This is a genomic window from Pseudomonas sp. GW821-FHT11G12 (assembly GCF_058808055.1).
The window spans coordinates 338553-396223 of the sequence record NZ_JBXARH010000001.1 but is presented as its reverse complement, the minus strand read 5'-3'; the positions used below and the strand labels follow the sequence as shown (position 1 = coordinate 396223).

The 57671-nt window shown below is 60.5% G+C and carries 48 protein-coding genes (1 of these 48 only partly in view); 25 read left to right on the top strand and 23 right to left on the bottom strand.

Annotation, left to right across the window (positions count from 1 at the left end; all coding sequences use genetic code 11):
- The first annotated feature begins 46 nt into the window (after positions 1-46).
- The 13 genes from AC1RR7_RS01720 to nuoN all read left to right on the top strand — a co-directional run bounded on the left by AC1RR7_RS01720 (position 47) and on the right by nuoN (position 14982).
- Positions 47-460, top strand: a complete 414-nt coding sequence (locus AC1RR7_RS01720) for an NADH-quinone oxidoreductase subunit A (protein ID WP_003223812.1) — start codon at positions 47-49, stop codon at positions 458-460.
- 10 nt (positions 461-470) lie between these two features.
- Positions 471-1145 carry a NuoB/complex I 20 kDa subunit family protein gene (locus tag AC1RR7_RS01715; RefSeq protein ID WP_003223809.1) on the top strand — a complete coding sequence of 225 codons (675 nt, stop codon included), beginning with the start codon at positions 471-473 and terminating at the stop codon, positions 1143-1145.
- Positions 1146-1215: 70 nt separating this feature from the next.
- Positions 1216-3000, top strand: coding sequence for an NADH-quinone oxidoreductase subunit C/D (gene nuoC / locus AC1RR7_RS01710; protein ID WP_096822261.1), 1785 nt, complete (start codon positions 1216-1218; stop codon positions 2998-3000).
- Between the two features lie 2 nt (positions 3001-3002).
- The gene (nuoE, locus tag AC1RR7_RS01705) at positions 3003-3500 is read left to right on the top strand and encodes an NADH-quinone oxidoreductase subunit NuoE (protein WP_003223804.1); all 498 of its coding nucleotides are present in this window, start codon (positions 3003-3005) and stop codon (positions 3498-3500) included.
- Positions 3497-4852, top strand: a complete 1356-nt coding sequence (gene nuoF / locus AC1RR7_RS01700; protein WP_064380702.1) for an NADH-quinone oxidoreductase subunit NuoF — start codon at positions 3497-3499, stop codon at positions 4850-4852. The genes nuoE and nuoF overlap by 4 nt, the downstream gene beginning before the upstream one ends.
- A gap of 136 nt (positions 4853-4988) precedes the next feature.
- A complete protein-coding gene (nuoG, locus tag AC1RR7_RS01695; protein WP_493155858.1) occupies positions 4989-7703 on the top strand; it encodes an NADH-quinone oxidoreductase subunit NuoG in 2715 nt (904 codons plus the stop codon).
- Positions 7700-8707 carry an NADH-quinone oxidoreductase subunit NuoH gene (nuoH, locus tag AC1RR7_RS01690; RefSeq protein ID WP_007951460.1) on the top strand — a complete coding sequence of 336 codons (1008 nt, stop codon included), beginning with the start codon at positions 7700-7702 and terminating at the stop codon, positions 8705-8707. The genes nuoG and nuoH overlap by 4 nt, the downstream gene beginning before the upstream one ends.
- 11 nt (positions 8708-8718) lie before the next feature.
- Positions 8719-9267: an NADH-quinone oxidoreductase subunit NuoI gene (nuoI, locus tag AC1RR7_RS01685; RefSeq protein ID WP_085712394.1), complete on the top strand. Its 549-nt coding sequence runs from the start codon at positions 8719-8721 to the stop codon at positions 9265-9267.
- Between the two features lie 9 nt (positions 9268-9276).
- The gene (nuoJ, locus tag AC1RR7_RS01680; protein WP_096822263.1) at positions 9277-9777 is read left to right on the top strand and encodes an NADH-quinone oxidoreductase subunit J; all 501 of its coding nucleotides are present in this window, start codon (positions 9277-9279) and stop codon (positions 9775-9777) included.
- Between the two features lie 3 nt (positions 9778-9780).
- Positions 9781-10089, top strand: a complete 309-nt coding sequence (gene nuoK / locus AC1RR7_RS01675; protein ID WP_003180046.1) for an NADH-quinone oxidoreductase subunit NuoK — start codon at positions 9781-9783, stop codon at positions 10087-10089.
- Positions 10086-11939, top strand: coding sequence for an NADH-quinone oxidoreductase subunit L (gene nuoL / locus AC1RR7_RS01670; protein WP_102622477.1), 1854 nt, complete (start codon positions 10086-10088; stop codon positions 11937-11939). Before nuoK ends, nuoL begins: the two co-directional genes overlap by 4 nt.
- A gap of 39 nt (positions 11940-11978) precedes the next feature.
- Complete coding sequence (nuoM, locus tag AC1RR7_RS01665) at positions 11979-13511, top strand: NADH-quinone oxidoreductase subunit M (RefSeq protein WP_096822265.1); 1533 nt, start codon at positions 11979-11981, stop codon at positions 13509-13511.
- A 7-nt stretch (positions 13512-13518) separates the two neighbouring features.
- Positions 13519-14982, top strand: a complete 1464-nt coding sequence (gene nuoN, locus AC1RR7_RS01660; protein ID WP_102622478.1) for an NADH-quinone oxidoreductase subunit NuoN — start codon at positions 13519-13521, stop codon at positions 14980-14982.
- 66 nt (positions 14983-15048) lie between these two features.
- On the opposite strand, the gene AC1RR7_RS01655 is transcribed toward nuoN, so the two are convergent.
- Positions 15049-15513, bottom strand: coding sequence for a GNAT family N-acetyltransferase (locus tag AC1RR7_RS01655; protein WP_493155855.1), 465 nt, complete (start codon positions 15511-15513; stop codon positions 15049-15051).
- A 369-nt stretch (positions 15514-15882) separates the two neighbouring features.
- Here AC1RR7_RS01655 and AC1RR7_RS01650 point away from each other — a divergent pair, with 369 nt between their 5' ends.
- From AC1RR7_RS01650 to AC1RR7_RS01640, 3 genes are all read left to right on the top strand, one after another.
- A complete protein-coding gene (locus AC1RR7_RS01650) occupies positions 15883-16227 on the top strand; it encodes a toxin (RefSeq protein WP_096822369.1) in 345 nt (114 codons plus the stop codon).
- Positions 16224-16538 carry a helix-turn-helix domain-containing protein gene (locus AC1RR7_RS01645; RefSeq protein ID WP_007951468.1) on the top strand — a complete coding sequence of 105 codons (315 nt, stop codon included), beginning with the start codon at positions 16224-16226 and terminating at the stop codon, positions 16536-16538. The genes AC1RR7_RS01650 and AC1RR7_RS01645 overlap by 4 nt, the downstream gene beginning before the upstream one ends.
- A gap of 159 nt (positions 16539-16697) precedes the next feature.
- Positions 16698-18023: an OprD family porin gene (locus AC1RR7_RS01640; protein ID WP_493072097.1), complete on the top strand. Its 1326-nt coding sequence runs from the start codon at positions 16698-16700 to the stop codon at positions 18021-18023.
- A 151-nt stretch (positions 18024-18174) separates the two neighbouring features.
- Here AC1RR7_RS01640 and AC1RR7_RS01635 read toward each other — a convergent pair whose 3' ends face one another.
- From AC1RR7_RS01635 to AC1RR7_RS01615, 5 genes are all read right to left on the bottom strand, one after another.
- On the bottom strand, positions 18175-18507 hold the full coding sequence (locus tag AC1RR7_RS01635; protein ID WP_192560980.1) for a DUF2790 domain-containing protein: 333 nt from the start codon (positions 18505-18507) through the stop codon (positions 18175-18177).
- Between the two features lie 79 nt (positions 18508-18586).
- Positions 18587-18787, bottom strand: a complete 201-nt coding sequence (locus tag AC1RR7_RS01630; RefSeq protein WP_096822271.1) for a co-regulatory protein PtrA N-terminal domain-containing protein — start codon at positions 18785-18787, stop codon at positions 18587-18589.
- A 133-nt stretch (positions 18788-18920) separates the two neighbouring features.
- Positions 18921-22073, bottom strand: a complete 3153-nt coding sequence (locus AC1RR7_RS01625) for an efflux RND transporter permease subunit (protein ID WP_493155853.1) — start codon at positions 22071-22073, stop codon at positions 18921-18923.
- Positions 22074-22088: 15 nt separating this feature from the next.
- Positions 22089-23282 carry an efflux RND transporter periplasmic adaptor subunit gene (locus AC1RR7_RS01620; RefSeq protein ID WP_493155851.1) on the bottom strand — a complete coding sequence of 398 codons (1194 nt, stop codon included), beginning with the start codon at positions 23280-23282 and terminating at the stop codon, positions 22089-22091.
- 49 nt (positions 23283-23331) lie between these two features.
- Entirely contained in the window at positions 23332-24579 is a 1248-nt protein-coding gene (locus AC1RR7_RS01615) for a TolC family protein (RefSeq protein ID WP_493155850.1), read from the bottom strand.
- Positions 24580-24988: 409 nt separating this feature from the next.
- Between AC1RR7_RS01615 and AC1RR7_RS01610 the strand changes: the two genes are divergently transcribed.
- The 3 genes from AC1RR7_RS01610 to AC1RR7_RS01600 all read left to right on the top strand — a co-directional run bounded on the left by AC1RR7_RS01610 (position 24989) and on the right by AC1RR7_RS01600 (position 28401).
- Positions 24989-25663 (top strand): heavy metal response regulator transcription factor, encoded by a 675-nt coding sequence (locus tag AC1RR7_RS01610; protein WP_096822275.1) that lies wholly within the window; start codon positions 24989-24991, stop codon positions 25661-25663.
- A complete protein-coding gene (locus AC1RR7_RS01605; protein WP_493155848.1) occupies positions 25660-27066 on the top strand; it encodes a heavy metal sensor histidine kinase in 1407 nt (468 codons plus the stop codon). Before AC1RR7_RS01610 ends, AC1RR7_RS01605 begins: the two co-directional genes overlap by 4 nt.
- Positions 27067-27522: 456 nt before the next feature.
- Positions 27523-28401 (top strand): alpha/beta fold hydrolase, encoded by an 879-nt coding sequence (locus AC1RR7_RS01600; protein ID WP_493155846.1) that lies wholly within the window; start codon positions 27523-27525, stop codon positions 28399-28401.
- A gap of 43 nt (positions 28402-28444) precedes the next feature.
- Here the strand turns inward: AC1RR7_RS01600 and AC1RR7_RS01595 are convergent, their stop codons facing one another.
- Genes AC1RR7_RS01595 through AC1RR7_RS01570 form a run of 6 tightly spaced genes read right to left on the bottom strand, consistent with a single transcriptional unit; the run spans position 28445 to position 34394 of the window.
- Positions 28445-30187, bottom strand: a complete 1743-nt coding sequence (locus AC1RR7_RS01595; protein WP_192558413.1) for an ABC transporter substrate-binding protein — start codon at positions 30185-30187, stop codon at positions 28445-28447.
- A gap of 47 nt (positions 30188-30234) precedes the next feature.
- The gene (locus tag AC1RR7_RS01590) at positions 30235-30507 is read right to left on the bottom strand and encodes a DUF2160 domain-containing protein (RefSeq protein WP_039767461.1); all 273 of its coding nucleotides are present in this window, start codon (positions 30505-30507) and stop codon (positions 30235-30237) included.
- Positions 30508-30517: 10 nt separating this feature from the next.
- The gene (locus AC1RR7_RS01585) at positions 30518-31318 is read right to left on the bottom strand and encodes a carbohydrate ABC transporter permease (RefSeq protein ID WP_085732164.1); all 801 of its coding nucleotides are present in this window, start codon (positions 31316-31318) and stop codon (positions 30518-30520) included.
- Between the two features lie 9 nt (positions 31319-31327).
- Positions 31328-32194: a carbohydrate ABC transporter permease gene (locus AC1RR7_RS01580; RefSeq protein WP_493155844.1), complete on the bottom strand. Its 867-nt coding sequence runs from the start codon at positions 32192-32194 to the stop codon at positions 31328-31330.
- Positions 32191-33300 carry an ABC transporter ATP-binding protein gene (locus AC1RR7_RS01575; protein WP_102622487.1) on the bottom strand — a complete coding sequence of 370 codons (1110 nt, stop codon included), beginning with the start codon at positions 33298-33300 and terminating at the stop codon, positions 32191-32193. The genes AC1RR7_RS01580 and AC1RR7_RS01575 overlap by 4 nt, the downstream gene beginning before the upstream one ends.
- A complete protein-coding gene (locus AC1RR7_RS01570; protein ID WP_007951489.1) occupies positions 33300-34394 on the bottom strand; it encodes an ABC transporter ATP-binding protein in 1095 nt (364 codons plus the stop codon). The genes AC1RR7_RS01575 and AC1RR7_RS01570 overlap by 1 nt, the downstream gene beginning before the upstream one ends.
- A 249-nt stretch (positions 34395-34643) precedes the next feature.
- On the opposite strand from AC1RR7_RS01570, the gene AC1RR7_RS01565 reads away from it, so the two are divergent.
- Both AC1RR7_RS01565 and AC1RR7_RS01560 read left to right on the top strand, forming a co-directional pair.
- Positions 34644-36491 (top strand): sigma-54-dependent Fis family transcriptional regulator, encoded by a 1848-nt coding sequence (locus tag AC1RR7_RS01565; protein WP_192558415.1) that lies wholly within the window; start codon positions 34644-34646, stop codon positions 36489-36491.
- Positions 36492-36735: 244 nt separating this feature from the next.
- Positions 36736-37608: an undecaprenyl-diphosphate phosphatase gene (locus AC1RR7_RS01560; RefSeq protein WP_102622489.1), complete on the top strand. Its 873-nt coding sequence runs from the start codon at positions 36736-36738 to the stop codon at positions 37606-37608.
- A gap of 66 nt (positions 37609-37674) precedes the next feature.
- On the opposite strand, the gene AC1RR7_RS01555 is transcribed toward AC1RR7_RS01560, so the two are convergent.
- The 3 genes from AC1RR7_RS01555 to AC1RR7_RS01545 all read right to left on the bottom strand — a co-directional run bounded on the left by AC1RR7_RS01555 (position 37675) and on the right by AC1RR7_RS01545 (position 42299).
- Positions 37675-38883 carry an MFS transporter gene (locus tag AC1RR7_RS01555; protein ID WP_493155842.1) on the bottom strand — a complete coding sequence of 403 codons (1209 nt, stop codon included), beginning with the start codon at positions 38881-38883 and terminating at the stop codon, positions 37675-37677.
- A 312-nt stretch (positions 38884-39195) separates the two neighbouring features.
- The gene (cysS, locus tag AC1RR7_RS01550; RefSeq protein ID WP_096822283.1) at positions 39196-40578 is read right to left on the bottom strand and encodes a cysteine--tRNA ligase; all 1383 of its coding nucleotides are present in this window, start codon (positions 40576-40578) and stop codon (positions 39196-39198) included.
- A gap of 20 nt (positions 40579-40598) precedes the next feature.
- On the bottom strand, positions 40599-42299 hold the full coding sequence (locus AC1RR7_RS01545) for a glutamine--tRNA ligase/YqeY domain fusion protein (protein WP_096822284.1): 1701 nt from the start codon (positions 42297-42299) through the stop codon (positions 40599-40601).
- A 252-nt stretch (positions 42300-42551) separates the two neighbouring features.
- Here AC1RR7_RS01545 and AC1RR7_RS01540 point away from each other — a divergent pair, with 252 nt between their 5' ends.
- Entirely contained in the window at positions 42552-43058 is a 507-nt protein-coding gene (locus tag AC1RR7_RS01540; protein WP_096822285.1) for a peptidylprolyl isomerase, read from the top strand.
- Positions 43055-43810, top strand: a complete 756-nt coding sequence (gene lpxH, locus AC1RR7_RS01535) for a UDP-2,3-diacylglucosamine diphosphatase (protein WP_493065143.1) — start codon at positions 43055-43057, stop codon at positions 43808-43810. The genes AC1RR7_RS01540 and lpxH overlap by 4 nt, the downstream gene beginning before the upstream one ends.
- Before the next feature lie 120 nt (positions 43811-43930).
- On the opposite strand, the gene AC1RR7_RS01530 is transcribed toward lpxH, so the two are convergent.
- The 8 genes from AC1RR7_RS01530 to AC1RR7_RS01495 all read right to left on the bottom strand — a co-directional run bounded on the left by AC1RR7_RS01530 (position 43931) and on the right by AC1RR7_RS01495 (position 56413).
- A complete protein-coding gene (locus AC1RR7_RS01530; protein ID WP_096822287.1) occupies positions 43931-45460 on the bottom strand; it encodes a DHA2 family efflux MFS transporter permease subunit in 1530 nt (509 codons plus the stop codon).
- 81 nt (positions 45461-45541) lie between these two features.
- Positions 45542-46744: an HlyD family secretion protein gene (locus tag AC1RR7_RS01525; protein ID WP_493155840.1), complete on the bottom strand. Its 1203-nt coding sequence runs from the start codon at positions 46742-46744 to the stop codon at positions 45542-45544.
- Positions 46745-46759: 15 nt separating this feature from the next.
- Positions 46760-48229: an efflux transporter outer membrane subunit gene (locus tag AC1RR7_RS01520; RefSeq protein WP_493155838.1), complete on the bottom strand. Its 1470-nt coding sequence runs from the start codon at positions 48227-48229 to the stop codon at positions 46760-46762.
- Positions 48219-48701 carry a MarR family winged helix-turn-helix transcriptional regulator gene (locus AC1RR7_RS01515; RefSeq protein WP_192558419.1) on the bottom strand — a complete coding sequence of 161 codons (483 nt, stop codon included), beginning with the start codon at positions 48699-48701 and terminating at the stop codon, positions 48219-48221. Before AC1RR7_RS01515 ends, AC1RR7_RS01520 begins: the two co-directional genes overlap by 11 nt.
- Positions 48702-48856: 155 nt before the next feature.
- Entirely contained in the window at positions 48857-50179 is a 1323-nt protein-coding gene (locus AC1RR7_RS01510) for a hypothetical protein (protein ID WP_493155836.1), read from the bottom strand.
- A gap of 118 nt (positions 50180-50297) precedes the next feature.
- Entirely contained in the window at positions 50298-53972 is a 3675-nt protein-coding gene (locus AC1RR7_RS01505; RefSeq protein WP_493155834.1) for a translocation/assembly module TamB domain-containing protein, read from the bottom strand.
- Complete coding sequence (locus AC1RR7_RS01500; protein ID WP_096822293.1) at positions 53969-55696, bottom strand: autotransporter assembly complex protein TamA; 1728 nt, start codon at positions 55694-55696, stop codon at positions 53969-53971. The genes AC1RR7_RS01505 and AC1RR7_RS01500 overlap by 4 nt, the downstream gene beginning before the upstream one ends.
- A gap of 66 nt (positions 55697-55762) precedes the next feature.
- Positions 55763-56413 (bottom strand): GNAT family N-acetyltransferase, encoded by a 651-nt coding sequence (locus AC1RR7_RS01495; protein WP_085732178.1) that lies wholly within the window; start codon positions 56411-56413, stop codon positions 55763-55765.
- A 174-nt stretch (positions 56414-56587) separates the two neighbouring features.
- On the opposite strand from AC1RR7_RS01495, the gene xthA reads away from it, so the two are divergent.
- On the top strand, positions 56588-57400 hold the full coding sequence (gene xthA / locus AC1RR7_RS01490) for an exodeoxyribonuclease III (protein ID WP_192558422.1): 813 nt from the start codon (positions 56588-56590) through the stop codon (positions 57398-57400).
- 115 nt (positions 57401-57515) lie between these two features.
- A protein-coding gene (locus tag AC1RR7_RS01485) for a substrate-binding domain-containing protein (protein ID WP_273538139.1) crosses the window boundary here: on the top strand, positions 57516-57671 show its 5' portion. The gene runs 1179 nt beyond the window's last position; the window shows 156 of its 1335 coding nt (coding positions 1-156); it begins with the start codon at positions 57516-57518; its stop codon lies off the right edge, out of view.

The window sequence follows — 57671 nt, the reverse complement described above, 5'->3', positions numbered from 1 at the left end:
CTTTATCAAGCTCAGAGACCTTTGCTCTCTGTTAAGGATTACCAGCATGCCCGAAGCGACAGGACTCATGGCCCACAACTGGGGCTTTGCCATTTTCCTTCTGGGTGTAGTCGGCCTGTGTGCCTTCATGCTCGGTGTCTCCAGCCTCCTCGGGTCAAAAGCCTGGGGCCGCAGCAAAAACGAACCGTTCGAGTCCGGCATGCTACCTACCGGTGGCGCCCGCTTGCGGCTCTCAGCCAAATTCTATCTGGTCGCGATGCTGTTCGTGATCTTCGATATCGAAGCCCTCTTTCTCTTTGCATGGTCTGTGTCCGTCCGCGAAAGCGGCTGGACCGGATTCGTCGAAGCTCTCGTTTTCATAGCAATTCTGTTGGCAGGTCTTGTCTACCTGTTCCGAGTGGGCGCCCTTGACTGGGCTCCGGAAGCTCGTCGCAAGCGGCAGGCGAAGCTGAAACAATGAGGCTTTGGCAATGCAATACAATCTCACCAGAATCGACCCCGATGCTCCTAACGAGCAGTATCCGATTGGCGAACGGGAAACCGTTTCCGATCCGTTAGAAGATCAAGTCCACAAAAACATTTTCATGGGCAAGCTGGAAGACGTGCTGAGTGGCGCGGTCAACTGGGGACGTAAGAACTCCCTGTGGCCGTACAACTTCGGTCTTTCGTGCTGCTACGTGGAAATGACCACGGCCTTCACGGCGCCCCACGACATCGCGCGCTTCGGCGCCGAAGTAATCCGGGCATCACCGCGCCAGGCCGACTTCATGGTTATCGCCGGTACGTGCTTCATCAAGATGGCGCCGATCATTCAGCGTCTGTACGAGCAGATGCTCGAGCCCAAATGGGTGATCTCGATGGGTTCGTGCGCCAACTCCGGTGGCATGTACGACATCTACTCCGTGGTTCAAGGGGTGGACAAGTTCCTGCCCGTTGACGTCTACGTACCTGGCTGCCCGCCCCGTCCGGAAGCATTTCTGCAAGGCTTGATGCTGTTGCAGGAATCCATTGGACAGGAGCGTCGCCCACTTTCCTGGGTCGTTGGCGATCAAGGCGTTTATCGCGCCGACATGCCTTCGCAGAAGGAACAGCGCCGCGAACAGCGAATCGCAGTCACCAACCTGCGCAGCCCTGACGAAGTCTGATCCAGATCTGTTTCAAAGAAACGAGAAGCTGGCTTCATTCTTTACGTTGACCGAAAGCGAAAAAATAACCATGACTACAGGCAGTGCTCTGTACATCCCGCCTTATAAGGCAGACGACCAGGATGTGGTCGTCGAACTGAACAATCGTTTTGGCCCCGAGGCGTTCACCGCCCAGCCGACCCGCACCGGCATGCCGGTGCTGTGGGTGGCGCGTGCCAAGCTCGTCGAAGTCCTGACCTTCCTGCGCAACCTGCCCAAGCCGTACGTCATGCTCTATGACCTGCACGGCGTGGACGAGCGTCTGCGCACCAAGCGTCAAGGCCTGCCGAGCGACGCTGAGTTCACCGTGTTCTATCACCTCATGTCGCTGGAACGTAATAGTGACGTGATGATCAAGGTCGCCTTGTCCGAGAGCGACCTCAGCTTGCCGACCGTCACCAGCATCTGGCCGAACGCCAACTGGTACGAGCGTGAAGTCTGGGACATGTTCGGTATCGACTTCAAAGGTCACCCTCACCTGTCGCGCATCATGATGCCGCCGACCTGGGAAGGTCACCCGCTGCGCAAGGACTTCCCGGCGCGCGCCACCGAATTCGATCCGTACAGCCTGAACCTGGCCAAGCAACAGCTTGAGGAAGAAGCCGCGCGTTTCCGTCCTGAAGACTGGGGCATGAAGCGTTCCGGCCCGAACGAGGACTACATGTTCCTCAACCTGGGTCCGAACCACCCTTCGGCTCACGGTGCGTTCCGCATCATCCTGCAACTGGACGGCGAAGAGATCGTCGACTGCGTTCCGGACATCGGTTACCACCACCGTGGCGCCGAGAAGATGGCCGAGCGTCAGTCCTGGCACAGCTTCATTCCGTACACCGATCGTATCGACTACCTCGGCGGCGTGATGAACAACCTGCCGTACGTGCTCTCGGTCGAGAAGCTGGCCGGCATTAAGGTGCCCGAGAAGGTCGACGTCATCCGCATCATGATGGCCGAGTTCTTCCGGATCACCAGCCACCTGCTGTTCCTGGGTACCTACATCCAGGACGTCGGCGCCATGACCCCGGTGTTCTTCACCTTCACCGACCGTCAGAAGGCGTACACGGTGATCGAAGCCATCACCGGTTTCCGTCTGCACCCGGCCTGGTACCGCATCGGCGGCGTTGCCCACGACCTGCCGCGCGGCTGGGAAAAACTGGTGAAAGACTTCGTTGAATGGCTGCCAAAGCGCCTCGACGAATACACCAAGGCCGCCCTGCAGAACAGCATCCTCAAGGGTCGTACCATCGGCGTTGCCCAGTACAACACCAAAGAGGCCCTGGAATGGGGCGTCACCGGTGCCGGCCTGCGTTCCACCGGTTGCGACTTCGACCTGCGTAAGGCGCGCCCGTACTCCGGCTACGAGAACTTCGAGTTCGAAGTGCCGCTGGCCGCCAACGGCGATGCCTACGACCGCTGCATGGTTCGCGTCGAAGAGATGCGCCAGAGCGTCAAGATCATCGACCAGTGCCTGCGCAACATGCCGGAAGGCCCGTACAAGGCGGATCACCCGCTGACCACGCCGCCGCCGAAAGAGCGCACGCTGCAACACATCGAAACCTTGATCACGCACTTCCTGCAGGTTTCGTGGGGCCCGGTCATGCCGGCCAACGAATCCTTCCAGATGATCGAAGCGACCAAGGGCATCAACAGTTATTACCTGACGAGCGACGGCGGCACCATGAGCTACCGTACCCGGATCCGCACTCCAAGCTTCCCGCATCTGCAACAGATCCCTTCGGTGATCAAAGGCAGCATGGTCGCGGACATGATTGCGTACCTGGGTAGTATCGATTTCGTTATGGCCGACGTGGACCGCTAAGCATGAACAGCACGCTTATCCAGACAGACCGTTTCACCTTGAGTGAAACCGAGCGCTCGGCCATCGAGCACGAGCTGCATCACTACGAAGACCCGCGCGCGGCGTCGATCGAAGCCCTGAAGATCGTTCAGAAAGAACGCGGCTGGGTGCCGGACGGCGCTCTGTACGCCATCGGCGAGATCCTCGGCATCCCGGCCAGCGACGTTGAAGGCGTGGCCACGTTCTACAGCCAGATCTTCCGTCAGCCGGTCGGCCGTCACATCATTCGCGTCTGCGACAGCATGGTCTGCTACATCGGTGGCCACGAGTCGGTTGTCAGCGAAATCCAGAACAACCTGGGTATCGGCCTGGGCCAGACCACCGCCGACGGTCGCTTCACCCTGCTGCCGGTCTGCTGCCTCGGCAACTGCGACAAGGCACCGGCGCTGATGATCGATGACGACACCTTTGGCGATGTCCAGCCTGCCGGCGTCGCCAAACTGCTCGAGGGCTACGTATGACCCTGACCTCTTTCGGTCCTGCCAACCGCATCCAGCGTTCGGCCGAGACTCACCCGCTGACCTGGCGCCTGCGTGACGACGGCGAAGCCGTGTGGCTCGACGAGTACCAGGCCAAGAACGGTTACGCCGCAGCGCGCAAAGCCTTTGCCGACATGGATCAGGACGCCATCGTCCAGACCGTGAAAGACGCCGGCCTCAAGGGTCGCGGCGGTGCAGGCTTCCCCACTGGCGTGAAGTGGGGCCTGATGCCAAAGGACGAATCCATCAACATCCGCTACCTGCTGTGCAACGCGGATGAAATGGAGCCGAACACCTGGAAAGACCGCATGCTGATGGAGCAACTGCCCCATCTGCTGATCGAAGGCATGCTGATCAGTGCTCGCGCGCTGAAAACCTACCGTGGCTACATCTTCCTGCGTGGCGAGTACACCACCGCCGCCAAGCACCTGAACCGTGCCGTGGAAGAAGCCAAGGCCGCGGGCCTGCTGGGCAAGAACATCCTGGGCAGCGGCTTCGATTTCGAGCTGTTCGTCCACACCGGCGCCGGGCGTTACATCTGCGGTGAAGAAACCGCACTGATCAACTCCCTCGAAGGCCGCCGCGCCAACCCGCGCTCCAAGCCGCCCTTCCCTGCCGCCGTTGGCGTGTGGGGCAAGCCGACCTGCGTGAACAACGTTGAAACCCTGTGCAACGTGCCGGCGATCATTGCCGACGGCGTGGACTGGTACAAATCGTTGGCCCGCGACGGCAGCGAAGACATGGGCACCAAGCTCATGGGCTTCTCCGGCAAGGTCAAGAACCCTGGCCTGTGGGAACTGCCATTCGGCGTGACCGGTCGCGAGCTGTTCGAAGACTACGCCGGCGGCATGCGCGACGGTTACAAGCTCAAGGCCTGGCAGCCAGGCGGCGCCGGTACCGGTTTCCTGTTGCCGGAACACCTCGACGCACAAATGTACGCCGGCGGCATCGCCAAGGTGGGCACCCGTATGGGTACCGGCCTGGCCATGGCGGTGGACGACAGCGTCAACATGGTGTCCCTGCTGCGCAACATGGAGCAGTTCTTCGCTCGCGAATCCTGTGGTTTCTGCACCCCTTGCCGTGATGGCCTGCCATGGAGCGTCAAGCTGCTGATGGCCATCGAACAAGGCCGCGGCCAGCCAGGCGACATCGAGACCCTGCTGGGTCTGGTCAACTTCCTCGGCCCGGGCAAGACCTTCTGTGCTCACGCACCGGGTGCCGTGGAACCGTTGGGCAGTGCCATCAAATACTTCCGTCCAGAGTTCGAAGCCGGTATCGCGCCCGCAAGCGCCGCCGTCCCGCCTCTGGCAAAGCCGATCGTAGTCGGCGCGTAAACGCTTAAAAAGGCGAAGGGTCCGTGCCCTTCGCCTTTCGTCCGATGACGCCTTTCGGGGCTGACTGGATTCGGACGGATAACAAGATTCCATTAGCCACGCCCGCTGACACCGGGCCAACGAAGACCTTTGAACCATGGCCACTATCCACGTAGACGGCAAAGCGCTCGAAGTCGACGGGGCAGACAACCTGTTACAGGCATGTCTGTCGCTGGGCCTCGACATCCCTTATTTCTGCTGGCACCCCGCGCTTGGTAGCGTCGGGGCCTGCCGCCAGTGCGCGGTCAAGCAGTACACCGACGAGAACGACACCCGTGGTCGCATCGTCATGTCCTGCATGACGCCTGCCACCGACAACACCTGGATCTCCATCGACGATGAAGAATCCAAGGCGTTCCGCGCCAGTGTTGTTGAATGGCTGATGACCAACCACCCGCACGACTGCCCTGTGTGCGAGGAAGGCGGTCACTGCCACCTGCAAGACATGACCGTGATGACCGGCCACAACGAGCGCCGTTATCGCTTCACCAAACGCACCCACCAGAACCAGCAACTGGGCCCGTTCATTTCCCACGAAATGAACCGCTGCATCGCCTGCTACCGTTGCGTACGTTTCTACAAGGACTACGCCGGCGGCACCGACCTCGGTGTATTCGGCGCCCACGACAACGTGTACTTCGGTCGCGTTGAAGACGGCACGCTGGAAAGCGAGTTCTCCGGCAACCTCACCGAGGTCTGCCCGACCGGTGTGTTCACCGACAAGACTCACTCCGAGCGCTACAACCGTAAATGGGACATGCAGTTCTCGCCGAGCATCTGCCATGGCTGCTCCAGCGGTTGCAACATTTCCCCGGGCGAGCGTTACGGCGAACTGCGTCGCATCGAAAACCGTTACAACGGTTCGGTGAACCAGTACTTCCTGTGCGACCGTGGCCGTTTCGGTTATGGCTACGTCAACCGCACCGACCGTCCACGTCAGCCGCTGCTGGCCGACGGCACCAAACTAAGCCTGGACGACGCACTGGACAAAGCCGCCGACCTGCTGCGTGGTCGCAACATTGTCGGTATCGGTTCGCCGCGTGCCAGCCTCGAAAGCAACTACGCGTTGCGTGAGCTGGTGGGCGCCGAGCACTTCTACTCCGGTATCGAAGCCTCCGAACTGGAACGCATCCGTCTGGTCCTGCAAGTGCTGAAAGACAGCCCGCTGCCAGTGCCGAACATGCGCGACATCGAAGACCACGACGCCGTGTTCGTCCTCGGTGAAGACCTGACCCAGACCGCCGCCCGTATGGCCCTGGCCCTGCGTCAGTCGGTAAAAGGCAAGGCCGAAGACATGGCCGAAGCCATGCGCGTCCAACCTTGGCTCGACGCCGCCGTGAAGAACATCGGTCAGCACGAGCTGAACCCGCTGTTCATCGCCAGCCTGGCTGAAACCAAGCTCGACGACATCGCCGAAGAGTGTGTACACGCCGCTCCGGACGATCTGGCCCGCATCGGTTTCGCCGTGGCTCACGCCCTGGACGCCAGCGCACCTGCCGTCGAAGGTCTGGACGCCGAAGCCCTGGAACTGGCCAAACGCATCGCCGACGCCCTGATCAAAGCCAAGCGTCCGCTGATCATCGCCGGTACTTCGCTGGGCTCCAAAGCCTTGATCGAAGCTGCTGCGAACATCGCCAAGGCCCTGAAGCTGCGCGAGAAGAACGGTTCGATCAGCCTGATCGTGCCGGAAGCCAACAGCATCGGTCTGGCCATGCTCGGTGGCGAATCGGTTGATGCTGCGCTGCAAGCGGTCATCGACGGCAAGGCCGACGCCATCGTCGTGCTGGAAAACGATCTGTACACCCGCACCGCCAAAGCCAAGGTCGATGCTGCACTGAACGCTGCGAAAGTAGTGATCGTTGCAGACCATCAGAAGACGGCCACCAGCGACCGCGCGCACCTGGTTCTGCCAGCCGCCAGCTTCGCTGAAGGCGACGGTACTTTGGTCAGCCAGGAAGGCCGCGCTCAGCGCTTCTTCCAGGTTTTCGACCCGCAATACATGGACTCGAGCATTCTGGTCCACGAAGGCTGGCGCTGGCTGCACGCCCTGCGCGCCACCCTGCTGAACCAGCCGATCGACTGGACGCAACTCGACCACGTGACCGCTGCCGTTGCTTCGAGCACCACGCAACTGGCGCGTATCGTCGACGCTGCACCGTCCGCCTCGTTCCGCATCAAGGGTCTGAAACTGGCGCGTGAGCCGCTGCGTTATTCCGGTCGCACCGCGATGCGCGCCGACATCAGCGTTCACGAACCACGCACCCCGCAAGACAAGGACACCGCGTTCGCCTTCTCGATGGAAGGTTACTCGGGCTCCGTCGAACCGCGTCAGCAGGTTCCTTTCGCCTGGTCGCCGGGCTGGAACTCGCCGCAAGCCTGGAACAAGTTCCAGGACGAAGTCGGTGGTCACCTGCGCGCTGGCGATCCGGGCACCCGCCTGATCGAAAGCACCGGTGATTCGCTGAACTGGTTCGCCAGTGTTCCGCGCGCGTTCAACCCGGCCCAGGGCACCTGGCAAGCCGTGCCGTTCTACCACCTGTTCGGCAGCGACGAGAACTCGTCGAAAGCCGCCCCGGTCCAGGAACGTATCCCGGCCGCCTACGTTGGCCTGGCCAAATCCGAAGCGGATCGCCTGGGCGTCAACGACGGTGCACTGCTGAGCCTCAATGTTGCCGGCCAGACCCTGCGTCTGCCGCTGCGCATCAATGAAGAGCTGGGCGCCGGCCTGGTTGCACTGCCGGCCGGTCTGGCAGGCATTCCGCCGGCGATTTTCGGCCAAACCGTTGATGGTCTGCAGGAGGCAGCGCAATGACCTGGTTCACCCCTGAAGTGATCGATGTGATCCTGACGGTCATCAAAGCCATCGTCATCCTGCTGGCCGTGGTGGTCGCGGGTGCGTTGCTCAGCTTTGTCGAACGTCGCCTGCTGGGCTGGTGGCAGGACCGTTACGGTCCGAACCGCGTTGGCCCGTTCGGCATGTTCCAGATCGCTGCCGACATGCTGAAGATGTTCTTCAAGGAAGACTGGACCCCGCCGTTTGCCGACAAGGTGATCTTCACCCTGGCACCGGTCGTGGCCATGTCCGCCCTGTTGATCGCTTTCGCGATCATCCCGATCACCCCGACCTGGGGCGTGGCGGATCTGAACATCGGCCTGCTGTTCTTCTTCGCCATGGCCGGTCTGTCGGTCTACGCGGTGCTGTTCGCCGGCTGGTCGAGTAACAACAAGTTCGCCCTGCTGGGCAGCTTGCGTGCCTCGGCGCAGACCGTGTCCTACGAAGTGTTCATGGGCCTGGCCCTGATGGGCATCGTGGTGCAGGTCGGCTCGTTCAACATGCGCGACATCGTCGAGTACCAGGCGCAGAACCTGTGGTTCATCATTCCGCAGTTCTTCGGCTTCTGTACCTTCTTCATCGCTGGCGTGGCCGTGACTCACCGTCACCCGTTCGACCAGCCGGAAGCGGAACAGGAACTGGCCGACGGTTACCACATTGAATACGCCGGTATGAAATGGGGCATGTTCTTCGTCGGTGAATACATCGGCATCATCCTGATCTCGGCGCTGTTGGTCACCCTGTTCTTCGGTGGCTGGCACGGTCCGTTCGGCATCCTGCCGCAACTGTCCTTCGTCTGGTTCGCACTGAAGACCGCGTTCTTCATCATGCTGTTCATCCTGCTGCGCGCTTCGATCCCGCGTCCGCGTTATGACCAGGTGATGGACTTCAGCTGGAAATTCTGCCTGCCACTGACCCTGATCAATTTGCTGGTGACCGCTGCAATCGTGTTGTGGAACACGCCTGCAGTTGCGGTTCAGTGAGGATTTGACCCATGTTCAAATATATTGGCGACATCATTAAGGGTACCGGTACCCAGTTGCGCAGCCTGGTCATGATCTTCGGTCATGGCTTTCGCAAGCGCGACACCCTGCAATACCCGGAAGAGCCGGTCTACCTGCCGCCACGCTACCGTGGCCGTATCGTCCTGACCCGCGACCCCGATGGCGAAGAACGCTGCGTAGCCTGCAACCTGTGCGCCGTGGCTTGCCCGGTGGGTTGCATCTCGCTGCAGAAAGCTGAAACCGAAGACGGTCGCTGGTACCCGGACTTCTTCCGTATCAACTTCTCGCGCTGCATTTTCTGCGGTCTCTGCGAGGAAGCCTGCCCGACCACCGCGATCCAGCTGACCCCGGATTTCGAGATGGCCGAGTTCAAACGTCAGGACCTGGTGTACGAGAAAGAAGATCTTCTGATCTCCGGCCCCGGCAAAAACCCTGATTACAACTTCTATCGTGTTGCAGGTATGGCCGTTGCCGGTAAGCCGAAAGGCGCCGCACAAAACGAAGCCGAGCCGATCAACGTGAAGAGCTTGCTGCCTTAAGGAAGAACGATGGAATTCGCTTTCTATTTCGCATCGGGTATCGCTGTTGTGTCCACACTGCGTGTGGTCACCAACACCAATCCTGTGCACGCCCTGCTCTACCTGATCATTTCGCTGATCGCCGTGGCCATGACCTTCTTCGCACTCGGCGCCCCGTTCGCCGGCGTGCTGGAAGTGATCGCCTACGCTGGCGCCATCATGGTGCTGTTCGTGTTCGTGGTGATGATGCTGAACCTGGGCCCCGCCTCGGTTCAGCAGGAACGCACCTGGCTCAAGCCCGGTATCTGGGCAGGGCCGGTGATTCTCGGCGCCCTGCTGCTGGCCGAACTGCTGTATGTGCTGTTCGCTCACCAGAGCGGTCAGGCCATCGGCCACACCACCGTGGACGCAAAAGCCGTGGGCATCAGCCTGTTCGGTCCGTACCTGCTGGTGGTCGAACTCGCCTCGATGCTGCTGCTCGCTGCAGCCGTCACGGCGTTCCATTTGGGCCGTAACGAGGCGAAGGAGTAAGACATGCCTGCTATCCCTCTCGAACATGGATTGGCCGTTGCCGGCATCCTGTTCTGCCTTGGTCTGGTCGGCCTGATGGTCCGCCGCAACATTTTGTTCGTGTTGATGAGTCTGGAAGTGATGATGAACGCCTCTGCACTGGCCTTCATCGTTGCGGGCGCCCGCTGGGCGCAACCGGATGGACAGATCATGTTCATCCTGGTGATCAGCCTTGCAGCCGCCGAAGCCAGTATTGGCCTGGCGATCCTGCTGCAACTGTATCGCCGCTTCCACACGCTCGATATCGACGCTGCCAGTGAGATGCGCGGATGAACCTACTCTTTCTGACTTTCGTTTTCCCTCTGATCGGGTTCCTGTTGCTGTCGTTTTCCCGCGGCCGCCTCTCGGAAAACCTGTCGGCGCTGATCGGTGTCGGCTCCATCGGCCTGTCTGCCATCGTCGCGGCCTACGTGATCTGGCAATTCAACGTCGCTCCACCGGAAGGTGGCGTGTACGTTCATGTGCTGTGGAAGTGGATGTCCGTCGAGGGCTTCCAGCCTAACTTCGCCCTGTACCTGGATGGTCTGTCCGTGACCATGCTCGGTGTGGTAGTCGGTGTGGGCTTCCTGATCCACCTGTTCGCCTCCTGGTACATGCGCGGTGAAGCCGGTTACTCGCGTTTCTTCGCCTACACCAACCTGTTTATCGCCAGCATGCTGTTCCTGGTCCTGGGCGATAACCTGCTGTTCATCTACTTCGGTTGGGAAGGCGTGGGCCTGTGCTCGTACCTGTTGATCGGTTTCTACTACAGCAACCGCAACAACGGTAACGCTGCACTGAAAGCCTTCATCGTCACCCGTATCGGCGACGTGTTCATGGCGATCGGCCTGTTCATCCTGTTCCAGCAACTGGGCACGCTGAACGTCCAGGAGCTGCTGGTGAAGGCGCCTGAGCACTTCAAGGTCGGCGATTTCTGGATCGTGCTGGCGACCCTGATGCTGCTGGGTGGTGCGGTCGGTAAATCGGCTCAGCTGCCACTGCAGACCTGGCTTGCAGACGCGATGGCCGGCCCTACCCCGGTTTCGGCACTGATCCATGCCGCAACCATGGTTACTGCTGGTGTCTACCTAATCGCCCGTACCCACGGTCTGTTCGCCCTGGCGCCGGACATCCTGCATCTCGTGGGAATCGTCGGTGGTGTGACCCTGGTGCTGGCCGGTTTCGCAGCACTGGTGCAAACCGACATCAAACGTATCCTCGCCTACTCGACCATGAGCCAGATCGGCTACATGTTCCTGGCGCTGGGCGTTGGCGCCTGGGAAGGCGCGATCTTCCACCTGATGACCCACGCCTTCTTCAAGGCCCTGCTGTTCCTTGCTTCCGGTGCGGTGATCGTTGCCTGCCACCACGAGCAGAACATCTTCAAGATGGGCGGCCTGTGGAAGAAACTGCCGCTGGCCTACGCCAGCTTCATCGTCGGTGGTGCCGCTCTGGCCGCCCTGCCGCTGGTGACCGCAGGTTTCTACTCCAAGGACGAAATCCTCTGGGAAGCGTTCGCCAGCGGCAACCACGGTCTGCTGTACGCAGGTCTGGTCGGCGCGTTCATGACTTCGCTGTACACCTTCCGCCTGATCTTCATCGCGTTCCACGGTGAAGCCAAGACCGAAGCTCACGCCGGTCACGGCATCGCTCACTGGCTGCCACTGTCGGTGCTGATCGTGCTGTCGACCTTCGTCGGCGCCATGATCGTTCCACCGCTGCACGGCGTACTGCCTGAGAGCGTTGGCCATGCCGGTGGCGAAGCCAAGCACAGTCTGGAAATCGCGTCGGGCGCCATCGCTCTGGCCGGTATCCTGCTGGCGGCCCTGCTGTTCCTCGGCAAGCGTCGCTTCGTGACTGCGATCGCCAACAGCGGCATCGGCCGTTTCCTTTCGGCCTGGTGGTTCGCTGCCTGGGGCTTCGACTGGATCTACGACAAACTGTTCGTGAAGCCGTACCTTGCGATCAGCCACATGCTGCGCAAAGACCCGCTCGACCAGACCATCGGTCTGATCCCGCGCATGGCCAAGGGTGGTCACACTGCCCTGAGCCGTACCGAAACCGGTCAACTGCGTTGGTACGCTGCTTCGATGGCTGCTGGTGCCGTGTTGGTAATCGGCGCTGTCGTGCTGGTAGCGGTCTGATATGAACCTTGCGAATTTGCGAAAGGAAACGAGCCCGTCATGATTCTGCCTTGGCTAATCCTGATCCCCTTCATCGGCGGCCTGCTGTGCTGGATGGGTGAGCGCTTCGGCGCTACCCTCCCCCGCTGGATTGCGCTGTTGACCATGACCCTGGAACTCGCCCTCGGCCTCTGGCTGTGGGCCCACGGTGACTATTCATTTGCTCCGGCGCCTGGCGCCGATCCGACCTGGGCGCTTGAGTTCAAGCACGTCTGGATCCAGCGCTTCGGCATCAACGTGCACCTGGCCCTCGACGGCCTGTCGCTGCTGATGATCCTGCTGACCGGTCTGCTGGGTATCCTGTCGGTACTCTGCTCGTGGAAAGAGATCCAGCGTCACGTTGGCTTCTTCCACCTGAACCTGATGTGGATCCTGGGCGGCGTTGTCGGCGTGTTCCTCGCCCTCGACCTGTTCATGTTCTTCTTCTTCTGGGAAATGATGCTGGTGCCGATGTACTTCCTCATCGCGCTCTGGGGTCACAGTTCTTCGGACGGCAAGAAAACCCGGATCTACGCCGCGACCAAGTTCTTCATCTTCACTCAGGCTTCCGGCCTGATCATGCTGGTGGCGATCCTGGGTCTGGTACTGGTCAACTACAACAGCACCGGCGTGATCACCTTCAACTACGCCGATCTGTTGAAGACCAAGATGTCGATGACCACCGAGTACATCCTGATGCTCGGCTTCTTCATCGCCTTCGCGGTCAAACTGCCAGTGGTTCCGTTCCACTCCTGGCTGCCTGACGCTCACGCCCAGGCACCGACCGCCGGTTCCGTCGACCTCGCTGGTATCTTGCTGAAAACCGCGGCCTACGGTCTGCTGCGTTTCGCCCTGCCGCTGTTCCCGAACGCGTCGGCCGAGTTCGCACCGTTCGCCATGGCCCTGGGCCTGGTCGGGATCTTCTACGGTGCGTTCCTGGCGTTCGCCCAAACCGATATCAAGCGTCTGATCGCCTTCTCGTCCGTTTCCCACATGGGCTTCGTACTGATCGGCATCTACTCCGGCAGCCAACTGGCGCTGCAAGGCGCCGTGATCCAGATGCTGGCGCACGGTCTGTCGGCCGCGGCACTGTTTATCCTCAGCGGTCAGCTGTACGAGCGTCTGCACACTCGTGACATGCGTGAGATGGGCGGTCTGTGGTCGCGTATCGCTTACCTGCCGGCGATCAGCCTGTTCTTCGCAGCCGCCTCCCTGGGTCTGCCGGGCACCGGTAACTTCGTCGGCGAGTTCCTGATCCTGATCGGTACCTTCGCCAGTGCTCCATGGATCACCGCGATTGCCACGTCCGGTCTGGTGTTCGGTTCGGTCTACTCGCTGATCATGATCCACCGTGCCTACTTCGGTCCGTCGAAATCGGATTCGATCCTGCACGGCATGGACGGTCGCGAACTGATCATGGTGCTGGGCCTTGCGGCACTGCTGATTTACCTCGGCGTCTACCCGCAACCGTTCCTCGACACCTCTGCCGCCACGATGCATGGCGTGCAGCAGTGGCTCGGCACCGCCTTCACTCAACTCGCTTCGGCCCGGTAAGAGCGCTATGGAATTCACGATTCAACACTTTATTGCGCTTGCGCCACTGTTGATCACCAGCCTCACCATTATCGTGGTGATGCTGGCAATCGCCTGGCGCCGCAACCACTCGCAGACCTTCCTGATTTCGGTGGCAGGTCTGAACCTGGCCTTGCTGTCGATCCTGCCGGCACTGAAAGTCGCGCCTCTGGCCGTGACCCCATTGCTGCAGATCGACACCTTTGCCTGCCTGTACATGGCGCTGATCCTGGTCGCCACCCTCGCCTGCGTAACTCTCGCCCACGCCTACCTCGGCGACGGCGGTTCGGGTTACCCGGGCAACCGTGAAGAACTGTACCTGCTGATCCTGATGGCTGCCGCCGGTGGCCTGGTTCTGGTCAGCGCGCAGCACCTGGCCGGGTTGTTCATCGGTCTGGAACTGCTGTCGGTGCCGGTCTACGGTCTGGTGGCCTACGCCTTCTTCAACAAGCGTTCGCTGGAAGCCGGTATCAAGTACATGGTGCTGTCGGCCGCCGGTTCCGCGTTCCTGCTGTTCGGTATGGCGCTGCTGTACGCAGACTCGGGTTCCCTGAGCTTCGTGGGTATCGGTCAGGCACTGGCCACCACCAACCTGCCGAGCTCGCTGGCGCAATTGGGCCTGGGCATGATGCTGATCGGCCTGGCGTTCAAACTGTCGCTGGTACCGTTCCACCTGTGGACGCCGGACGTGTACGAAGGTGCTCCGGCACCGGTGGCCGCGTTCCTCGCCACCGCTTCGAAAGTGGCTGTGTTCGCGGTCATGGTTCGTCTGTTCCAGATCTCCCCTGCCGCAAGCAGTGGTGTTCTGAGCAACGTGCTGACCATCATCGCCATCGCCTCGATCCTGTTCGGTAACCTGCTGGCCCTGACCCAGAGCAACCTCAAGCGTCTGCTCGGTTATTCGTCCATCGCGCACTTCGGCTACCTGCTGATCGCGCTGGTGGCGAGCAAGGGTCTGGCAGTGGAAGCCATCGGCGTGTACCTAGTCACCTACGTGATCACCAGCCTCGGCGCGTTCGGCGTGATCACCCTGATGTCCTCGCCGTACAACGGCCGTGACGCAGACGCGCTGTACGAGTACCGCGGCCTGTTCTGGCGCCGTCCGTACCTGACCGCCGTACTGACCGTGATGATGCTGTCCCTGGCCGGTATCCCGCTGACCGCAGGCTTCATCGGCAAGTTCTACATCATCGCTACCGGTGTCGAGTCGCACCAATGGTGGCTGGTCGGTTCGCTGGTTCTGGGCAGCGCCATCGGCGTGTTCTACTACCTGCGCGTGATGGTCACCCTGTACCTGATCGAACCGAACCTGCGCCGCCACGACGCCCAACTGCACTGGGAACAGAAAGCCGGCGGCGTGATGCTGCTGGCAATCGCCCTGGTTGCGTTCTTCCTCGGCGTCTACCCACAACCGTTGCTGACCCTGGTTCAGCAGGCGGGTCTGGCGGGCTGATTGCTCTGCTGGAATGGGCTACAAACAGAAACGGCACCTTCGGGTGCCGTTTTTGCGTTAATGCCATCACAGTTTTTTCAGCATCGGCACGCAGGCCAGTTGAAGACCTGAAGGCGATTGATAAACCGCACTCCCCTCCCCGACGTAACCGCAGCGCCGATAGAAATCGACGGCATTCAAAGTCGCATCCAGACAAACCTCTGCCAGTCCCAGACTCCGTGCCAGCGCTTCCAGAAAGTACAGTACTCGCTTGCCCAGCCCGCGCTGCATGAAATCCGGATGGATGAAAATCGCGCCGATTTCGCGGTGCTCCAGATCGAGCATACCGCTTGCCACAGGCTCACCCTCAACGTAACCCAGATAGAAATGCTTTTGCATGAGCGTGTCGTAACCGTCTTGCGCCGTGCCTTTTGTCCAGTCGAGCATCTGCTGCTCGCTGTAGGCACCGATGCATTGATGCCGGATCGCCAGTCGCCGAATCTCGAACGCTATCCCGGCATCGTCCGGGGTGGCTCTTTTCATTTCGAACATTTCTCTCTCCTTGAGCCATGTGCGGACGGGCAATTAAAAAGCCCCGTCCATTTCTGGCGGGGCTTTGGGTAACACGTCATTGACCAGACATGCATGACCTTATGGCCCGCCGGAAGCGGTCACAGAGGAGCACATCATGGTCATTCGATGTTGGGCATTCATGGCTGGATAGTGCTGCGGATTGTTCAGTCACGTCAATTGCAAGGTTCCTCCCTATTCAGTCGAATGCTCCCACCACACTGGTCGATTCGTCCTACAGGCGTTTTTACGATCGGTGACTACCGTTGAAAAGGGGGCGAAAAGGATGGCCTGGAGGCCTTGACCAATTCGATCATCGGGACAAAACTATACGCAGGTAACGTACAGAACATGGATGCTCTTTTTATCGAATTACCCGCGTTCCAGAAGCACCGGGACGATTACCTGGATGATGATTTGTTCCGCAGCTTTCAATTGGAGCTGCTGAAAAATCCCGAAGCGGGCGATCTCATCGAAGGAACGGGTGGGCTGCGTAAAATTCGCTTCTGCGACCAACGACGCGGTAAAGGCAAGCGCAGCGGATTACGAGTGATTTATTACTGGTGGTCTGGTTTCGACCAATTCTGGCTGTTCACCGTGTACAGCAAAAACGAGCAAGACGATCTGTTGCCTTCCCAGAAAAGAGTCTTCAAACAGGCTCTGGATACAGAAATCAACACGAGAACCCAAATATGAAACGTGACATTTTTTCCGAACTGATGGAGGGCCTTGAGGCTTTGGCCGACGAGCGCCAGGGCAAGGTCACCCTTCGCACCCACAAAGTCCAGTTACCAAAACTATTGCCGATCACTGCCGAGGAAGTTGTTGCGATCCGCCAGCAACTCAACCTCTCCCGGTCAGTTTTCGCCATGTACCTGCGAACCAACACTCGAACCCTCGAAAACTGGGAACAAGGTCGAGCAACGCCAAATGCCCAAGCGACGACACTCATTCGACTGGTCGAGCGTTTTCCACAAACGATCGACCACCTTGCGGCTCTGACCTGACTTCCGGGATCTAACGAAATTGTAATCCCCCAATCACCTCCGCGTTATCCGCAGCCTGCAACGATGTCACCCGGCGACTCTCCCGACGGGCCTTGCCCGTCGAACAATAAAACTCACGCCGACGCACGTTCCCGTTCTGCCGAACCCAAGGAGTGATTGATGGTTAACAACAAAAAAATGTCGATGGCCGCTTTAGCAGTGGTTGTCGGCTCCGGGCCGTCCATGGTGTTTGCAGAAGAAAAACCCGAAGGGTTTATCGAAGGCAGCAGCCTGACGGTGCTCAACCGCAACTTCTATTTCAATCGTGACCACCGCAACGGCCAGTCCAGCCCTACCGGCAATGGTTATTCCGAAGCCTGGGCCCATGCGGTCATCAGCAAGTTCGAATCCGGCTTCACCCAAGGCACCGTTGGGGTCGGTGTCGATGCGTTTGCCATGATCGGTCTGAAACTCGACACCGGTGATGGTCGCAACGGTGGCCGCAGTTCGTTCGATGTGTTGCCGGTCGACAGCGAAGGCAAAGCACGGGACGAATACACCAAGGTCGGGGGCGCCGCCAAAGTACGGGCCTTCGATACGGTGGTGAAAATCGGCGATGTGTTCCCGGCCAACCCAGTGGTTGCAGCAGGTGATTCGCGACTGCTGCCGGAAAGCTTTCGCGGCGTGACGGCGACCAACACCAGCATCGAAGGCCTGTCGATCCAGGGCGGCCGGCTGCATGCGATGAGCCAACCGGTGTCCAGCGACATGCGCGAAAACTTCGCAACCTTCTATGCCGGACCGGTCAACTCGCCCTGGATCGCTTACGGCGGCGGTGATTATGCGCTGAACAAAAACCTCAGTTTCAGCCTGTACTCCAGCCGCCTGAAAGATGCCTGGAACCAGTACTACGCTGGCACCGCCTGGACGTATCCGCTGTCGGATGACCTGTCGCTGTTCGGCGGTCTGAACTATTACAAGGCAGTCGACGAAGGCAAACAATTGCTCGGCAAGTTCGACAACAACATCTGGAGCGGCCGTGTCGGTGTGAAGCTTGGCGCCCACTCTGTCGCCCTCTCCCACCAGCGCAACAACGGCAACGACGACTTCGATTACCTGCGTCAGTCCGACTCGATCTTCCTCGACAACTCCATCCAGTACAGCGACTTCAACTCGCCGAAAGAGCGTTCGTGGATGGTGCGCTACGACCTCGACATGACCACTTACGGCTTGCCGGGCCTGTCGTTCATGACCCGTTATGCCCGCGGCACCGACGCCGACTACTCCAACGCCAACGCCGTGTACATGCGCCGCGATGCCGACGGCAATCCGCTGACCGACCAGAAGCGCTGGGAGCGTGACATCGAAGTCAAATACGTGGTGCAGAGCGGTTCGATGAAAGACCTGTCGCTGCGTTTGCGCCAGGCCACCACCCGTGCCACGGCATTCGAGTCCGATCTGGATGAAGTACGCGTGATTGTCGAATACCCGCTGGCGATTCTCTGAGTTTTCACGAGCAATACACATTCACCTTTAGAAGCTCCTTGCTCCTTTGGTAAGAGGTGAATCCTTTGGCGTCCTTCGGGGCGCCTTTTTTATGCCTGAAAAAAAGCCCGACTCACTGAACATGAACCGGGCGTTTGAGCCGCTATCGGCGCTATCCACCCTGCTGACGGCAGGTGCCCATCACGCTATAGGTGAGCGTATTGAGTTGCCCTTTGGAGTCCTCATAAGTCATCGCTGCCGGCACAACCGCGCATTCATTCTTCGGCCGGACAACGCTGACCACTTTCTTCACATCCAGCTTCATACCGTACTCGTATTCCTTGACCACCGGCGCCGCTTTGCCCTGGGCGGCCGCGTACTGCTCCATGGCTTGGGCATTGGCGCTGAGCGCCCGGTCAAACGTCCGGTCTCCGCCCCCTTCGGCCAACGCATTCAAAGACATTGCCATGACACCGGTGAACGCCATCAACTTGAGAAAGTTCATATCCATTTCCTTCAAAAAACGACTCATAAAAAAGCCCACCATCGATGCGCGATGACGGGCTCATTCATTGGTGACACGCTTACAGGTCTTGGGTCTTTTCGTCCTTTTTATCATTCACGACGACAGGATCACGAGCCTTCTCCTTGGCCACAAACAGCTCCACGGAGCGGTCGTTGGCAGTCATCATTCGGTCGAAGGTGCGGTCACCGCCACCTTCGGCCATGGCCAGGGAAGACATCACCAACGCCACCAAAAAAGCACCGATCTGTACAGATTTCATGTTTGATTCCTCGTTTAAGTAACTGACGGGATCAAGGTAACAATCCGAACCTTTCGTGACGGTGGCGCCGAAATTACATATCCGTTATGTAGAAAGGCCCGCAATCGCGGGCCTGTTTTGAACCATGAAGCGACTAAGCAGCAGCCGGTGATTCCTCGTCCCGACGATGGGCAATTTGATACAGCGCCGGCAAGATCAACAACGTGAGGATGGTCGAGGACAGGATCCCGCCAATCACCACCGTCGCCAGCGGTCGCTGAACCTCGGCCCCGGTGCCGGTCGCAAGCGCCATCGGAATGAAGCCCAGGGACGCGACCAACGCCGTCATCAACACCGGGCGCAATCGCGTTAGCGCACCTTCATGAATCGCCTCGGCAAGCGAGCGCCCCTCCTCCCGCAAATTACGTATGAACGCGATCATCACCAACCCGTTGAGCACCGCCACACCGGACAGCGCGATAAAACCGACACCCGCCGAGATCGACAACGGGATGTCCCGCAGCCACAACGCCATGACCCCGCCAGTCAGCGCAAACGGAATCCCGGTGAACACCAGCAAGCCGTCCTTGAGGTTGTTGAACATCATGAACAGCAACCCGAACACCAGCAGCAACGCCACCGGCACCACGATCTGCAAACGCTTGGCCGCCGATTGCAGTTGCTCGAACTGACCGCCCCAGGTGGTCCAGTAACCCGCCGGCACCTGCACATCGCGCTCGATCGCTTCGCCCGCCTCGGCGACGAAAGAGCCGATGTCACGACCACGCACGTTGGCGCTGACGATCACCAGGCGCTTGCCGTTCTCGCGGCTGACCTGATTCGGCCCCAGCACCAGATCGAGACTGGCAACATCTTTCAGCGCAATGAAGCCGATCTGACTGGCCGCCTCACCGCCAGCCGCCGGCACCGGAATCAGCAGCGCCGACAACCCGTCGACGTCCTTGCGCATGGCATCGGACAAGCGCACCACCATGTCGAATCGGCGGTCACCTTCATACATCGTCCCGGCCTTCTGCCCGCCGACGGCCACCGCAATGGTGTCCTGCACATCGCCGACGTTGAGCCCGTAACGCGCAGCCTTGTCGCGATCGATGTTGATGGTCAGCACCGGCAGGCCAGTGGTTTGCTCGACCTTGACCTCGGACGCGCCATTGACCTTCTGCATCGCGGCGGCAATCTTCGCCGCCGTGGCATTGAGCACGTCCATGTCATCGCCGAACACCTTGACCGCCACGTCGCTGCGCACGCCGGAGATCAGTTCGTTGAAACGCAACTGGATCGGCTGCGACAGTTCATAGTTGCTGCCCGGCAGCGTCGCGGCGGCCTGTTGCAGTTCGGCCATCAGGGTTTCGCGGGACTTGCCTGGGTCCGGCCATTGGTCTTTCGGTTTGAGCATCACGTAGCTGTCGGAAATGTTCGGCGGCATCGGATCGGAGGCGATTTCCGCGGTGCCGGTACGGGCGAACACGCGCTCGACTTCCGGCACTTTATCGAGGATCAACGTTTCCAATCGCTGCTGCATATCCACCGATTGCGTCAGGCTGGTGCCCGGCACGCGCAACGCCTGCAAGGCAAAATCGCCTTCGCTGAGACTCGGCACAAACTCGCTGCCCATGCGGCTGGTGACCACGCCACTGAGCACGATCACACCCAACGCCGCACCGACCGCCATCGCCCGATGGGACATGACCCAGGCCAGCGCCGGTGCATAGACGCGACGTGCACCGCGCATCACCACACCCTCTTCTTCCTTGACCTTGCCGGTCACGAACAGCGCAATCGCCGCCGGCACAAAGGTCACGGACAAGAGCATCGCACCGAGCAACGCGATGACCACAGTAAACGCCATCGGGTGGAACATTTTCCCCTCGACGCCGCTCAGGGCGAAGATCGGCAGGTACACGACCATGATGATCAATTGGCCGAAAATCAGCGGTCGCCGCGCCTCTTTCGCTGCCGCAAACACTTCATGGAAACGCTCGGATCGTGTCAGCAGACGCCCGTGATGCTGCTGCGCATGGGCCAGTCGTCGCAGCGTATTTTCGACGATCACCACCGCGCCATCGACGATGATGCCGAAGTCGAGCGCGCCGAGACTCATCAGGTTGGCGCTGACCTTGTTGCTGAACATGCCGGTGAAGGTGAACAGCATCGACAGCGGAATCACCATTGCCGTGATCAGCGCAGCGCGGATGTTGCCGAGGAACAGAAACAGAATCGCGATCACCAGAATCGCGCCTTCGACGAGGTTTTTCTTCACCGTCGCGATGGCTTTGTCGACCAGATGCGTGCGGTCGTACACCGGCACCGCAATCACGCCGTCGGGCAAGGATTTGTTGATCTGTTCGAGCTTGGCGGCAACTGCCTGGGAGACCGTGCGACTGTTTTCGCCGATCAGCATGAACACCGTACCCAGCACCACTTCACGGCCATTTTCCGTGGCGGCGCCGCTACGCAGTTCGCGACCGATATCCACGGTGGCGACGTTCTTGATGCGGATCGGCGTGCCGTCGACATTGGCCATGACGATGTTGGCGATGTCCTCGGTGCTCGCCACCTGACCCGGTGCGCGAATCAGCAATTGCTCGCCGCTGCGCTCGATGTACCCGGCGCCGACGTTGGCGTTGTTGCGCTCCAGCGCCGTGACCAGATCGGTGAGGGTCAGTTTGTAGGCCGCGAGTTTTTTCGGATCGGGGGCAATCTGGTACTCCTTGGCAAAGCCGCCGATGGTGTTGATCTCGGCCACGCCGGGGACGTTGCGCAATTGCGGCTTGATGATCCAGTCCTGAATCACCCGCAGATCGGTCGGCGTGTAGGACGTACCGTCGTCCTTCAGCGCGCCTTCCTTCGTCTCGACCGTCCACAGAAATATCTCGCCAAGCCCGGTGGAGATCGGCCCCATCACCGCCTCCACGCCCTCGGGCAATTGCTCCTTGGCGGACTGCAACCGCTCGTTGACCAACTGCCGGGCAAAGAACAGATCCGTGCCGTCCTTGAAGATCACCGTGACCTGGGACAACCCCGAACGCGACAGCGAACGGGTCTGTTCCAGCGCCGGCAGGCCGGCCATCGCGGTTTCAATCGGGAACGTAATGCGCTGTTCGGTTTCCAGCGGCGAGAACCCGGCCGCGCCGGTGTTGATCTGCACCTGGACGTTGGTGATATCGGGCACGGCGTCGATCGGCAGTTTCTGGTAACTGGCGATGCCGAGGCCGGCCATGAGCAAAACGGCGAGCAGCACGATGATGCGCTGCTCGATGGCAAACTGGATCAGGCGTTCGAACATGGGAGTCTTCCGCGATTAATGACTGTGCTCGGCCGAGGCTTTGCCCAGCTCCGATTTGAGGACGAAGCTGCCGGCGCTGGCGACTTGCACACCCGGTTCCAACCCGGCGGTGACTTCCACCTGACCCGCCGCGCGACTGCCCAGCTCCACCGCTTGCGCCTTGAAGCCGTCGTCGGTGCGGATGAACACCGTGGGTTTGTCCTCGACGGTCTGGATCGCAGTTTCCGGTACAGCGACTTTGGCCTGGCGGCTGTCGGTGGCGACCAGCGCGGTGACAAACAGGCCCGGGCGCCATGAGCCTTGCGGGTTTTCCAACGTCACGCGAACCGTCGCGGTACGGGTCTGTTCGCCGAGCAGGCTGCCGACGTAGGCCACGGTGCCGGTCACTTCAGCATTCAATTCCGCCGCGCTGACCGTGACGGGTTTGCCCACTTGCACCTTGTTCAAGTCCTTCGGTGACACGCCGAAGGTGACCCACACCCGCGACAAATCCGAGAGCGTGAACGCCGCCGTGGTTTCATCGACCACCTCGCCCGGCGTCAGGTGTTTTTCCACCACCACACCGTCGAACGGTGCCCGCAGTTCATAGCGATTACCGCCAGTGGCAACCACACTGCCGCTAAGCACGCTGATCTTTTGCCGGGCGTTGTTCAGGGCGATTTCGGCTTCTTTCAGAGCCTGACGTGCCTGGAGGAAATCCTGCTCGGCGGAGATCTTGTCCTGCCACAGTTTCTTCTCGCGTTCGAAAGTCGTGCGCGCCAAGGCCAAACGGCGTTGCGCGGCCGCCTGCTCGCTGCGCTGATCGGAAATCTGCTGGCTGGCGATCACGGCCAGCAGTTGACCCTTCTTCACTGACTGCCCGAGATTGACCGACACCGACTCGACCACCCCCGGTACGCGTGGCACCACATGGGCGGTGCGGTCCTCGTCGAAGCGCACTTCACCGGGGAACGGCAGGCCGAGACTGATGCGCTGCGCTCGCGCTTCGGCCAGTTGAATCCCCGCCGCCGTGATCTGTTCGGCCGTCAATTCGATGTGCCCTTCTTCGCCATGTTCGCCTTCAGCGGCGGCGCCTTCTTCGGCGTGATCCGCATGCTCGGCGGCCTCATCGGCATGCGCGTCGATGCCTGAGTTGCCCGCCCACATCGAGCCGATACCAATGCCCAACGCCAAGGTCGCCGCAGCGACCACGATCAGTTTTTTATCCATGGAAACTCCTCTGCGCCGTGCCATCGCGCAGTGATCAGAAAATTGAAATTCAAGGGCTGACGCTGAGGTCGCCGAAAATGCGTTCGATGCGGACCCGAGCGTCGGTCGCCTCGCTCACCGCCTGGATGTATTGGGTGCGAGCGCTGATCAGCGTGCGCTGGGCGTCGAGCACGTCGAGGAAGCCGAACTTGCCCATTTCGAAACCGCGAGTGGCGCTGTCCACCGCACTTTGCGCGGCGGGCAGGATGGTCTGGTTGAACGCCTTGATTTCGCCATTGGCGGTCTGCCATTGCGCAAGCGTGGTCTGGATCTCGGTGCGCAAGCGAAGCTCGGTGGCGTTGCGCAGGTCCCGCGCCTGATCGGTACGCCGCGCGGCCGCCAGCACGTTGCCCTGATTGCGGTTGAACAACGGAATCGGCATCGACAGCCCGACCACATTGACCCGCTCGCGCTCGGTTTCACTGTACTGGCTGCCGATGCTGACGGTGAGATCGGGTATCCGCTGGGACTTTTCCAGCCCCAGCGACGCTTCGCGCTGGTCGATCTGCAACCTGGCCAGGCGCAGCTCCGCCGTTTCATTCAGACGCTCAAGCAAACGGGTAGGCGGCGGTACGCTGGGCAGGCTTTGAGTCGCGGTCTGCACCGTGGTCGACGTCGGCAACGGTGCGCCCATGACCTGTGCCAATTGCTGGTACGCATTGGCCTGATCGCGCTCCGCGCGGCTTAGCTCCAGGCGCACTTCCGAGAGCTGCACCTGGGCGCGAGTGCCTTCCACCGGCGACGACTTGCCCGCCTCGATCCTCCCCTGCGCCACACGCAAACCGTGCTCGGCGAGTTGCAGCGACTGCCGGGCCAGTTGCAAACGTTGCTGCGCAGTTTGCGCGCCGTTGAACGCTTGAATGACATCGGCGCGTAACGCGTTGCGCTTGCGCTCCAGCTCGATGCCGGCGGCATCCTGCGCACGATTCGCCACATCAATCCGCGCGCCACGCTTGCCGCCCAGCTCGATCGGCTGGCTGAGCATCACCGTGGTGGTGCGCGACTGGCGCCGGGTGTCTTCGGCCTCCCACGAAACCTCGGGGTTGGGAATCAGCCCGGCCTGCTTGCGGTCACCTTCGGCAATGCCGAGTTCCCACTGTGCAGCGGCCAGATCCGGGTTGCCGGCGAAGGCGGTTTGCAGGGCCTGATCCAGGGTCAGGGTCGAAGCACTGGCAAGGCTTGTACAGGCCAACAACAAGAGGCCGCTGGCGGTTTTTTTCAGGCGTGATCGCGCCGTCAGTTCTATTAAACCGGGCAATGGAAGGCTTCCTTTAATCAAGAATCGTTGATTGCGCCACGGTAGGGTTTTGAACTTATCGACAAGGTGACGTGAACATTACAAATCCGTTATCCACGGTTTATCGAAGTTGTTTTGCTCTAGGATTCGAAGTTCGAATGGCTTTGTTGCAATACATGGAAACAAATGCACGTTAGTTATCCGCCGAACAGCACTTGCCGAAATCGAAGTCATGAGAAATTCGCTTTTCTGCTGCGACAGGCTGTCGCGGATGGCCGACTTAAAGGCCTCAGGCGTTGACTCTGTAGCCACTACAGCCTTTACCGTGCACGCCATTGAGTTATTGAAACCGTCCGGAAGCCCCTACAAGAACAACAACTTTCCCGGCCACCCTAATTAATTATCCATTGAATAAAAGTGGTGATAAATCATGCGAATCCTTGTCGTCGAGGACGAGCTTAAAGCTGCCGAATACTTGCATCAGGGTCTGACCGAAAGTGGCTATATCGTTGACCACGCTGTTAACGGCGCTGATGGTTTGCACCTGGCACAACAACAGGTTTATGACCTGATCATTCTCGATGTGAACCTGCCGGAACTCGACGGCTGGGGCGTGCTGGAACAGTTACGCCGCACCCACTCCACCCGGGTGATGATGCTTACCGCGCGCGGGCGGCTGGCGGACAAGATCCGGGGGCTGGATCTGGGCGCCGACGACTATCTGGTCAAGCCGTTCGAGTTTCCGGAACTGCTGGCCCGGGTGCGTACCCTGATGCGCCGCAGCGAAAACATCCCGGTGCCGCAGGTGCTCAAGGTCGCCGATCTGGAGCTCGATCCGGGCCGTCACCGGGCGTTTCGTGGCCAGCAGCGCATCGACCTGACCACCAAGGAATTTGCCCTGCTGCATCTGCTGATGCGCCAGTCCGGCGAAGTGCTGACCCGCACCCAGATCATCTCGCTGGTGTGGGACATGAATTTTGACTGCGACACCAACGTGGTCGAGGTCTCGATCCGCCGCTTGCGAGCGAAGATCGACGACCCGTTCGACAGCAAACTGATCCACACCCTGCGCGGTGTCGGCTATGTGCTGGAGGCACGGGAATGAAGCCGGCCAGCCTGTCACTGCGACTGGGGCTGACAGTCAGTACTCTCGGTGCGCTGCTGGTGGTGTTCCTGGCGATCCTCGCGTATTTCGCCCTGACCCATGAACTGAATGCGTTGTCTCGGGACAGCCTGGAAAAGAAGATGACGCAAGTGGAACACAGCCTCTCGCTGTACATCGATACCAATGAAGTCAGTGGCAAGCCGCACATTCTGCTCGATCAGGTCATGGGGCATGACAACCTGACGCTGACGATTTATGACCGAGGCAATTTGCGCTCGCCGCTGCTCAAGTCAGGGTCAGGATTGACGGACCCACGGATTGAATTGAAAGCAGTGCGGGCGACGACCAATCAGTTGACCTACACCGACAGCGTCGATGCTGACGGCGCGAAGTTTCTCACCGCCTCGAAGCTGATTCGTCTGAAGGACGGCAGCAATGTGCCGGTGCTGTTGTCGATGGATAATGCCCACGACCAGGCCTTGCTCAGCGCCTACCTGCGCTCGACGCTGATTGCCTTGCCGTTGCTGCTGGTGTTCATCGGCCTGACCGCCTGGGGCGCGGTGCAGCGCGGACTGGCGCCGTTGCGCGAGTTTCGCAAAGTGGCGGCCCGGGTGACCACCCAGGACCTCGACCATCGGCTTTCAGTGGTGAACATGCCTCAGGAGCTCAGCGAACTGGCGCAAGGCATCAACGTGATGCTCGATCGCCTGGACAGCGGCGTGCAGCAGTTGTCGCAGTTCTCCGATGATCTGGCCCACGAACTGCGTACGCCGATCAACAACCTGATGGGCAAGGCTCAGGTCACGCTGTCGCGGGAACGCTCGGTCGAGGAATACACCGACGTCCTGGTGTCCTGCACCGAAGAACTGGAGCGCATCGCACGCATTGTCTCGGACATGTTGTTTCTGGCCCAGGCCAGCCAGCCGATGGCGCACGCGTCGTTCGAGTCGATTGCACTGGAAGACGAGGCGCTCAGGGTGGCCGAGCTGTTTTCCCTGTCGGCGCAGGACAAACAGATCCACCTGAAAGTGGTCGGCAGCGCGCAAGTCTCGGGCGACCGACTGATGATTCAGCGAGCGATATCGAACCTGCTGTCCAATGCCCTGCGCCACTGCCCCGCCGGCAAAACCGTTTCGCTGTTCATCGAGCAGGCGCCGACACAGGTCGCACTGCGTGTGAGCAATCCCGGCGTGGGCATCGAAGCGCAGCACTTGCCGCATCTGTTCGACCGCTTTTACCGGGTCGACAGCAGCCGCACTCGCTCGCAGGGCAGCACCGGTCTGGGGCTGGCTATCGTACGCTCGATCATGAGCCTGCATTCGGGCACCGCGCACGTGCAAAGCCGTCCGGGGGCGATGACGGTTTTCAGTCTGGTGTTCCCAGTGTTCGCAGAAAAGCATTAAGACCCTCAAACAGATTTGTGCGGTGTTTTCTCAATCTCCATCGGAAAAATCACCGCACACATCCGCCATAAGTCTTCGCAAACCTTTCAGTGCGAATTTGCGTCGACCTAGCGATGAAACGTCTGACAAAGGCATGAAACAAAACGTTGTTGAGGGCTAATGCATCGTCGCTTCGCTCGCCTTCAACCACCCCGTCCACCCCATCTAAAACAAGCCTTTACGTCGATCGTGGCGTGTCTACTCACAATTTGTCAGTAGGTACTTCGGCGCTCCCAAAAACCGCGATTGGAAACCTCTGGTCATCTTTGACCTCATCGTCGCTGTGCTTCTAGATTCGGCTCTCGCTTGAAACCGTTCACTCAACAGACAACCAGGAAGCACACACCATGAGCGCCATTGGATGCATGAACACAAACCCGATCCATAAACCCGATATCGCCTGACGGCCAACTCAACATGACCTTTTCCCTGCAAGGCAGAGGCTATTACCCGACCGGTGATGGCCATCAACTCTACTGGGAACGCCATGGCATTGCGGGAGGCGAACCGGTGTTTTTCCTGCATGGCGGCCCCGGTGGGCGCTGCAGTCGTCATCATCTGGACTTCTTCGACCTGCGCCGTTTCGACATCATCCTGTTTGACCAACGCGGTTGCGGGCGCTCGACGCCCTACGGCGAACGGCGCGACAACAACACCGGTCTGTGCGTCGAAGACATCGATGCCCTGCGCCAGCACTTCGGCTTCGAAAAAATCAGTGTGCTGGGCGTTTCGTGGGGCAGCTGGCTGGCGATCCAGTACCAGCAGCGCTATCCGCAGCACCTGCTGAAAACCACGCTGGTGTCGGTGTTCGTCCCATTTGCAGCCAATGTCCGGTCATACGATCAGGCACTCAACGACGGGTTGGCACAATCGCCTCAAGCGACGTCAGGCCATCGCGCCAGGGACATCTACCGGATACTCGGTGAAGGTTGCCCATTGCAACAGCGTGTCGCCGCCATTGAATGGTTGAATGGGGTTTTGCGCCGCACGGGGCAGACGGTTTGCCCCGGCACGCTGGAGCGTTTCGTCGATCAGGAAGCAGTGCTCGCGATCCGTCTGGAGCTGCATTACCACCTGCAAGGCTATTTCTTCCGGCCAAGGGATCAGGACCTGATCCTCGACGACAACACCCTGCTGATCCAGGGCATCCGCGATACCTTCGGCATGGCCAGCGTGCGCTGGCTCAGGCAACGCATGAACATTCACTGTCGTTTGCTGCACGCCGGGCACAACGCCTTTGAAGGCGCCATCCTCAAAGCCGTACGCCGGGCGGTGAAACGTGAAATCGAGGGCTGAAAAAAACGGCACCCGAAGGTGCCGTTCTGTTCCCCCAAAACGCTTACTTGCGTGCTGCCTCCCACGACTTGAGCAGTTCGTTGTAGCTCACGGTTTCGCCTTTCGGTTTCTCGTTGGCCAGTTTTGGTTTAGGTGCGCCAGGCTGATCGAACCAGTATTGCGCGTCGCGCTCGGGGTTCATTTTCGGGGCGCAGGTGGCCTGGGCCTTGGAGCGTTCCAGACGGGTCATGATCGCGTCCTGATCCTTGGCCAGGCCGTCGAGCGCCTGTTGCGGGGTCTTGTCGCCGCTGGCGGCTTCGGCGATGTGGCTCCACCACAGTTGTGCCAGACGTGGGTAGTCCGGCACGTTGGTGCCGGTCGGCGTCCATTGCACGCGGGCCGGGCTGCGGTAGAACTCGACCAGACCACCGAGTTTCGGTGCCAGGTCGGTCATGGCTTGCGAGTTGATGTCCGACTCGCGGATTGGCGTCAGGCCGACGATGGTTTTCTTCAGCGACACGGTTTTCGAGGTCACGAACTGCGCGTACAGCCAGGCCGCGAGTTTCTGCTTCTCAGGCGTGGACTTCATGAAGGTCCAGGAACCCACGTCCTGATAACCCAACTTCATGCCTTCTTCCCAGTACGGTCCGCGCGGCGACGGCGCCATCCGCCATTTCGGTGTGCCGTCGGCGTTGACCACCGGCAGGCCCGGTTTGGTCATGTCGGCAGTGAACGCGGTGTACCAGAAAATCTGCTGGGCGATGTTGCCCTGGGACGGTACGGGGCCGGACTCGGAGAAGGTCATGCCCGCCGCTTCCGGTGGCGCGTAAGCCTTGAGCCAGTCCACATACTTGGTCGTGGCGAACACCGCGGCCGGGCCGTTGGTGTCGCCGCCGCGGGTCACGCTGGAGCCCACCGGGTGGCAATCCTCGACGCGGATGCCCCACTCGTCCACCGGCAAGCCGTTGGGCAGGCCCTTGTCGCCGCCACCGGCCATGGAGAACCAGGCATCGGTGAAACGCCAGCCCAGCGACGGGTCTTTCTTGCCGTAGTCCATGTGCCCGTAGATGCGTTTGCCGTCGATTTCCTTGACGTCTTCGCTGAAGAACTTCGCGATGTCTTCATAGGCGGACCAGTTCACCGGCACGCCCAGCTCATAACCGTACTTTTCCTTGAACTTGGCTTTGAGGTCGGCGCGTTCGAACCAGTCGGCGCGGAACCAGTAGAGGTTGGCAAACTGCTGATCGGGCAATTGATAGATCTTGCCGTCAGGTGCGGTGGTGAAGGAAATGCCGATGAAGTCCTTGATGTCGAGGGTCGGCGAGGTGAAGTTCTTGCCTTCGTTGGCCATCAGGTCGGTGATCGACTCGGTCTTGCCGTAGCGAAAGTGCGTACCGATCAGGTCCGAGTCGTTGACCCAGCCGTCGTAGATGTTCTTGTCCGACTGCATCACGGTCTGCATTTTTTCCACGACGTCGCCTTCTTGCAGCAGGTCGTGAGTCAGCTTGATCCCGGTGATTTCGGTGAAGGCCTTGGCCAGCACCTTCGATTCATATTCGTGGGTGGTCAGGGTTTCGGAAACGACCTTGATTTCCATCCCGCGAAACGGCTCGGCGGCCTTGATGAACCACTTCAGTTCTTCGAGCTGCTGATCGGCCGTCAGGGTCGACGGCTTGAACTCGCTGCCGATCCATTTTTTTGCCGCGTCTTCGTACGCATCGGCCCAGGCGGTTGCGCTCAAACCGCTGAGTGCCAGCATGGCTGCCAATGAAATGCTATGTCGCAGCTTATTGTTTTTGTCGAACATAGAGACCTCCTGTTTAAGTTCTGGAGCACGATTGCCGAGCGATTCGACTAGCCCCAACGCATCACAGCCAACAGCCACACCAGGGACAACGCGGACGCTACCCAGATGCTCCAGTCGGTCACGCCGATTACCAGCAGGTGCAGGTAGGCGCTGCCGAGAAGACCGATGAACAAGCGATCGCCACGGGTGGTGGCAATCGGCAGAAACCCTCGCCGCAGGATGCTCGGCGAGCGCAGTTCCCAGGTGGTCATGCCCACCAGGATCAAGCCAATCACGATGAAAAATGCCGCCGTCGGGACGGTCCAGCTCATCCATTCCATCATCAGCTCCTCAGACCCGGCCCAGGGCAAAGCCCTTGGCCACGTGGTTGCGAACAAACCAGATCACCAGCATGCCCGGCAGGATGGTGAGCACCCCCGCCGCCGCCAGCACGCCCCAGTCGATACCGGACGCCGACACCGTACGCGTCATGACCGCCGCGATCGGCTTGGCGTTCACCGAGGTCAGCGTGCGTGCCAGCAGCAGTTCGACCCAGGAAAACATGAAGCAGAAAAACGCTGTCACACCGATCCCGGAGCCAATCAGCGGGATGAAGATCTTCACGAAGAACTTGGGAAAGCTGTAGCCGTCGATGTAGGCGGTTTCGTCGATTTCCTTGGGCACGCCGGACATGAACCCTTCGAGAATCCACACCGCCAACGGCACGTTGAACAGGCAGTGCGCCAGTGCCACCGCGATGTGGGTGTCGAACAGACCAATCGACGAATACAGCTGGAAGAACGGCAGCAGAAACACCGCCGGCGGCGCCATACGGTTGGTCAGCAGCCAGAAGAACAGGTGCTTGTCGCCGAGAAAGCGATACCGGGAAAACGCATAAGCCGCCGGCAACGCCACGCTCAGGGAAATCACCGTGTTCAGGCTCACGTAGTACAGCGAGTTGAGATAACCGGTGTACCAGCTCGGATCGGTGAAGATCACCTTGTAGTTGTGGAAGGTGAAATCCTGGGGAAACAGCGTCAGGCCGCCGAGGATTTCGGTGTTGCTCTTGAACGACATGTTCAGCAGCCAGTAGATCGGCACCAGCAGGAACAGGATGTAGAGCAGCAACGGGATCACTTTTCTCTTGCTCATGGCCGGGCCTCAGCGGTTGGCGTCGCTATGGGTCATGGCGGTATAGAACAGCCAGGACACCAGCAGGATGATCAGGAAGTACACCAGCGAAAAGGTTGCCGCTGGCCCCAGGTCGAATTGGCCCACGGCCATCTGGGTCAACGTCTGACTCAAGAAGGTCGTGGCATTGCCCGGCCCGCCGCCGGTGAGCACGAACGGCTCGGTGTAGATCATGAAACTATCCATGAAGCGCAGCATCACTGCGATCAGCAGCACGCTTTTCAGCTTGGGCAACTGGATATGCCGGAACACCGCCCAGGCCGAAGCCCGGTCGATCCGCGCCGCCTGGTAATACACATCGGGAATCGCCCGCAGCCCGGAGAAACACAGCAGCGCCACCAGCGAGGTCCAGTGCCACACGTCCATCACCAACACCGTGACCCAGGCGTCCATGGTGTTGGCCGCGTAGTTGTAGCTGATACCCATGGCGTTGAGGCTCGACCCCAACAGGCCGATGTCCGCACGACCGAAGATCTGCCAGATGGTGCCGACCACGTTCCATGGAATCAGCAACGGAATCGCCAGCACGATCAGCACCACCGACGACCAGCGGCCCTTGGTCGGCATCGTCAGGGCGATGGCGATCCCGAGGGGGATTTCGATCAGCAGCACACACGCCGAATAGATGAACTGGCGCAGCAACGAGTCGTGCAGACGCGGATCGAGCAGCACTTGCTTGTACCAGTCAGCGCCGACGAAGTAGCGGCTGGACTGGTCGAAAATGTCCTGCACCGAGTAATTGACCACGGTCATCATCGGGATCACCGCACTGAATGCCACCAGCAGGAACACCGGCAACACCAGCCACCAGGCCTTGTTGTTCTGCACCTTGTTCATGGCTGCACCTCTTCGCTGGCTTCGAGCAGGAACTCATCGGCATAGACCATCAGCCACTGCGCCGGGAAACTGATGTACGCCGTGCCCTGCGGCACTGGTTTGTCTTCGGCCAGGCGCACTTTCAGCGGTGCACCGTCCAGATCCAGGGTCATGATCTTGTAGGTACCGAGGTCTTCGACGTGTACGACCCGCGCCTGCATCGCGTCATCGAACGGCTCGTCCCACACATGGATGAACTCGGGGCGGATGCCGACCTTCAGGTTTTTCCACTGGCCATGTTCGATATGCCGTTGCAACGCGTCGGACAGCGGCAGATGGGTCGAGTTGAAACCGACGCCGCCCGGTTGCGGCTGCACCTCGATCAGGTTCATTCCGGGGCTACCGATGAAGTAGCCGACAAAGGTGTGGCTCGGCCGTTCGAACAATTCCCGGGGTGTGCCGAACTGGACGATCTGGCCGCCGTACATCACCGCGATCTTGTCGGCGAAGGTCGAGGCCTCCAGTTGATCGTGGGTGACGTAGACCATGGTGATGTTGAATTGCTCGTGGATCTGCTTGAGCTTGCGCCGCAGTTTCCATTTCAGGTGCGGGTCGATCACCGTCAGCGGCTCGTCGAAAAGAATCGCCGAGACGTCGTCGCGCACCAGACCACGGCCCATGGAGACTTTCTGTTTTTCGTCGGCGGTGAGGTTGCGCGCCTTTTTGCTCAGCAGATTCTGCAGGTCGAGGACTTCGGCGATTTCCTGCACCTTGCTGTGGACTTTGGCCTCAGCCATGCCCTGATTGCGCAGCGGGAAGGCCAGGTTGTCGAACACGGTCATGGTGTCGTAGACCACCGGAAACTGGAAAACCTGCGCGATATTGCGCTTCTCCGGGGTCAGGTCGTTGACCGCTTTGCCGTCGAACAGCACGTGGCCCTGAGACGGGCTGAGCAGGCCGGAAATGATGTTGAGCAAGGTCGACTTGCCGCAACCCGACGGCCCGAGCAAGGCATAGGCGCCGCCCTGCTCCCAGATGTGATCCATCTCGCGGATCGCGTAGTCCTCGGGCCCGGCGGGAGTACTGGTGTAACTGTGGGCGAGGTGTTGCAAACGGATTTCGGCCATCAGGCAACCCTCGCGACGCGCCGGCCCGGTGCCTGCACCAGACGGCCCTGCGCATCGAACACAAACAGTTTATGGGTCGGGATATAGATGCGGATCGGCGCATCGACGTCGTATTCGTGAACGCCCGGTAAGTGCAGCACCAGCAGGAAATGCTCGTTGCGCACATGCAGGAAGGTTTCCGAACCGCTGATCTCCGCCACCTCGACGGTCACCGCCAGTTCCAGGTCGTCGTCGTTGCTCGGCACCAGCGAGATATGGCTTGGACGCACACCGAAACGGAACTCGCCCTCGCCCACCGGGCGCAGGTCTACGTTCAACGGAAAGTGTACGAAGTTGGCGAAACTCACTTCGTTGCCGGCGATGCGCCCCGGCATCAGGTTGATCGGCGGCTCGGAGAACAATTCAGCCGCGAGCACCGTTTGTGGCTGGTGATAGACCTCGGTCGACGGGCCGCTCTGGATCACCCGGCCTTCGTGAAGAATGGTGGTGGTGCCGCCCAGCGCCAGCGCTTCGTTGGGCTCGGTGGTAGCGTAGATGGCGATGGTGTGGCGCGCCTTGAACAGCTCGCGCATTTCCTGGCGCAGTTCTTCGCGCAGTTTGTAGTCGAGGTTGACCAGCGGCTCATCGAACAGGATCAACTCGGCATCCTTGACCAGCGCCCGGGCCATGGCCGTGCGCTGTTGCTGGCCACCGGAGAGTTCCAGCGGATAGCGCTTCAGGAACTTCTCGATGCGCAGCATCTTCGCGGTTTCCTGCACCTTGCTCTGGATCTGCTCGTTGGAGATCCCGGCCTGGCGCAGTGGCGAGGCGATGTTTTCGAACACCGTCATGGTCGGGTAGTTGATGAACTGCTGATAGACCATCGACACGTTGCGCAGACGCACCGGGCGCTGGGTAACGTCGACGCCGTTCATCAGGATCCGGCCGCTGTCGGGCTTGTCCAGACCGGCCATCAGGCGCATCAGGCTGGTCTTGCCGGACAGCGTGCGCCCGAGCAGGACGTTGAAGGATCCAGGTTCGAATTTCAGGCTCGCATCGTCGATCCAGGTCTGGCCCTCGACGGTGCGGCTGACGTGCTCCAGGGTGAGTGACATGGCTCGGCCTTTTTATTATTGGAGTCAAGCGACGTGTGCAGTAGAGCGACATTCGTGCCAGAAATCCCAAGCCGTTGATTCGCCGCCAAAATCGCCGAAAACGCGGGCAAACCACCTTCATTGCTGAACACATTTGAACAGTTCAACGATTGACAATGAACAATAGTGAACAACACTCTATCGATGCTTTTCGGGTCCCGAGGGGCCTCATAACAATAATAAAAACGCTGCTTTCAGAGGCTGACTGTCATGGCCGCACCTGTCCCGCCGCTTTCCCACGAGGCCATCGTTCAGGACTCCTGGTCCCGTTGCCGCGCCTTCGGCCTCAAGCATCAAAGCGTCCCGGCGTTCGATCAGTTGCCCTCCGCCGGCATCGCCCGGTTGCTCGACAGTCACCATTCGCTGGTGCAGACCACCCACCAGGAAGTGCTGCCGTACTACGAGAACATCCTGAGCAATTCCAACTGCCTGATCATGCTGGCCGACAATCAGGGCCAGGTCCTGACGTCCTGGGGCACCCAACGCTTTATCGAGCCGAACCTGGCGCGGGGGTTTCAGGCCGGCGCGAGCTGGATGGAACGCTCAAGCGGCACCAATGCGATCGGCACGGCGCTGGCCTGCGAGCAGGCGGTGCACATCGAGCACGATGAGCATTTCCTCAAGGCCAACCGTTTCATGACCGGCTCCGCCGCACCGATTTTCAACGCCGAGCGCAAGGTCATTGCGGTGCTCGATGTGTCCAGCGACAGCTATCTGCCACCCTCCCACACCCTCGGCATGGTCAAGATGATGAGCCAGACCGTGGAGAACCGGCTGATCCTCAACCTGTTCCATGGCCAGCACTTTCAACTGACCTTCAACACCGGGTTGAACAACCTCGACAGTCAATGGGCGGGTCTGCTGATTTTCGATGAGAGCGGCCAAGTGCTTTCGGCCAACCGCCGGGCCGACAATCTGTTGGGTGTGCGCTTGTCGCGGGTGAGTGTCGAAAGCCTGTTCAAAGTGTCGCTACTGGAATTGCTCAATCAGCCTGACGGCTTGCCGTTTTCCTTGCAGACGTCGGGCCGCAACCGATTCCAGTGCCTGTTGAAACGGCCTAAACAGGCACCGATTCAGGCGCGGGTGTTCGCTGAAGCCAAAGCCACCGAACCGACGGTCGCCGCCCCCACGGCCATCAGCCTGAGCACCCTGCACTTCGGCGACAGCCGCGTGGAAAAAGCCGTGCGTCAGGCCGAACGCCTGCTGGAGAAAGATATTCCGCTGTTGATTCACGGTGAAACCGGGGTCGGCAAGGAAGTGTTCGTCAAAGCCCTGCATCAGGCCAGCTCTCGCAGCAAACAGGCATTCATCGCCGTGAACTGCGCAGCGATCCCCGCCGAACTGGTGGAGTCCGAGCTGTTCGGCTACGAGAAAGGCGCCTTCACCGGTGCCAACCAGAAAGGCAGCATCGGCCTGATTCGCAAGGCCGACAAAGGCACGCTGTTCCTCGACGAAATCGGCGACATGCCGCTGCCAACCCAGGCCCGCCTGCTGCGGGTGTTGCAGGAGCGTTGCGTGCAACCGGTGGGCAGCAGTGAGCTGTTCCCGGTGGATCTGCGGATCATCTCCGCCACCAACCGCTCGTTGCGCGAGCAGGTACAACTGGGGCGGTTTCGCGAAGATTTGTACTACCGCATCGGCGGCCTCACCCTGGAACTGCCGCCGCTGCGCGAGCGCAGTGACAAGCAAGCGCTGTTCAAGCGGCTGTGGGAACAGCATCGCGAACCAACGCAATGGGCGGGATTGAGCCGCGAAGTATTGGAATTGTTCGACCGTCACCCGTGGCCGGGTAATCTGCGGCAGGTCAGCAGCGTGATGCAAGTCGCGCTGGCCATGGCCGAAGAGCAACCGGTAAGGCCTGAGCATCTGCCGGATGATTTCTTTGTCGATCTGGAGATGGAGCCGCTGGATACGCCAGAGCCCTTGGGGATCGATCTGAATGACAGCGAGGCGTTGAATCGGGAGTTGCAGGCGGCCGGCGGCAATATTTCCCATCTGGCGCGGCGGTTGGGGGTCAGTCGCAACACGCTCTACAAACGCTTGCGTCAGGCTGAGTGATCGTGGACCGAAGGCACGTCAAATCGCCGCTCCCACATTAAATTTTCGTCATCTGCGGTTTCGTCCACGACACGAATCCCCCGTGGGAGTGAGCCTGCACGCGTTGACGCCAGTGCGGCCATCAAAAACCATCCAGCCCACCCATTGACCACACCGACCAGACTGTGACGAAATGTTTCAGCTTTTCGCTGCATACCTTTGATCCAGACACCTCCCTCCTCCTGCCCCTCACAGGACACGCTCTTTGACCAACATCTGCACCACCGGCCTTGATACCGGCTTTGCCTCTCTCGACTACCTGCAAATCGGCATCCTCGGCATCATTCAAGGCATCACCGAGTTATTGCCCGTTTCCTCCACCGCCCACATGCGCATCGTCCCGGCCCTGCTCGGCTGGCCGGATCCCGGCTCGGCGTTTTCCGCCGCCATGCAGATGGCTGCACTGGCGGCGGTCATCAGTTACTTCTGGCGAGACGTGAGGCAGGTTGTCAGCGGCAGTGTCGAGGCTGTGCGGCAGCGCGATTTCAACAATCAGTGGTTCATCCTGGCGGTGGCCATCGTACTGGCGACCATTCCCATCGGTATTGCAGGCCTGGCCTTGTCCTCGACGCTCAATGCCTGCAACTCGCCGTTGCGCGGTTTGATGGTGATCGGGATTTCCTGTGTGGTGATGGCGGTGTTGCTGGCCATCGCCGAGCTCACGTGCCGCCACCGCCGCACCGTTGGTGAAATGCGTTTACGTGATGCGCTGATCGTTGGTATTGCGCAAATCGGAGCGCTGATTCCGGGCGTTTCGCGCTCAGGCTCAACGCTGACGGCGGCGCTGTTCCTCAATTTCAAACGTGAAGAAGCAGCACGCTTCTCCTTCCTGCTCGGGCTGCCGGCCATCGCGCTGGCGGGTTTGAAGGAGTTGTGGGTGTTGTTCCATGCGCAACTGCCGGCGCAAGCCTGGGCGCATCTGATTTTCGGTCTGGTGGTTGCCAGTATCTCGGCGTTCTTCGCGATCTGGGGCCTGATGCGCTTTCTGGAGAAGTTCTCCACCTGGCCTTTCGTGATTTACCGCGCGGTGCTCGGGATTTTCCTGATCGTCGCGGTCAGCACCGGGCTGTTGAGCTAAGGCCCGCCAAAAAAACAAAACCCGCCTGGTGCGGGTTTTGTTTTTTGTGCCTTCGTACAACACACGTTACCGGCAGGCCGGTTCAGCACTCGTGGCGGATACGGCACCCAATGTACGCAGCCCGACCAGCACCACTATCAGCATCGCCAGCCCCGCGAAAATGGCGACGCCGAAACCTGCCCGAGCGCCATAGGCATCAATGATCAGACCCGAGAGCAAGCCACCCAGGGCGACGCCGATGCTGATGCCAGTGGTCATCCATGTCAGCCCTTCGGTGATCCTCGACGGCGGGATGATGATCGTCCCCAGCTTCATGACCACGACCATCGTTGGCGCAAACGATATGCCAGCGATAAACAACATCGCCGAGAGGACATAAACGTCAGGTGAGAACAGCGGTAATACGCCTGTGATGGCCGTGACCAAGATCCCGATAAAGAACTGCTTTTCTATCGGCAGGGAAACCCTCAAGGCACCGAACGTCAAGCCCGCCACCAGCGAACCGAACGCATAGGCGGCGAGGATGAAGGTCGCAGAGGCAGGCCAGCCTTGCGCATTGGCAAAGGCGACAACGGCGACATCGATCGAGCCTCCGATTGCGCCCATCGCCAACAGCGCCAGCACGATGGTGGGAACGCCGGGAATCAGCAGGGTTGAGCCCGTATGCCGCGTATGGCCCGCAACAACCTTGGGTTCGGTCTGACGCTGCAGGAGAAACGCCGTCACCCCGACGGCCAGCAGCCCGACCGCGACAAGCGGCCCGGCTTCGGCAAAGAAGCTCACGCTCAAACCGATCGCCAAGGGTGGGCCGACGATGTACGCGAGTTCGGTCAGCACCGTATCCAGAGAGAACGCCGTGTGCAGCTGCGGCTTGCCCCGGAACAATTGCGTCCAGCGTGCCCTGATCATCGACGGCATGCTCGGCATGGTGCCCGCCAATGCAGCCAGAATAAAAAACAATGCCGCCGGCGCCCTCATATGGACGGCGAAGATCAGCGCCAGCAGCATGCCGATGCTGAACGTCGTCACGACAGGCAGCACACGGCTTTGGCCACGCTGATCGACGAGTTTCGAGATGTACGGGCCGATCAGTGCATTGGCGAGGGTAAACGTACCGGCGACTGCACCGGCCAGCCAGTAGACACCGGTTTGCTCCACCAGCATGGTAATGATGCCAATGCCGATCATCGCCTGCGGCAATCGCGCAATAGAACTCGCGAGGATCAGCCCGGTGGCGCCGGGTGTAGATACAAGTTCGCGATAGTGATTAGCCATGATTCCTCCCTTCCGGATTCGCCGCTGATGAGCGTCCTGCCGCGTGCGCTATCAAGACCTATGCGAATACCAAAAGCAATCACAGGCTTTCATTTTGACAACCAAGGCGAGCATTGTTAGATCGCTCCCACGTCGAGGCGTCGAACCGTCTGCGTGGGAATGCCTCAATGGACGCTCCGCGTCCGCTTCGGCATGGGACGCGGAGCGTCCCGGGTTGCATTCCCACGCGGAGCGTGGGAACGATCAATCTCCCAAACAGCAGAAAAACAAAAACCCGCACAAGGCGGGTTTTGTTTGTAGCAATCACAACAATCAGTCAGCCAGACGCCAGGTCGTGCCGCCCTTGCCGTCTTCCAGCACCACGCCCATGGCGGTGAGCTGGTCGCGGATGCGGTCGGATTCGGCCCAGTCTTTACCAGCACGTGCCGCCAGACGTGCAGCGATCAGCGCGTCGACTTCAGCCGCATCCACGCGCCCTTCGGCGCCAGCCTGCAGGAAGTCATCGGCTTCGAGCTGCAACACACCCAGCACGCTGGCCAGTTCTTTCAGGCGCGCCGCCAGACCGGCCGCCGCATCGAGATCGCTCTCGCGCAGACGGTTGATCTCGCGGACCATCTCGAACAGCACCGCGCAGGCTTCCGGCGTGCCGAAGTCGTCGTTCATCACCGTGGTGAAACGCTCGACGAACGCTTCGCCGCCAGCCGGAGCAACGTTCGGCAGGCCTTTCAACGCGTGGTAGAAACGCTCCAGTGCGCCCTTGGCGTCCTTGAGGTTGTCTTCCGAGTAGTTGATCGCGCTGCGGTAATGGCTCGACACCAGCAGGTAACGCACGACTTCCGGGTGGTACTTGTCGAGCACGTCGCGAATGGTGAAGAAGTTGTTCAAGGACTTGGACATCTTCTCGCCATTGATACGGATCATGCCGCAATGCATCCACGCGTTGGCGTAGGTCTTGCCGGTGGCCGCTTCGCTCTGGGCGATTTCGTTTTCGTGGTGCGGGAACTCGAGATCGCTGCCGCCACCATGAATGTCGAAGGTCTCGCCCAGGCAGCAGGTGGACATCACCGAGCACTCGATGTGCCAGCCCGGACGCCCGGCGCCCCACGGCGACTCCCAGCTCGGCTCGCCCGGCTTGACGCCTTTCCACAGCACGAAGTCCAGCGGATCTTCCTTCGCTTCGTCGACCTCGATCCGCGCACCGATGCGCAGGTCTTCGATCTTCTTGCGCGAGAGCTTGCCGTAGCCCATGAACTTGCCGACGCGGTAGTACACGTCGCCATTGCCCGGGGCGTAGGCGTAACCCTTGTCGATCAGGGTCTGGATCATCGCGTGCATGCCAGGGATGTGATCCGTGGCGCGCGGCTCCATGTCCGGCTTCTTGATGTTCAGGCGCGCTTCGTCTTCGTGCATCGCGGCGATCATGCGCTCGGTCAACGCTTCGAACGACTCGCCGTTCTCGTTGGCCCGGTTGATGATCTTGTCGTCGATGTCGGTGATGTTGCGCACGTAGGTCAGGTCATAACCGCTGAACCGCAACCAGCGGGTCACCAGGTCGAACGCGACCATGCTGCGGCCATGGCCCAGGTGGCAGTAGTCGTACACGGTCATCCCGCAGACGTACATGCGCACCTTGTTGCCATCCAGCGGCTTGAAGACTTCTTTGCTCTTGGTGAGCGTGTTGTAGATCGAAAGCACGATGGTTCCTTAAGACTTGATCACTGGCCCCACGAATCACGCAGGGTCACGGTACGGTTGAATACCGGCTGACCTGGTTTCGAGTCCTTGATATCCGCGACGAAGTAGCCTTCGCGCTCGAACTGGAAACGGTCTTCCGGCTGTGCGTTGCCCAGCGAAGGCTCGGCACGACAACCGGTCAGCACTTGCAGTGAGTCAGGGTTGATGTTGTCCAGGAAACTCGCGCTGTCCTCGGCCTTCTCCGGGTTCGGAGAACGGAACAGGCGATCGTACAGACGCACTTCGCACTCGATGCTGGCAGCGGCCGGCACCCAGTGGATCACGCCCTTGACCTTGCGGCCTTCAGGGTTCTTGCCCAGGGTGTCCGGATCGTACGAGCAACGCAGCTCGACGATGTTGCCGTCGGCGTCCTTGATCGCTTCGTCGGCACGGATCACGTAGCTGCCGCGCAGACGCACTTCGCCGTTCGGCTCCAGGCGCTTGTAGCCCTTTGGCGGCTCTTCCATGAAGTCATCGCGGTCGATGTAGATTTCACGGGCAAACGGCAGCTTCCGCACGCCGAGTTCTTCTTTCTGCGGATGACGCGGCAGTTCGAGGTTGTCGACCTGGTCTTCCGGGTAGTTGGTGATCACGACTTTCAACGGACGCAGCACGCACATGGCGCGCGGGGCGTTCGCGTCCAGGTCCTGACGGATGCTGAACTCGAGCATGCCGAAATCGACCACACCGTCGGAACGGTTGGTGCCGATCATGTCGCAGAAGCTGCGGATCGACGCTGGCGTGTAGCCACGACGGCGGAAGCCCGACAGCGTGGACATGCGCGGATCGTCCCAGCCGTTGACGTGTTTTTCATCGACCAGTTGCTTGAGCTTGCGCTTGCTGGTGATGGTGTAGTTCAGGTTCAGACGGCTGAATTCGTACTGACGCGGGTGCGCAGGTACCGGCAGTGCGTCGAGGAACCACTCGTACAGCGGACGATGGCTCTCGAACTCCAGGGTGCAGATCGAGTGGGTGATGCCTTCGATGGCGTCCGACTGACCGTGGGTGAAGTCGTAGTTCGGGTAGATGCACCACTTGTCACCGGTCTGATGGTGATGGGCGTGGCGGATGCGGTACATGATCGGGTCGCGCAGGTTCATGTTCGGCGAGGCCATGTCGATCTTGGCGCGCAGTACGCGGGCACCGTCCGGGAACTCACCGGCGCGCATGCGGGCGAACCAGTCCAGGTTCTCTTCCACCGAACGGTCGCGGAACGGGCTGTTCTTGCCCGGCTCGGTCAGGCTGCCGCGGTATTCCTTGGCTTGCTCAGGCGTCAGGTCGTCGACGTAGGCCTTGCCGGCCTTGATCAGCTCGACGGCCCAGTCGTGCAACTGGTCGAAATATTGCGAGGCGTAGCGCACTTCGCCGGACCATTCGAAGCCCAGCCATTTGACGTCGCTTTCGATCGCGTCGATGTATTCCTGGTCTTCCTTGGCCGGGTTGGTGTCGTCGAAACGCAGGTGCGTGACGCCGCCGAACTCCTGGGCCAGGCCGAAGTTCACGCAGATCGACTTGGCGTGGCCGATGTGCAGGTAGCCGTTGGGCTCAGGCGGGAAACGGGTGACGATCTGCGTGTGCTTGCCCGAGTCCAGGTCTGCCTGGATGATCGGCCGCAGGAAGTTGACCGGCACGGCAGGGCCGGACTTGGCATTCGAGGTAGGGTCGACAGTGGGCTTGCTCATTAGGATCCTTGACTTACATGTGCGCGGCCGCAAAGAGGGGCCAGACAAAACAAAGCCGCTATCATAGCCGATGCTGTCAAGGGGCTGACAGAGCAGGCCTTAGAAAGGAGCGCATTTAATCGCAGGGATTTGAAAAACAGCCTCGAAATTCGCGCCTGTCACGCTAAACTGCGCACCTTGGCCGAAGCAGGCTGAACCGGTTGCGGGGCCTGAGGCTCCAAAACCACGAATTCCTTATAAAGAGTACTGACCATGACTCAAGTCAAACTGACCACCAACCACGGTGACATCGTCATCGAACTGAACGCTGAAAAGGCCCCGATCACCGTGGCCAACTTCATCGAGTACGTCAAAGCCGGTCACTACGAAAACACCGTTTTCCACCGTGTCATCGGTAACTTCATGATCCAGGGCGGCGGTTTCGAGCCAGGCATGAAGGAAAAGAAAGACAAGCGTCCAAGCATCCAGAACGAAGCCGACAACGGTCTTTCCAACGACAAGTACACCATCGCCATGGCACGCACCATGGAGCCGCATTCGGCTTCCGCGCAGTTCTTCATCAACGTGGCCGACAACAGCTTCCTGAACCACAGCGGCAAGAACGTTCAAGGCTGGGGCTACGCGGTATTCGGTAAAGTGACCGCCGGTACTGATGTTGTCGACAGCATCAAGAAAGTCTCGACCGGCTCCAAGGCTGGCCACCAGGACGTACCAAGCGACGACGTGATCATCGAGAAAGCCGAGATCATCGAAGCGTGATATTGCTGATTTCAGACTTGCATCTGGAAGAGGAGCGCCCGGACATTACCCGGGCGTTTCTGGATTTGCTCGCCGGACGCGCCCGCTCGGCGAGTGCGTTGTACATTCTGGGCGACTTTTTCGAGGCGTGGATTGGCGACGATGCCATGACCCCCTTCCAGCGTTCCATCTGCCAGGCCCTGCGCGAACTCAGCGACAGCGGCACGGCCATTTTTCTGATGCACGGCAATCGCGACTTCATGCTCGGCAAGGCCTTCTGCAAACAGGCCGGCTGTACGCTGTTGAAGGATCCAAGTGTCGTGCAGTTTTACGGCGAGCCGGTGCTGCTGATGCACGGCGACAGCCTGTGCACCCGCGACGAAGCCTATATGAAGCTGCGCCGCTACCTGCGCAATCCGCTGAGCCTGTTCATCCTGCGCAACCTGCCCTTGCGCACCCGCCACAAACTGGCGCGCAAGCTGCGCAGTGAAAGCCGGGCGCAAACGCGGATGAAGACCAACGACATCGTCGATGTCACGCCGGAGGAAATTCCGCGGATCATGCAGGAATACGGGGTGAAAACCCTGATTCACGGGCATACCCACCGACCGGCCATCCACAAGTTGCAGATCGGTGATCAGGCGGCGAAGCGGATTGTGCTGGGGGATTGGGATCGTCAGGGCTGGGCGTTACAGGTGGATGAGAACGGGTTTGCGTTGGCGCCGTTTGATTTTGCACCGCCGCCTTCACTGCCCGCCCCTGCCACCGTTTGATGATCGTTCCCACGCTCTGCGTGGGAATGCCTCAATGGACGCTCCGCGTCCGCTTCGGCATGGGACGCGGAGCGTCCCGGGCTGCATTCCCACGCAGAGCGTGGGAACGATCTCGCCGACTCAGTGACCGCTGGCGGCAGGGCCTGCTTTTGCGGCAAACGGCGGCTTCGCCAGCCAAACAATCAAGATCAACCCCATGAACCCCCACCCCAGCAGCGTGAAGTAATCCACGGTGGAGAGCATGTACGCCTGACTCGTCAGCACATGATCAAGCTGCGCATACGCCGGATTTCCCGCCCCGCCCAGATTGTTCAGCGCTTCCCGGGTCGCCGGCTCATAGGTGCTGATGCTTTCACTCATGTAGGCATGATGCTGATCCGCCCGGCGAATCCAGATCCAGGTGGTCAGCGACGCTGCAAAGCTGCCGCCCAGTGTCCGCAGGAACGTCGCCAGACCAGCGCCGTCAGCAATCTGGCTCGGCGGCAGGTCCGACATCAGGATGCTCAAGGTCGGCATGAAGAACAGCGCCACGCCGATGCCCATGAACAGTTGCACCAGCGCGATGTGCTGGAAGTCCACTTCGTTGGTGAATTCGGCACGCATGAAGCAGCTCAGTCCGATCGCCAGGAACGCCAGCCCGGCCAGCAGGCGCAGGTCGAACTTGTGCGCGTACTTGCCGACAAACGGTGACAGCACCACCGGCAGAATACCGATCGGCGCCACCGCCAGCCCGGCCCAGGTCGCGGTGTAGCCCATCTGGGTCTGCAACCACTGCGGCAGGATCAGGTTGATGCCGAAGAACCCGGCGTAACCCAACACCAGCACCAGTGTGCCGATGCGGAAGTTGCGGTGGGCGAACAGGCGCAGATTGACCACCGGATGCTGGTCTGTCATTTCCCAGATCACGAACACCGCCAGCGCAATCACCGAAATGGCCGCGCCGATGATGATGAAGTTCGATTCGAACCAGTCCAGGTCGTTGCCCTTATCGAGGATCACCTGCAAGGCACCCACGCCGATGATCAGCGTGATCAGCCCGACGTAGTCCATCGGTTGACGGCTGGTGACCACGGGGCGTTTCGCCAATTGCGAACGCACCACCATCACCGCGAACACGCCAATCGGCACGTTGATGAAGAAGATCCACGGCCAGCTGTAACTGTCGGTGATCCAGCCGCCGAGAATCGGGCCGGCAATCGGCGCCACCACCGTGACCATCGCCAATAACGCCAGGGCCATGCCTCGCCTGGCGGGCGGATAGACCGCGATCAACAGCGTCTGGGTCATCGGGTACAACGGCCCGGCCACCAGCCCTTGCAGGACACGGAAGCCGATCAGTTCAGGCATCGAGGTGGAAATACCGCAGAGGAACGAGGCCAGCACAAACAGCATGGTCGCCCAGAGAAACAGCTTCACCTCGCCGAAACGCCGGCTCAGCCAGCCGGTGAGCGGCAGCGCGATGGCGTTGCTCACGGCGAAGGAGGTAATGACCCAGGTGCCCTGCTCCGAACTCACGCCGAGGTTGCCGGAAATGGTCGGCAGCGCCACGTTGGCGATGGTGGTGTCGAGCACTTGCATGAAGGTCGCCAGCGACAGGCCGATGGTGCTGAGCAACAGGCTGGGCGGCGAAAAAGAGGCGTTATTGCTCATCGCGAATCCTTTGGAGCTGAATTTTTTGGAGCGAGGGCAGGCGCCGCGCCCGTCAGGGAGCGCGGCGAAAGGATTGGCGAATCAGCGTTGCGCGGTCTTGCTGACCGCAGCGCTGTTGTCGTGGATCAGTTGCGCGATCATCGCGTCGGCTTCACCCAGTTGGCGGTCGTAGACGCTGGTGCTGAACGAGGCCTGTTGCGGCGGTTGCTGGGCCAGTACCGGGCCGCTCTGGTCATGCAGGTTGACCTCGACATTGGTCGACAGACCGACGCGCAGCGGGTGCTTGGCCAGTTCTTCGGCATTGACGTGAATCCGCACCGGTACTCGCTGCACGATCTTGATCCAGTTACCGGTGGCGTTCTGCGCCGGCAACAGGGCGAAGGCGCTGCCGGTGCCCGCACCGAGGCTGTCCACGGTGCCGCTGAATTTCACGTCGCTGCCGTAGATGTCGGATTCGATGTCCACCGGCTGACCGATGCGCATGTCACGCAGCTGGGTTTCCTTGAAGTTGGCGTCGATCCACAGCTGATCCAGCGGAATCACTGCCATCAGCGCGGTGCCCGGCTGCACGCGCTGGCCGAGTTGCACGGTGCGTTTGGCAACGTAACCGGTGACCGGCGCGATCAGCGTGCTGCGAGCGTTGGTCAGGTAGGCCTGACGCAGATCGGCCGCGGCCGACATCACGTCCGGATGCGACGAGACCACAGTGTCATCGACCAGCGCGCTGGTGGTTTTCAGTTGCTGCTGGGCGTTGGCCAGGGCGTTTTGCGCCGAGGTCAGGTCGTCGCGAGCGTGGGACAGCTCTTCCTGGGAAATCGCGCCGCCAGCGGCGAGGTTTTTCCGGCGATTGAAGTTGTCCTGGGCTTTCTGCACGTTAGCCTGTTGCGCGTTGACCTGGGCTTTCATGCCGTCAACGTTGCTGTACAGACCGCGAACCTGACGTACGGTACGCGCTAGTTTGGCCTGGGCACTTTGCAAGCCGACTTCGGCGTCGTTCGGGTCGAAGTTGACCAGTACCTGACCTTCGTGAACCAGATCGCCATCGTCGGCGCCGATGCTGACCACGGTGCCGGTCACCAAAGGGGTGATTTCAACGACGTTGCCGTTGACGTAGGCGTCATCGGTGCTTTCGTTCCAGCGCCCGACGAATTCGTGATACGCCCAGACGCCGGCACCGGCGAGGGCAACCACAACGGCCAGCACCACCAGCATCACTTTGCGTTTGCGCGGATTGCCGGTGTCGGGGGTGTTGTCTTGAGCTTGAGTGTTTTCGGCAGTGGCCATGACAAATACCTTGAATTAGTTGTGCGTGGTGGCTGGGCTGGCGTTGGCAGTGGTCAGGGTTTGCCCCTGAAAGCCGCCACCCAGCGCTTGCATCAGTTGAATCGACAGGTCGATCTGCTCGGCATTCAGGTTGGCCAGCTGACGCTGGGCCTGCAGCAATTGCTGCTCGATGCTGAGCACGTCCAGGTAGTTGCCGATGCCGGAACCGTAACGCTGGACCACGGTGTTGTAAGAATCCTGGGCAATGTCGGTCGCGTGCTGCTGGGCGCCGATCTGCCGGCCGATGTCATGCAACTGGTTGATCGTGTCGCTGACATCGCCCAAGGCTTTCACCAGGCTTTTGTTGTACTGCGCCACGGCCAGGTCGTAGTCGGCGTCGCGTGCATCGAGGTTGGCGCGCAAGCGTCCACCGTCGAAGATCGGCAGCGAAATGGTCGGGGCGATGTTGAAGAAGCGGCTGGCGGACCCGAACATCGCGTCACCCAATAACGATTCGGCACCGGCGGACGCCGTAAGGTTCAGGTTGGGATAGAAGCGGGTCTTGGCCGAGTCGATGTCCTTGCTCGCGGCCTCGACACGCCAGCGCGCGGCGACCAGATCCGGGCGACGGCCCAGCAGTTCCGCCGGCAGAACAGACGGCAGCGCTACGGCACTGGCTTGCAGGACTTTCGGTCGGGCGATTTCGTTGCCGCGATCCGGGCCTTTGCCGAGCAATACGGCCAGGGCGATTTTCGCGCTGTTCAGGCGCTTTTCGGCGTCGATCAGGCTGGCTTCGGAGCTGGCTTCCAGGCTTTGGGTCTGCTGGAACTGGTACTGGCTGTCGATCCCGGAGCTCAAACGGCGCTGGCTCAGATCGAGCATCTGTTTGGTGCGCTTGAGGTCTTCGGTCGCCAAGTCATAAACGATGTGCGCCTGCCCCAGATCGCTGTAGGCCCGGGCCACGTCGGCGGCGAGGGTCAGTTGCGCGGCCTGACGGTCGACTTCAGCCGCGCGAGCCTGGCCGAGTGCGGCTTCCCAGGCGTCACGCTGACCGCCCCAGAGGTCGAAGTTGTAATTGAAGCCGGCGCTGATATTGCGCGTAGTGGCGTAGGCGTCGCCCTGCCCTCGCGGGTCCTGATCCTTGGCCAGGCGCGAGCGCGTAATGCCGGCGCTGGCGTCGAGGGTCGGGTAGCGCTCGGCATCGGCGGCATATGCAGCGGCGCTGGCCTGGTGGGCGCGGGCGTCGGCGATCTGCATGTCCGGGCTGTCGTGCAGGGCTTCGCGGATCAGACCGTCGAGCTGCGGATCGCCGAGGCTGGTCCACCAGTCGCTCTTCGGCCAAGCGGCCTGGGACAGAGTGACGCCATTGAGCGATTGCCCGGTCTTCAGGGTTTTCGCATCGAGGCTGGCGCCTTGGGTATCGAGGCCACTGTAGTTGGCGCAACCGGCGAGGATCATCGCCGACAGCACCAGTGTCAGGCTGCTGCGCAAGGTTTTACCGCTCATTGTGTTCACCTAACCGCTGGAGGGTGATCGGGTCACCGGCCGCCAGCAAAATTTTCTTGAGGATGTATTCCAGGGTTTTCAACTCGTCCGGGGTCACGGCGCCGGCCAGTTCGTTCATGGCGTCGGCACCGATGTGCGGCAGGCGATCGGCCAGTTGCTGGCCTTGTTCGGTGAGTTTCAGTTGCACCTGACGGCGATCGCCTTCGCTGCGTTGGCGAATCAGGAAACCTTTCTGTTCCAGGCGGTCGAGCATGCGGGTCATCGAACCGCTGTCCAGCGACAGGTGCCGGCACAGCTCGGCCGGGGTATCGACGCCGAACTGGGCCATGATGATCAACACCTTGAACTGCGCGGCAGTGATGCCGTGGGGTTCCATGTGGGTGTCGATGATCTTGTCCTTGAGCAAGGCCGCACGGCCGAGCAACAGGCCGAGATGGCAATGCTTGAATTCGTCTGGGGTGAAATGCTTCATGTGCTCACCTAATAACTGCCTAGGCAGTGAATGTATGTCGAGATGTTACTGCCTAGGCAGCGAATGTCAACGTAATAGTTAGGTTGCTTTGTAATTGGCGGATAAATGGCTGGGCGAGCGTGGCTGAACAAGGGCGCATTGCACGCCGATTACGCTCAAGATTTGTCAGTGGGATGATTCATCGATGGCGGCTGAACGGGATGAACTTCGCGCCCACGCAACGCGGTCGCCACATACCCGCAGGCGCGCCTGGCTCCCGCGTAAATGCCGTGCCAGCCCGGCGGCGCCGGCTCGATGGCGGCATGCAATGCCAGCGCATAATCAAGCACCAGCCCGGGCGTCCAGGCCATCGCCTCGGCGCGCTTGCGCACCTGGGCCGCGACCCAGAATTCCGGGCTGATGATGACCCGGGCAAAATCCAGCATGCTCGAATGCCCCCGGTTCATCGCGCCTTCCAGCGCCGCTTCCAGGCTATGCGCGACGGCACTCGAACAATTGCGGCTGGTGAGGTTGTAGGTGGTGTCCTGCCGATAATCCGCCCAGAACGCCTGAAGCCGTGCGGCATCGTAGTGCCCGAAGCTGACCTGAACCGAGGACGGACACCAGTCGGCAACCTCGCTCGCATAATCCTGCAGAAACCTGCCTGGGACATCGTTGTTCGGTGTGGCCCGCAGCAACCGCACGAAATCCCCCGCCGAACGATCGATGTCGTCCAGCGGGTAATGGCTGATGTAGACGTCCGGCCCACATTCCAGTGCCGCGTGGCCGGCGGAGATGACGCCGTTGATGTCGACTGCGGCGATATAACGGTTGAGCAGCCGGTTGCGCACCAGTGTGTCGTCAACGGTGCCGCTGGGTGTCCAGACATGGATGACCAACGCGTCACCGTAGGCCGGTTTGCACACCGGGGACGGCGTCACCGGCGTATGCCCGTTCTTGAACCGCAATGCCTGCTGCAACAAGGCACAACCCGAGAGAAAGATGCTCATGCCAATGCAGAACGGCACTGTCCCCTTGTAAAGCGTCGGGTACGGTTCGAGGAGGAACAACGCGAAGCCAATCTCGAACAGCGCCACCAGCAGTGACACCTGCCAACCGACAAAGCGCACCACCACCGCAGCCGCCAGGCGAAAACCGCCGTCGAGCAGAAAAGCCACACCGAACAGCACCGCGAGAATCACCCCGGCGACATGTTGCCGGTCGACGATCAGCAGCCCCAGCAGCAGAAAAGCCAGACCCCGCGCCCTGCGCAAAACCGCCGCGGTGCCAGCTTGCGGGGCCGGCACCAGCAGAATGATCAGGGCTTCGAGCAACAACAGATAGCCGAACACATGCAGCGGGAAATACAGAACGCCGTCCAGCGCATCGATGAAAATGGCCACGCCGGCCGCGCCCCAGACAACGCCGGTCAGCGCCAGTGCTGACCAGCGCCGGCGGACAAAGTCGTGACCGAGCAAGACCATACTCAAACGGACCATAGGCGCCCCCGGGGCGTTTCGGGCAGCCGCACTTTGCAGCCATCAAGCTGAGATCAGTCTAATACATCAAAAAAGAGCCGGATCGTGGTGACACGAACCGGCTCTGTAGGAATGCGGTCTAGAAGTCCCGCTTGTAGAAGATGTCCAGCGAACTGGCCACGCCGCTGGCGGCTTCCAGATAGACCTTTTTGCTCAGCTTGTAGCGCAAGGCGATGGTGTTGGCCGGTTCGAACACGCCGACGCCGTAACGCAAGCTGAGCTTCTCGGAAATATTGCCGCTGGCCACCACGCTGGTGGTGTTGCCGCTGCCCTGGGTGTCGAGCTGGAAATCCTGAATCCCCAGGTCCTTGGCCAGACCGCTGGTAACCCCGGAACTGCCCATCAGGCCCAGACCGAGCGCCGCTTGCGCGAGCATGTTGTTGTCCTCGCCGGTGGTACTCAGCGGGCGCCCCAGCACCAGATAGGACAACGCCTGCTCCTGGCTCATCGCCGGCTCGGAGAAGATCTGCGTGGTCGGCTGCTCGGCGCTGCCGCTCAGGCGGATACCGGCGATCACGTCGTCGGTCTGGCGGATCGCTTCGATGTCCAGATACGGCTGATCGATCGGCCCGGCAAACAGCAGACGCGCGCGGCGTACCGTCAGGCGCTGGCCGTAGGCGCGGTATTTACCGTCGTTGAGCCACAGCTCGCCGCGAGTATCCAGGTTGTCGCCGATGTGCACATGACCTTGCAGGTTGGCGGTCAGGCCGAATCCGGCGAAGCTCAGCTTGTCCTCACCGACCACCACGTCGATGTCCATCTTCATGGCCAGCGGCGGTTTGCCCTCTTCGGTCTGCGCGCCAACGATGATCGTGTCATCGGAGACTTTCACCGTCGATGGCGGCAATTCGCGCACGGTGATTTCGCCTCTGGGCACCAGCACCTTGCCGGCAATCGCCAGCTCATCGCCAGCCATGGAAATCTTCAAGTCCGGCGCCACTTCAAGCTTGGCGTAGGGCTCGACGGTGACCGGCAATTGTGTGCCCTTGAGCGCCAGATCCACCACCAGCGCCTGACCCCAGGCGACGTTGCCGCTGAGGCTGCCCTGCCCGGCCTTGCCGCTTTTCCAGCCGCCGTTCAATTGCACGGTTTCCCCGGCGATCACCGCTTGCAGTTGCAGTGCCTGCAATTCCAGCGGCAGTTCCGGGCCGGACACTTCGCCGTCACTGAGTTGCACAGTGCCGTTGACCAGCGGCGCAAGCAATCCGCCGGAAATCGTGCCGCTGCCGTTCAGGCGTCCGGTGAGTTTCTCGACCATCGGCACAAACGGCCGCGCCACCGACAGGTCCAGCCCGCTGAGGCGGAACGAGCCATTCAGCGGTTTGTTCTTCGGCAGCGGATTGAGCTGCGCCTGCACCATCAGTTCACCGAGCTTGCCGCCGACGAAGTTGAGGTCGGTGTCGATGCGTTTCGGCGTGAGTTTGCTGGTGAGCTTGAGGGTCTGGTACGGGAAGTCCAGCCACTGATCCTTTTCCTTCATGCGCAAGGTGCCGCCGCTGGCATCGACGCTGATCTGGCCGTTCGGACCGCTGGCCGGCAGGTCCAGTTGCAGGTCGGCATTGAGCTTGCCCTGCCAGGCGAAATCCTTGGGCAGCCACTGCGCCAGGCTTTCGATCGGGAACTGCTTGAGGTGGTAACGCAGCTTCGGCTCCGGCATCAACCGCTGGTCTTCGCCGCACAGGCTGGCATTGCCGGACATCCAGCAATGGGCGCCGAAGTTGATCTTGCCGTCGGCCAGACGTTCGAGTTTGGCCGGGTTTTGCAGCTTCCAGTCCTGACCGCCGGCCTGAATGTCGCCGCTGGCCAGACGCCCGCGCCAGTTGCCTTTGTCCAGATTGCCGTCCAGGCCCAGCGCGAGTTTCAGCTTCGGCCCGAGCAGGTCGAGAGTGAGCTTCTGGCTTTTGATATCGCCCTGAGCGCTGGCGGTCAGGGTGCCCAGCGACGTGTCGCCGGCCTGAATGCCGCTGCCCTTGAGATCGATTTTCGCCCGTTGCGCGCTGTCGAGGGTGGCGTCGAGGTTGAGGCTTTGCAGGCGATTGTCCTGGAACACCAGTTGCGAACCCTGCAGGTCGAGCTTGCCTTGCGGCGCTTTCAACGTGCCGGAGACATCGACTCGACCGTTGATCTGCCCGCGCAGCTGCGGCCAGAGCTGGGCCAGACGCGGCAACTTGATGTCGATCTGCCCGGTGAGCTTCTGTTGCAGGCTGCCCTTGCCATTGATGCTGTTGTCGCCGAGGCGGATTTGCAGGGCATTCAGATTCCACTGCTCGCCCGCGCCGTCAGCCTTGGCTTGCAGCACCGCCGGTTGCCCACGCAGTTTGCCTTTGAGGTCGAGGTCAGCGTTGAGGCTCAGGCGCTCGTTCTTCATTTCGCCCGTGCTTTTCAGTGGCCCGGCCAAGGTGCCCGGCAGCTCCGCCATCCAGTACGCCGGGTTGAGCGCGGACAACTCCAGCGCAGTGTCCCAGGCAATGCCGTCGGCGAACTGCACGTTCACGTGCCCTTCGGCCTTGCCCTGCCCCGCTTCGAGTTTGAATTGCGGCAGGAAGATCTGTTTGAGATTGCCGCTGAACGGGCTGCTCAGGCTGAATGCCCCGGCCGGGCCATCCAGCGCGGCGGCGAAATTGCCGAGATATTGGCCGTCGGTGTAGGAGACTTCGCCAGTGAACGTGCGCAGAGCGACTTGCGGCTCGTCGATCTCGGAATAGAGCCGATGCCACGGGAAATCCTGCCAATTGATGTTGGCCTGGGCGCTGAGGCCTTTGCTCCAGTCGACATTACCAGTGAGCTTGAGGCTTTGCTTGTCATTGGCCGTCAGGTCGAGGCCGGCGATTTGCGCACCCTTGGCGTCAACCTTGCCTTTGAGCAACAGCGCTACCGGGCCTTTATCGGCCGGCAACGTCGCATTGCCGAGGAGTTGGTAACCATTTTTCAGGTCGCCTTCGCCGGTCAATACCAGTTGATTGAGTTGCAGAGTGTCCGGCAGGTCGGCGCTCGGTTTGAACGCTTCCGAAGTGATGCGCACCTTGGCCGACAGGTTTTCCGCCAGCGGTTGCAGCTCGCCGCTCAACTGGCCGTCGAGGTAGCCACGGCTGTCGGCGTGCAGGTTCAGGGTCTTGAGCAGATCGCCGTCGACTTTGAGTGCCAGCGTCCATGGGCCGGTGCCCGGAGACGGTAGGGTCAGATCACCGGCGATGTTTAGCGGCCAGTTACCGGTGGGCTGCAACAGGCCGGACAGATTCAGGCTCAGGTCGTCGCGTTGCAGTTTCACGCTGTCGATCTGCATGCCCTTGGTAGTCCAGTGCGCCGCGAGTTGCAGGCCTTTGAGCTGTTCGCTGCCATTGAACAACAGGCTGCCGACCTGCACGTCACCCAGCTCGATGGCCACGGGCAATTGCAGATCCGGCAACTTGATAGGGCCGCTGTCGGTGGTTTCTTCGCCGGGCGGGAATTGCAGGCTGACCTGATCGGCCTTGAGCTGTTCGATGCACAGCGTCATGCGTGTCAGGCACAGCGGCGACCATTCGAAAATCGGCTTGCTCAGCTCGACGCGGCTGCCGTCCTGCTGCCACAACAGATGATCGGCACTCCACTGCCCGCCGAGTCGACCCTGAAAGTTGTCGACACTCAAACCCGGAACCAGCCCCAGCACCCAACGGCTGCCAGCCTGGGTGCCGAGCACAACGGTAATGCTCAATACAATCAGCAGCACCAGCGACAACAACGCCAGCGCCGAAATTTTCAAACCACGCTTCACAGCTCAGGCCCCATGGAAAAGTGCAGCCGGATGCCGCCATCGTCGTCCAGCGCGTGAGCCAGGTCGAGGCGGATCGGCCCCACCGGCGAAACCCAGCGCACACCTATACCGACCCCGGTCTTGAGGTTCGGCAGTTCGAGTTTGTTGAAGGAGTTGCCCTGGTCGACGAAGGTCGCGATCCGCCATTTTTCAGCGATCGAGTATTGATATTCGACGCTGCCGGCAATCATGTAGCGCCCGCCGATGCGGTCGCCCTCGGCGTTTTCCGGGGACAGGCTCTGATAGTCGTAACCGCGCACGCTCTGATCGCCACCGGCGAAGAAGCGCAGCGACGGCGGCACCGATTTGTAACCGTTGGTGGCGCTGCCGCCGACCTGCACCCGCCCGAGGAAGCGGTGATTGTCGAACACCGTGGTCAGGCCTTTGATCAATGCGGTGCCATATAAAAGGTTGGTGTCCGAAGCCAGACCTTCCTTGGCCACCTTGGATTCAAACGTCAGGCGATAACCATTGTGCGGGTCGATGCGGTTGTCGCTCTTGAGGTAGGAATAACTGACGCCGGGCATCAACAGGTTGCTGAGACCAGAGTCGTCGCCCAGTTGATATTCCTCACGCTGCCATTTCAGCGAAATCACCCGCTGCCAGCCGCTGGGCAACTTGCTGTGCCATTCCGGGCCGAAGGTCAGCAGTTTGCTGAGGGTGTCGGAGCCGTCGATGTTTTCGTACTGATAACCACCGGCCCAGCGCAACTTGTCGGTCAACGGTGGGTCCAGCGGAATGTCGTAGAACAGACCGACGTTCTGCCGTGGCGCCGAGAGTTCGGCTTCCCAGCCATAACTGTCGCCTTGCGGGTTGACCCAATGGCGAGTCCAGTTGGCCTTGATGCGCGGGCCAACGTCGGTGGAATAACCGAGACCCAGGCCCATGGTGCGCGGCTTGCGGGTTTCGAGTTTGACGTCCACCGGGATCACGTCGTTTTTCGCGGCGGTCGGTGCGGCGTCGACCCGCACGCCTTCGAAATAACCGCTCGATTGCAGGTCTCGATTGAGTTCGGCGATCAGCTCCGAGTCATACGGTTCGCCGGCCTTGAACGGCACCATGCGTTGCAGCAAGTCTTCGTCGAACGGCGTGTCGCCCGCGAAGCTGACTTTGCCCAGCGCATAACGCGGGCCGCTTTCGTAGATCAATTCAACATCGGCGACCCCGGCGCGGGGATCTACCATCAATTTCTGGCTGGTGAAACGGCCACTGAAGAAGCCATAGCGCGACGCTTGATTCTGGATCAAGCGCTTGGCGTCTTCGTAACGACCATGGTTGAGCACGGCGCCGGGCTTGAGCACGTCGCTTTTCGGTACACGAAAGGCTTTGAGGGCGGCAGCGGGTCCGTCGACACGCACGGTGACATTGCGCAGGCGAATCGGCTCGCCGGGATCGATGTTCAGCACCAGGCGCGGTTTTTCGCCGCCCTTCACGTCACTCTCGATGTGCGGCTGGTAGTAGCCCAAAGCCTGGGCGGCCTTGCGCGCCTGCTCTTCGGCGCCGCGACTGAAGCGCTGCAAGGCTTCTTCGTCACGATCGCCGAGGCTGCCGATATAGCCTTCTATATTGGCTTTGAGTTCATCGTTGGACGGTTTGATCCGCACATCCAATTCACTTTGCGCCAGCGCCGCGCAGCTGGTTAACAGCATGAGCACGCCACTGGTAAATCTTCCTGGAAACTTCATAGGCGCGGATGCTATCACGGGCTTGGGAGCGTGATAGAACAGGAAATTTCCCAAAAAGTTCGATGGTTATCCCGTTGCAGTTTGTAACACCTGCGGGTTGGCGTGGAAAAACACGTGCTCGCGCACCGGTCCGACGGCGACTTCGCCGATTTCCTCATAGCCCTGACGCTTGTAAAACTCCAGGTAGCGCGGGTTGCCGGTATCGAGGATCACCCCTTGGGAGCTTTCGTCCACCGCGCACCAGTTGTGCACCGCTTGCAACAGTTGTTCGCCGAAGTGTTTGCCCTGAAATTGTGGATGCACGCCCAGCAGCGGCAGCATGTGTACCGAATCGGTCGGCACGCAGGCTTCAACGGCGGCGTGATATTCCAGATAACGCCGGGTGCAGCGAAAACCGGTGCTCAACACCATGCGCAGACGCCAGGCCCAACTCTCGGTGACGCCCAGACGACGTTGCGGCGGTGCGATCAGGGCGATGCCGATCAAGCGATCATTGACCAACAGGCCGATGGCCGGCAGATCCTGCAGGAAATGCTGTTTGACCAGTTCCCGCACCGTGGCACGCACCCGTTGTTCGTAGCCCGGACGTTCGGCCTCGAACAGATAAGCGAAGGTCGGCTCATGACGGTAAGCCTGATACAGCAAGGATCGCGCTTCACGGGAATAGCCGCGGTCGAGCATGTGGATGTCGGCGATGGCGGTCGAGGTTTCAGGCATGACGGTGATTCTCCCTGGACGGGACTCAACAGGCCCCGTTCTTGTTATACGAGCCTTGGGCTGAAGGGATCGTTCCCACACCCGAAAGACATTAGCAGCGCATATGGACTACCGCCACGCTGGCCCAGATCCTACATGTCAGCTAGCATCGCCCTTTTGCCAGGACTGCCGACCATGAAGATCGTTTCCTTCAACATCAACGGACTGCGGGCCCGCCCGCATCAGCTGGCGGCGCTGATCGAAAAGCATCAGCCGGACGTCATCGGCCTGCAGGAAACCAAGGTCCACGACGACCAGTTCCCGCTGGAAGAAGTGCGGGCCCTGGGTTATCACGTGTATTTCCACGGCCAGAAAGGCCATTACGGCGTTGCCCTGCTCTCGCGCCAGGAGCCGATTGCCGTGCACAAAGGCTTCGCCACCGATGAAGAAGACGCGCAGCGGCGCTTTATCTGGGGCACTTTCGCCGACGCCAACGGCGTGCCGGTGACGATCATGAACGGCTATTTCCCACAGGGCGAAAGCCGCGACCATCCGACCAAATTCCCGGCCAAGCAGCGCTTCTACAGCGATCTGCAAACACTGCTGGAAAGCCAGTTCAACAATGAACAGCCGCTGGTGGTGATGGGCGACGTGAACATTTCCCCGGAAGACTGCGACATCGGCATCGGCCCGGACAACATGAAGCGCTGGCTGAAAACCGGCAAATGCAGCTTCCTGCCGGAAGAGCGCGAGTGGATGGCCCGCCTGAAGAACTGGGGCCTGACCGACAGCTTCCGTCACCTGAACCCAGATGTTACTGACACCTTCAGCTGGTTCGACTATCGCAGCCGTGGTTTTGAAGACGAGCCGAAGCGTGGTCTGCGCATCGACGTGATCCTGGCGTCCCATGGCTTGCTGCCACGGGTGAAAGCGGCCGGCGTGGACTATGAACTGCGCGGGATGGAAAAGCCTTCGGACCATGCGCCGATCTGGCTTGAATTGAGCTGACCAGCCTGAAGCAGAAGATCACAGCCAGCGGTTGTGATCTTCTGCCTTGTCATCTTTCAGAAACCTCACTGACTTAATCTCCCCGGCAATCCCCTTGGCTGCATTCGGTGCCGGCATGACCCTGCGCGTTCTGTTCGTCTTTCTCCTGAGTGCCTGGCTGCAGGTTTCGGCCGCTGCATTGCCCATTCCCGAGAACGGCCCGGTCCTGCGTATCCAGGGTTCCAACACCATCGGCGCGGCCCTTGGCCCGGCACTGGTGGAAGGTCTGCTG

Bases quoted from the DNA above. Each gene is read 5' to 3' on its own strand.
- AC1RR7_RS01630 (WP_096822271.1), bottom strand. From the start codon at position 18,787: ATGAAATCTGTACAGATCGGTGCTTTTTTGGTGGCGTTGGTGATGTCT.
- AC1RR7_RS01585 (WP_085732164.1), bottom strand. From the start codon at position 31,318: ATGAGCAAGAGAAAAGTGATCCCGTTGCTGCTCTACATCCTGTTCCTG.
- AC1RR7_RS01715 (WP_003223809.1), top strand. From the start codon at position 471: ATGCAATACAATCTCACCAGAATCGACCCCGATGCTCCTAACGAGCAG.
- AC1RR7_RS01525 (WP_493155840.1), bottom strand. From the start codon at position 46,744: ATGGCCACTGCCGAAAACACTCAAGCTCAAGACAACACCCCCGACACC.
- AC1RR7_RS01565 (WP_192558415.1), top strand. From the start codon at position 34,644: ATGGCCGCACCTGTCCCGCCGCTTTCCCACGAGGCCATCGTTCAGGAC.
- AC1RR7_RS01575 (WP_102622487.1), bottom strand. From the start codon at position 33,300: ATGGCCGAAATCCGTTTGCAACACCTCGCCCACAGTTACACCAGTACT.
- AC1RR7_RS01640 (WP_493072097.1), top strand. From the start codon at position 16,698: ATGGTTAACAACAAAAAAATGTCGATGGCCGCTTTAGCAGTGGTTGTC.
- AC1RR7_RS01600 (WP_493155846.1), top strand. From the start codon at position 27,523: ATGACCTTTTCCCTGCAAGGCAGAGGCTATTACCCGACCGGTGATGGC.
- nuoG (WP_493155858.1), top strand. From the start codon at position 4,989: ATGGCCACTATCCACGTAGACGGCAAAGCGCTCGAAGTCGACGGGGCA.
- AC1RR7_RS01655 (WP_493155855.1), bottom strand. From the start codon at position 15,513: ATGTTCGAAATGAAAAGAGCCACCCCGGACGATGCCGGGATAGCGTTC.
- AC1RR7_RS01495 (WP_085732178.1), bottom strand. From the start codon at position 56,413: ATGCCTGAAACCTCGACCGCCATCGCCGACATCCACATGCTCGACCGC.
- nuoF (WP_064380702.1), top strand. From the start codon at position 3,497: ATGACCCTGACCTCTTTCGGTCCTGCCAACCGCATCCAGCGTTCGGCC.
- nuoH (WP_007951460.1), top strand. From the start codon at position 7,700: ATGACCTGGTTCACCCCTGAAGTGATCGATGTGATCCTGACGGTCATC.
- AC1RR7_RS01595 (WP_192558413.1), bottom strand. From the start codon at position 30,187: ATGTTCGACAAAAACAATAAGCTGCGACATAGCATTTCATTGGCAGCC.
- nuoM (WP_096822265.1), top strand. From the start codon at position 11,979: ATGATTCTGCCTTGGCTAATCCTGATCCCCTTCATCGGCGGCCTGCTG.
- AC1RR7_RS01520 (WP_493155838.1), bottom strand. From the start codon at position 48,229: ATGAGCGGTAAAACCTTGCGCAGCAGCCTGACACTGGTGCTGTCGGCG.
- AC1RR7_RS01580 (WP_493155844.1), bottom strand. From the start codon at position 32,194: ATGAACAAGGTGCAGAACAACAAGGCCTGGTGGCTGGTGTTGCCGGTG.
- AC1RR7_RS01540 (WP_096822285.1), top strand. From the start codon at position 42,552: ATGACTCAAGTCAAACTGACCACCAACCACGGTGACATCGTCATCGAA.
- nuoI (WP_085712394.1), top strand. From the start codon at position 8,719: ATGTTCAAATATATTGGCGACATCATTAAGGGTACCGGTACCCAGTTG.
- nuoK (WP_003180046.1), top strand. From the start codon at position 9,781: ATGCCTGCTATCCCTCTCGAACATGGATTGGCCGTTGCCGGCATCCTG.
- xthA (WP_192558422.1), top strand. From the start codon at position 56,588: ATGAAGATCGTTTCCTTCAACATCAACGGACTGCGGGCCCGCCCGCAT.
- AC1RR7_RS01620 (WP_493155851.1), bottom strand. From the start codon at position 23,282: ATGGATAAAAAACTGATCGTGGTCGCTGCGGCGACCTTGGCGTTGGGC.
- AC1RR7_RS01605 (WP_493155848.1), top strand. From the start codon at position 25,660: ATGAAGCCGGCCAGCCTGTCACTGCGACTGGGGCTGACAGTCAGTACT.
- AC1RR7_RS01545 (WP_096822284.1), bottom strand. From the start codon at position 42,299: ATGAGCAAGCCCACTGTCGACCCTACCTCGAATGCCAAGTCCGGCCCT.
- AC1RR7_RS01720 (WP_003223812.1), top strand. From the start codon at position 47: ATGCCCGAAGCGACAGGACTCATGGCCCACAACTGGGGCTTTGCCATT.
- AC1RR7_RS01650 (WP_096822369.1), top strand. From the start codon at position 15,883: ATGGATGCTCTTTTTATCGAATTACCCGCGTTCCAGAAGCACCGGGAC.
- AC1RR7_RS01555 (WP_493155842.1), bottom strand. From the start codon at position 38,883: ATGGCTAATCACTATCGCGAACTTGTATCTACACCCGGCGCCACCGGG.
- AC1RR7_RS01625 (WP_493155853.1), bottom strand. From the start codon at position 22,073: ATGTTCGAACGCCTGATCCAGTTTGCCATCGAGCAGCGCATCATCGTG.
- AC1RR7_RS01645 (WP_007951468.1), top strand. From the start codon at position 16,224: ATGAAACGTGACATTTTTTCCGAACTGATGGAGGGCCTTGAGGCTTTG.
- AC1RR7_RS01530 (WP_096822287.1), bottom strand. From the start codon at position 45,460: ATGAGCAATAACGCCTCTTTTTCGCCGCCCAGCCTGTTGCTCAGCACC.
- AC1RR7_RS01635 (WP_192560980.1), bottom strand. From the start codon at position 18,507: ATGAACTTTCTCAAGTTGATGGCGTTCACCGGTGTCATGGCAATGTCT.
- AC1RR7_RS01570 (WP_007951489.1), bottom strand. From the start codon at position 34,394: ATGTCACTCACCCTGGAGCACGTCAGCCGCACCGTCGAGGGCCAGACC.
- AC1RR7_RS01515 (WP_192558419.1), bottom strand. From the start codon at position 48,701: ATGAAGCATTTCACCCCAGACGAATTCAAGCATTGCCATCTCGGCCTG.
- AC1RR7_RS01510 (WP_493155836.1), bottom strand. From the start codon at position 50,179: ATGGTCCGTTTGAGTATGGTCTTGCTCGGTCACGACTTTGTCCGCCGG.
- AC1RR7_RS01610 (WP_096822275.1), top strand. From the start codon at position 24,989: ATGCGAATCCTTGTCGTCGAGGACGAGCTTAAAGCTGCCGAATACTTG.
- nuoJ (WP_096822263.1), top strand. From the start codon at position 9,277: ATGGAATTCGCTTTCTATTTCGCATCGGGTATCGCTGTTGTGTCCACA.
- AC1RR7_RS01500 (WP_096822293.1), bottom strand. From the start codon at position 55,696: ATGAAGTTTCCAGGAAGATTTACCAGTGGCGTGCTCATGCTGTTAACC.
- nuoN (WP_102622478.1), top strand. From the start codon at position 13,519: ATGGAATTCACGATTCAACACTTTATTGCGCTTGCGCCACTGTTGATC.
- nuoL (WP_102622477.1), top strand. From the start codon at position 10,086: ATGAACCTACTCTTTCTGACTTTCGTTTTCCCTCTGATCGGGTTCCTG.
- nuoC (WP_096822261.1), top strand. From the start codon at position 1,216: ATGACTACAGGCAGTGCTCTGTACATCCCGCCTTATAAGGCAGACGAC.
- AC1RR7_RS01590 (WP_039767461.1), bottom strand. From the start codon at position 30,507: ATGGAATGGATGAGCTGGACCGTCCCGACGGCGGCATTTTTCATCGTG.
- nuoE (WP_003223804.1), top strand. From the start codon at position 3,003: ATGAACAGCACGCTTATCCAGACAGACCGTTTCACCTTGAGTGAAACC.